A 57671-nucleotide genomic window follows, 5' to 3' on the forward strand; every position below is an offset into this window, starting at 1 on the left:
CAACAACTCGATCGAGAGCTACTCGAACATCGTCAATAACTACGAGATCAACGGCCGCTATGCGCTGACGCCGGCTCTCTCGCTGGGCGCTGCGTACACCTTCACGAACGCGAAGGTCAACTTCGGCGGCGACACGGGTCGTGCCCGTTTCCACCAGTTCGGCCTCCAGACGGACTACGCTCTGTCGAAGCGCACCGACATCTATGCTGAAGGCGTGGTGCAGATCGCTAGCAGCCAGGACAAGGAAGTCTATCCGTTCGCAGGCATCAACGGCGCGCCGGGCGGCGCATCGTCGAGCAGCCGTCAGGTTCTCGTGACGACGGGTATCCGTCACCGCTTCTAAGCAGTCTCGGCTGTATCGAGCTGTAGCTAGCTAGCAGAGAAGGGCGCCGCGAGGCGCCCTTTTCGCGTTTTTCCGTGGTCATCCGCCGCGCACTGCGTCCCGCATCCGAATGCACTACCATGAAGATGCGGCCGACGCGTCGCCATGAAAACGGAGAACCGGGAAATGATCTCGACACGCCAGCCGCACGCCTTCTACCGCGCTGCATTCGTCGCGGCGCTTCTCACATCGGCGATAGCGCACGCCGACACCGTCGCGCTGAAAGCGAACCTTCAGCCATCGAGCGAAGTGCCGCCGCGCGTGAGCAAAGGCCACGGCACGCTCGACGCCACGTTCGATACGGGCACCCAAGTCCTTAGCTGGACTGCGACCTACGCGGACTTGTCCGGCCCCGTCACGATGGCGCACTTCCACGGCCCCGCGCCGGTCGGGCAGAACGCGAAGGTGCAGGTCCCCGTCGACAAACGGGCGCTCGCTAGCCCGATGCAAGGCCACGCCACGCTCACCGAGCAGCAGGTCACCGATCTGATGGCCGGTCAGTGGTACTTCAACATTCACACGCAAGAGAACCCGACCGGCGAGATTCGCGGTCAGGTGATGCCGTCGAACTGACGCGGGCGACGTGATCGGCCGGCCGGAGCGCGCCCGATGAGCTGGCAGAGCGCATTCGCCTGCTGGGTCTTGCGGCGGCGCATGCGCCCAGAGACCGCGAAGCCCGTGCTCGACGTCGAGCGCGCCCGCAAATATACTGCTCGTCGCTTATGGTCGCCGCCTGTGCCCAAGGGCTGGCAACTGGAAGTCGGCGGCAACGGAGAGTGGCTGCGCTCGCCGACATCACGCAGAACGATTCTCTACCTGCACGGCGGCGGCTATTACTTCTGCTCGCCGCGCAGTCATCGCGCGATCAGTTTCGGGCTTGCCGTGCGCGCGCAGGCGAAGGTGTTTTCGCTCGATTACCGCCTCGCGCCCGAGCACCGCTTTCCCGCCGCAGTCGATGACGCCGTCGCGGCCTACCGGGCGTTGCTTGCCGATGCCGCCCCGGACTCGATCGTGATCGCCGGCGATTCGGCCGGCGGCGGTCTCGCGCTCGCGACGCTGCTCGCCCTGCGCGATGCCGGCGACGCGCTTCCCGCTGGCGCCGTGTTCTTCTCGCCGTGGACGGACCTGACATGCAGCGGCGCGTCGATGCGGACCAACGAAGGCCGCGATCCGATGTTCCACGCCGCCGTCTTTCCGAAGGTCGCCGCGCAATACCTGGGCGATGCCGACGCCGCGCACCTGTACGCATCGCCGCTCTTCGGCAGTTTCGAAGGCTTGCCGCCCTTGCTGATTCAGGCCGCCGATACGGAACTACTGCTCGACGATGCCACGCGCGTCGCCGATAAGGCCAGAGCGGCGGGCGTTCGCGTCGATCTGGAAATCTGGCGCAACGTGCCGCACATCTTCCCGATCTGGGCGCCGTTCATGCCCGAAGCGCGGCAGGCGCTGTCACACGCTGCCCATTTCATCGGCGACGTGACAGCCGCGCCCGCGCCGCTTCATCGGCCGCCCATGACTTCGATCGTCTGATACGCGCGTTCGACAGCCGCCGCGCCATAGTGCCGCTCCAGCCGCCGCACGGTGAAGTGGCCGTGGGCCATCTGCTGAAAATGATCGATGAACACGGTGTTGACCATCGCGCCGAGCACCGCGCCGATCGCCGGAATCGACTTGGCGGCGACTTGCTCGCTGACCTGCACGGAGAAACGCGAGGCGATGGTCTGAAGGAACTTGAGCAGCGCCGTCGATCCGTGCCCGCTGAGTCCTTTCGCGGTGATCTCGCTCGTCGCCCGCGATACCGACTGCGCCAGCGCCCCGCGCACGATGAAATAGCCGAGATCGGCGTTGTCGTCGTCCTTACGCGTGCCGCCCATGCCGAGCACCATCATGCATTGCAGCTGCGTCTCCACGCGATGCACGTCCTCGCCCTCGCTGCGCGCGATGTCGCAGATTGAGCGGAACATCAGCGTGGTCGTCACCGGCAGCTCGACCGGCAGCGCGAACAGGCCGAACGCGCCGCCCGCCGCGCCGGTCGTCGCCACCGCGAGCTTGTGCAGCAGGTTGTTCGGCTTGTCGGGCGGCGGCGCGAGGAGCGAACCGGCGGGCGCGCTCTTGCCGAGCGTGCGCAGCGCCAGTTGCAGGCACTTTTTGAGCGCCAGTTGCGTCGCTTCGTCGACTTTTTCCTGCGCGGCGGCAGGCAGGCGGCCCATCAATTTTTCGATGGGCGCGCCGATGACGCTCGCCAGCTTCATCGTCAGCGACGGGCTTTCGAGAGCTTCCTTGGCGCGGGAGAGGGCGGCGAAGTCCTCCGGCGTGAGCGGCGAGGTGATGATGGGCGTCGGTTCCATGCGTCGTTTCTTGATCCGAAATGAGTAGTTGACCACGCAGCTTAGAGCGCGGCGCCGTGCTATGATTCCATTTAAGTTGACTAGTCAATCATTGCTCTTACAAAAAATGGCCGTTCATACAGCCGCGCATCATTCGAGCGGGCAGGTTCTTCCGTTTCGCGAATCCCTCATGGCGATGCTGGGCATCTCCTTCGTGACGATGCTCGTCGCGCTCGACCAGACGGTCGTCGGCACGGCGTTGCCGACCATCGTCGCGGAGCTTAGGGGCTTCGAGCTCTACGCGTGGGTCGCGACTTCCTATCTTCTGACATCCGTCATTACCGTGCCGATTTTCGGGCGGCTCGGCGACTACTACGGCCGCAAGCCGTTCGTGATCGCGTCGATCGTCGTGTTCACGGTCGCGTCCGTGCTGTGCGGACTCGCCAACAGCATGATGTTCCTCGTGCTCGCCCGCGGCTTGCAGGGCATCGGCGGCGGCATGCTCGTCGGGACTGCGTTCGCGTGCATCGCGGATCTCTTTCCGGACAATGTCGTGCGCCTGCGCTGGCAAGTGTTGATGTCGTCGGCGTTCGGCATCGCGAACGCGGTCGGGCCGTCGCTCGGCGGCTTCCTCACGCAGTATTACGGCTGGCGCTCTGTGTTCTACGTGAATTTGCCGGTGGGCGTGCTGTCGCTGTTCTTCGTGTGGCGCTTCCTGCCGCATCTTCGGCATATCGCGCACGAAGGCAAGATGCGGCTCGACTGGCCCGGCGCGCTGCTCATTGCCGTGGCGCTCGGCGCGCTGCAATTGTTCGTCGAACTGTTGCCCAAGCATGGTGTGAGCCTGGAGACGATGACGCTGCTCGCGGCCGGCGCGGCGGCTGGCATCGCGCTGTGGAAGTGGGAAAAGCGCTGCGATTACGCGATTCTTCCGATCGACATGTTCCGCAACCAGAGCCTCGCGGCGCTCTTCACGCTGGCGATTCTCGGCGGCTTCTCGATGTTCTCGCTGCTCTTCTACGCGCCGCTCCTGTTTCAGGGCGGATTCGGCATGTCGCCGCAGGACGCGGGCATGATGATCACGCCGCTCGTCGTGTTCATCACCATCGGCAGCATCCTGAACGGGCGTATCGTCACGCGGCTATCGAACCCGAACCGCATGCTCTACATCGGCTTCGGATGTCTCGCGGTGGCGTGCTTGGGCGTGGTCGTCGCAACCCACACGATGCCTCGCGCGCTCTTGCTCGTGTTCATGCTGCTGGGCGGCCTGGGCCTCGGTTTCGTGATGCCGAATCTCACCGTGTTCGCGCAGCAGACGGCGGGCCGCCAGCATCTCGGCATCGCGACCGCGCTGCTGCAATCGCTGCGGATGATCGGCGGAATGGTCGGCACCGCCCTGACCGGCACGCTCGTGAGCCATCTGTACGCAAGCGGGGTAGGCCTCGCGCTCGAAAGAGATCACGCGCTGCGTTGGCTGAACGACATGTCCGACCCGCAAATCCTGATCAATCACGAAGGGCAGCAGACCTTGCTCGCGCAACTGTCGGCGGCGGGCCACAACGGCGCGATGCTGCTTGAAGCGGCGCGCGAGGCGCTCGTCGCGGCGATCCACATCGGTCTCGCGGTCGCGGCGGTGGTGGCGGTCGTATCGGTATGGCAATCGCGCCGCGTGCCGCTCGTGCGCTTGAAGCGGCAGCCTGAACCGGTCATTCTCGCCGAATGACGATTGGGGAAAGTACAAGCATGAACGAACAGGATCGGATCGCCGTGGTGCAACAGTTCGGGCGCACATATCGCGCGTTCATGTCGGCGTTCGAGCTGGCGGTGGGCCAGCCGATGCCGCGCTGGCGCATTCTGCTCGCGCTGCACGAGCATGCGGGCGTGCTGTCGCAGAAGGCGCTGGTGGAGCGGCTGCGGGTGGATCCGGGCGCGCTCACGCGGCAGTTGAAGACGCTCGAATCGCTCGGGTGGATCGTGCGCAGCGTCGATGCGCGCGACAATCGCGTATCGAATGTCGCGTTGACGGCAGAGGGCCGCGCGGCTACCGAAGACGGCCTGCCGCGCCGCAATGCGTTTCTGCACGACACGATGGCCTCGATGCCCGACGATGCAATAGAGGCACTGTCGGGCGCGCTCCAGATGCTCGAATCGCGCATTCAGGAAGTGGCCGCGGCGAGCGCGGCGGCCACCGCCGACGACAAGGCTTAGAAGAACGTCTCGATCACTTCGGTCACGCGATACTTCCGGTCGACCACCAGAATCTGCCGCCACTTGTCGAAAGTGAGGCACGGGTGCGAGATATCGAACGCGATCATGTCGCCGACCTTCACGTCGTCGCCCGGCTTGATGCGCAGATACGCATGCTGATCCATCAGGCCGAAGATTTCCCAGCCTTCCTCCGCTGACACGTCGCGCGGCGCATCCGCGCCCGGGCGATAGTGCTTCGCCGGCTCCGGCATGCCCGCATCGAAGGCGGAATCGCGCTTGCCGAGCCCGATGATCGCGCGGTCAGGCTCCGGAATCGACTGCACGTAGGCCCACAACTGGAGCGCGGGTTTCAGTCCCTGACCCATGCTCTTCGCGATGGGATTGCGCGCGAAAATCTCGTTCTGCGCTTTCTTGTAGATGCCTACGTCGTGCGTGAGATAGCAGCCGGGGCGCAGCACCACTTCGATGGCGTCGCTGTTCGCTTTCGCAAATTCGTCCGCGACGACGTCGTACCACGCCGACCCCGCGCCCGACAGAATGGCCGGCTTGCGCGCGATCTTCCCTTCGTCGATCAGCTTGCGCGTGACATCGACGGCGCTTGTCAGGAACTCGCGCACCTTCGACTCGTCCTGCAGCACGCCTTCGTACAACTCCACGCCCGCCAGTTCGATCACGCCCGGCCAGCGCGCGATAGCCGCGAGCACGGCTTCGCGCTGCGCGTCGTCGCGCACGCCGGTGCGCCCGCCCGTAACGCCCAGTTCGATCAACACATTTAGCTTCTTGCGCACGTCCGTGAAGAACGCGCCGAGCTGATCGACGCCATCGGCTGAATCCACCAGACAGAAGAACTCGAAGTTCGGATCGGTCAGCAACTCCGCGATCATGCCCATGTTGCGCTTGCCGACCAGCTGATTGGCCATCAACACGCGATGCACGCCGCCGCGATACGCCGCGCGCACCTGATGCGCGGTGGCGAGCGTGATGCCCCACGCGCCGGTGTCGAGCTGGCGGCGAAAGAGCTGCGGCGCCATCGTGGTCTTGCCGTGCGGCGCGAGCTTGACGCCGTATTGCTCGACGAAAGCCTGCATCCATTTCAGGTTGTGCTCGATGCGCTCCGCGTACAGCACGGCGGCGGGCAGGCTCACGTCTTCTTCGAGCAGGCTCCATTGCAGACGCCCGGCGTCGCCCAACTGGATGCTCGTGCCCGGCACCATGCCGAGACCCTTGCCGAAAGGGTCGATCGTCGCGCTCTGATAGTTTGTAACTTTCATGTGCTGCTGCTCCATCGTCCGATTAGATGCATTTCTGTACTCGCTGAAAAGCCGCCGCGGTTGACGGCAATATGGTACCCAAAGTAGGATCGGCGTTAAATTGTTATTTAGTAACACGCACCCCGAGTAAACCCGAAAACATGAACGGCCCCGCCGATCCGCAGAGCTTCGATATCGTCGCGCGCATCGCCGAACGCGCGCCCCTGCTCCGCAGCGCCGAGCGCAAGGTCGCCGCGTTGATCCTCGACGATCTCACGGGCGCGTCGCGGGCGAGCATCGGCGCGCTCGCGGAGCAGGCCGACGTGAGCATCGCCACCGTCACGCGCTTTGCGAAAGCGGTCGGCTGCGATGACGTGCGCGAACTGAAGCTGCGGCTCGCTCAGGCGGCGGCGGTCGGCCAGCGTTTTCTGAAACGCGAACCCGACGCGTTGCCGGATTCGCTCGCCGCGCGCATCTTCGAGGAAGTGCAGACGACGCTCGCGCAGAATCAGGGCGCGCTGCGCGCCGCGCCGGTGGCCGAAGCGGCCGATGCGCTCGCCGCCGCGTCGATGATCTACGTGTTCGGCATGGGCGGCGGATCGACCGCGCTCGCCGACGAAATGCGCTTTCGCCTCGTGCGGCTCGGGCGGCCCGTGGCGTCGTATCAGGACGGGCTGTTGCAGCGCATGGTGGCGTCCACGTTGTCGAAGGAACATGTCGTCGTCGCGCTCTCGGTGACGGGCCAGACGCCGGAGATGGTGGAAAGCTGCCGGCTCGCTCGCGAATACGGCGCGCGCGTCATCGCGCTGACGGCGCCCGCATCGCCGCTCGGCGCGCTCGCGGACTGGCTCATTCCGGTCATCGCGATCGAAACCGATTTCATCTACAAGCCGTCCTCGTCGCGCTACGCGATGATGATGGCACTCGACCTGCTCGTCACCGAACTGGCCGTGAAGCAGGCCGACCACAGCCGCGAACTGCTGCGCCGCATGAAACACGCGCTCGACGCGCATCGCGGCGGCGGCGAGCGCCAACCTTTGGGAGATTGATCATGGAAAAGTGCGACACGCTGATTGTCGGCGCGCGCGTGATCGACGGCACCGGCGCGCCCGCCGTCGAACGCGATGTCGCGGTGCGCGAGGGCCGCATCGTGGCGATGGAAGCGCCGGGCGGCTTGTCGCACTGGAGCGCCGCCGACGTGTTCGACGCGCACGGCAAAGTGCTCGCGCCGGGTTTCATCGACGTTCACACGCACGACGACACGCACGTCATCCGCTCGCCGCAGATGATGCCGAAGATCACGCAGGGCGTGACGACCGTGATCGTCGGCAATTGCGGGATCAGCGCGTCGCCGGTCACGTTGAGAGGCGAGCCGCCCGATCCGATGAACCTGCTCGGCGACGCGTCCGCGTTCCGCTATCCGACGTTCGCGGCTTACGTCGATGCCGTGAACGACGCGCGCCCAGCGGTGAACGTCGGCGCGCTGATCGGCCATACGGCGCTGCGCAACAACCACATGGACCGGCTCGACCGCGCCGCGACCGCCGACGAAATCGACGGCATGCGCGCGCAGCTCGAAGAGGCGCTCGACAACGGCGCGCTTGGTCTGTCGAGCGGGCTCGCGTATGGGTCGGCGTTCAACGCGCCGCCAGAGGAAGTGCAGGCGCTGGCCGAACCGCTTGCGAAAGCGGGCGCGCTCTACACGACGCACATGCGGACCGAATTCGACGCGATCCTCGACGCGATGGACGAGGCGTACCGCGTCGGCCGTCATGCGCGCGTGCCGGTGGTGATTTCTCATCTGAAGTGCGCGGGGCCGTCGAACTGGGGGCGCAGCGTGGAAGTGCTGAAATCCATCGACACCATGCGCGAAGGACAGCCGGTCGGCTGCGACTGCTATCCGTATAACCGCAGCTCGTCGACGCTGGATCTGAAGCAGGTGACGGGCGATATCGACATCACGATCACGTGGTCGACGCCGCATCCGGAGATGGCGGGCAAGCTGATCCGCGAAGTCGCAGCCGTTTGGAACGTGAGCCAGCAGGACGCCGCGAAGCGCCTGCAACCGGCGGGCGCGGTGTATCACAACATGTCGGAGGACGACGTGCGGCGCATTCTTTCGCATCCCGCGACGATGGTCGGCTCGGACGGCCTGCCGAACGATCCGCTGCCGCATCCGCGCTTGTGGGGCGCGTTTCCGCGCGTGCTCGGCCACTACGCGCGCGACACGGCGCTGATCGCGCTGGAAGAGGCGGTGCGCAAGATGACGAGTTTGTCCGCGCGGCGCTTCGGCCTGACGCAGCGCGGCGAGGTGAAAGTGGGCTATCACGCCGATCTTGTCGTGTTCGATCCCGAACGCGTGCGCGATGCCGCGACGTTCGCGAAGCCGGAGCAAGCGGCCGATGGTATCGACGCGGTGTGGGTGAATGGTGTTTTGACGTATCGCGAGGCCGCCCTCACGGGCGAGCGCGCGGGACGTTTCGTGGCGCGCGGCGCGGCATCGAAGCTGGATGCGGCGGGCGCGTTTTAGGACTTATTGCGTACGAAAAGGAGTGGGAAGATGAAGCGTTATGGCGTGGAAGGCGGCAAGGGACAAGGCGGCGCGCATATGCCGTTCGCACGCGCGGTCGAGGCCGATGGCTGGCTCTTCGTGTCGGGCCAGACGCCGATGCAGGACGGCGAGGTGATCAACGGCGGCATCGTCGAGCAATCGCACAAGGCGATTCAAAATGTGATCGCCATTCTGGAAGAAGCGGGCTACGGCACGGAGCATGTGGTGCGCTGCGGCGTGTGGCTGGACGATCCCCGCGACTTCGCTTCGTTTAACAAGGTGTTCAAGGAGTACTTCGGCGCGAACCCGCCGGCGCGGGCTTGCGTGGTGTCGTCGATGGTGATCGACTGCAAGGTCGAGGTGGATTGCGTGGCTTATAGGAAGCCGGGGGGGTAAATCTCTCAGCGCGCTTCTCCCGATCAGGATCTAGCGCGTCGATCACTGAGTTATTGAGAGATCCCGTGAGCCCTCTGCTTGCGGGATTCTTGTTTTCGACGCGACGTGCGGTTGTTTGCGATTGTGTACCGCATGTCGCCTCGCTTGCTTTTAAGACAAATCCCATGGTCACGGGATGTCGCGCACGGTCCAATTCTCGAGTCTATCCAATAATCAATAAGAGGACTTCGAAGAATGAAGGACACAACTGGCCGCGAAGTCGCTTGCCCGGACGACAAGACTGACCATGGTGGACAGGTGATCCAGGTAGCAAGTGACCCGAAACACATCGGTATCCAGACAGCGCTCGATTGTCATCTCACCGACTGCCCAAAACGCGGCAGGACCGATGCGATCATTGCAACCGGCTCCCGAAAGTACAAAGGTATCAGCGTTGCGCAGTCAAGCGACAAGACCGTGTGCGGTGCGATGGTCATTGGAGCGTGATGAGCCATGCCGTGGACGGTTCAATCACACACTGTTACGTTCAAAAGTTCGGCCCTACCTGAGATCGTGGACCAAAAGGCCGACGGAAAGGAGTTCCAGAGGCAAATGCTGACTGTGCGCAGCATTCGCGGGCGCGAGGCTGTAGGGGAATTGTACGAGTACGTCGTCGTCGCGGAAGTCGAGGATCCGGACTTGCTCCTTGACCCGCTTGACGCAGCACAGGTCGATTTGGAGAGAATCGTTGGAGCGATTGGGACAGTCGCCATCGAGTTGACCGGCATCGGAACCTTTCGTGCTGGCCAGCAAGGACATTCGGGGTACGCGAATATCGGGGCGGACACGCGCTACATCAGCGGTCAGATCACGTCCGCAAGAATTGTCTGTGCAGAGGATCGTTCTGCAGTCTATGAGTTCGTGCTTCGTCCCTCCGTGTGGCGCGCGACCCAGAACAAAAACTCGCGCATCTTTCGCGGTTCCGTGGACGATATCCTCGAAAAGATCCTGCGACGATACGGCACGACCGAGTGGAGGCTCGCCGGGCCGTGGGGAGGAAAGGGACATTATCCGCCACGTGATTTCGTTCGCCAGGCTTGGGAATCGGACTGGTCGATAGCCATGAGGCTCATGGAAGAATGGGGACTTTTCTTTTGGTTCGAGCACAACAAGGATGGCCACACACTCGTCATCTCCGACACGCTTGGCGGCTTTCATCGCCACGGTATGGCTTATGAAACGCTGCGCTATCACGCGGGCGGCCGCATCGATGAGGAACATATCAACGAATTGTCGGTGACATACTCACTCACGGCGGGCAAGGCAACCGTTAGTGATCACGACTATATGCAGCCTCGCTTGAGACGAGCCAATGCGGCATTGCGCGAGGCGTTCGAGGACGCCCATGGCACTGCAAGCGCGGGAATCGAAATCTACGCGCCAGCCGAGTTCGCGCAACCGGAAACGGATCCACCTGTAACTGGTCGAAACGATTCGCGACAGGAAGGTATGCATCTGGCGCGTGTCAAATTGCAAGCTGTGCGCTGCACGAGCCTGCGCGTGCATGGAAAGGGACATCTGCGCGGACTTCAGCCCGGCCGCACGTTCATGTTGGTGAACTACCCGCAGACGAGGGCGAACCGCGACTACATCGCGCTGTCATGCGAACTCGACCTAACAGAGGTGGGAACATCGTCCGCATCGTGGCGTCAGTATTCGGTCAACACTCAGTTCGAATTGCAGCCAAGCACTGAGCATTATCGGATGCCGCAATCGACACCAAGACCTCATGTCGATGATGAGTAGGCGGTGGTCGTCACGCCAGAGCACCACAAGAACGAGAATTACGAGATGTGGGTTGATGACAAGAACCGCGTGCTCATTCAATATGATTGGGATCGTGAGGCGCAGTTCGACGGTGCGACATCCGTGTGGCTTCGCCTCGCTACGCAGTGGCAAGGCAGCCAGATGGGCGTCGTGACGCCCGCCCGCGCCGGCCAGATGGTGATCGTCTCGCACGTTCACGGCGATCCAGATAGACCTTACGTCTCCGCGTTCGTAGTGGACCGCTGGAACATGCCGCCATGGGAAATGCCGCGCAACAGTGCGCTGAGTGGCTTGCGCAGTCAGAGCCTAGGCGGAAGTGTCGATTCGAACCACCTCGCACTCGACGACACGCAAGGGAGGTTGCAGGCGCAGCTTGCGAGCGACCATGCGAAATCAAGTCTGACGCTGGGCTTCAATACGCGCATCGATGGGCACAAGGGACGGCAGGAGGCGCGCGGCCAAGGCTTCGAACTTCGTACCGATGCACATGGCGTGGCGCGTGCAGCGAGAGGGTTACTACTGACCACCGAAGCCCGCAAGAATGCCGGTGGCCATGCGCTCGACATGGGCGAGACTATCGCCACGCTCACGCAAGCACGCGAAGTTCATGAGAGCCTGGCGGGGCTTGCGCAACAGCATTGCGCGCACGACGCGATTCACGATCAGCATGTCGTGGCCAAGGCGATCAGAGCGGCGAACGAGGGCATACGCGGCAGCAGTCCGGTGGATGCGGGTCGAGGCCAGTTTCCTGAGTTCGAAGCGCCCCACTTGACGCTTTCGAGTCCGGCTGGGATTCAGTCGACCACGGCCGGCAGCATGCACATAGCCAGCGGCGAAGACCTTGCCGTCACGACCGGACGCCACGTCAGCTTTGCGGTAGCCCGGTCGCTGTTCGCGAGCGTTGTGGATTCAGTCGCGGTCTTCGTGCAGAAGACGGGCATTGCGTTGACAGCGGCGGCCGGAAGGATTCGGCTGGAAGCGCAGCAAGACGGGATTCAGCTTATTGCACGAAAGGACGTTCAGATTGTCAGCACGGGCGACGGCATTGACATAACCGCCGCAAAGCGCATTCGTCTGAATGCTGGCGGGACGATGCTCGAGATTAGCTCGAGCGGCGTGCTTGGGTTCACGAATGGACAGTTTCTGGTTCATGCTGCAACTCATGCGACTGACGGACCCGTGGACACTCCGGTGAAATTGCCGCTGACGGATATCGAAGACGCGAAGGTAGCCGAGCCCTTCATATTGGTTGATCCAATTGCGGGCTTCGGAATTCCCGACCAGCCTTATCGCATCACCCTGAATGACGGAACGGTCATCGAAGGCAGGACCAACGACGCAGGTGAAACAGCGTTGGTCCTTTCAGATTCGGTCCAGCCTGCAACGATTGAAATCTTGCACAACGACGGCAAGAACAATCCGTCCTCGATTCTTTCGGCCATGCTCATTCAACCGGCACGAGCGCTTGTACCAGAAATCACCTCGCGGAAGAAACGCGAGACGACGAGAATCAATGACCGGGAGTTGCAGTCACAGGACGACACGACGTCGAGCTCTGGCAAATCACCGTACTTTGCACTGTGCCAGTCCTACAACTGGGGGATGCGTTATAGCGAGAGAGATAAAAAGGATCCGAGAAGGCTGGCCTATCCGGTGGCCGAGCGGTTTGCGAAGGAAATGAAGCAGATTCTTATTGAACAGGTGCAGTGGGGAAGCAATTACTTTGGGAACGGCAAACCGATTCTAGAGGCCAAGTTGGTAGATGGGTCGAAGTTCTTATCCGATCGAACTAATCAGCAACTCGCAAAATTGCTCTCGGCGTCAGTCAAAAGTGCGTTGACAGCAATGCAGTCGCCTGGCTTCGCACTGCCCGAACAAGCGCTTCCGACGGTCACCGTAACCAACGACACTCTGGTTGGAAATGCTAAAGGCACGTTCGATCCCGCACATTGGACCTTATCCATCAACACCGAACCATTTGGTCCGCTCTTTGTACCTTGCACGGTCACCGATCAAAGTCAGCGAGAGACACAAGCTCGGCTAGCGTTGAAAGATTTTGTCGATACGGTTTTCCACGAGACCCGTCATTGTCAGCAGGACTTCTGGGTTTATGCGATGGTCCAGCAGGGCGCTGCGAATTTTCCTGATATGCCGAACATCTCTAAATGGCCGGGCCAAGCTTCACAGTTCAGTGAGTTGGCGAACGCAGTTGTAAGAGCCTCGGCTAGCCAAGCGCTGCCTGACGACAATGCCAACCTGCTCGGCATTAAGCAGATGGCGGTGGCGAAATATGTGTGGAATCTCCACGCTTTCATGGTTGCGAAGTGGTATCCCACCTACGCAAGCGATGCCGTTTCACTACGAGAGGAATATGAACGTGCAAGGAAGCAAGCAGAAACATTGCTGCGCAGCGCTGGCGCCGACGGGTCGGCTATTGACGTTGAGGATATGGTTGTTGACAGCGGTTATCAGTCGCGCCCGTGGGAGGACGACGCGTTCGTATGCGGTGAAATCGAGAGTTCTTACTGGAGTTCCGATCGTGCGCCGACTGACATTGTTTTCAATCAGTGCAGCCGTAAGTATGCCCTCTCTTTCAACAGCCGCCGAGCCACAAGCGCCACTGCAAGCCCCGGCGTTTCAGTTAATGCCTCAAGAAACGGAGGTTGAACGAATGCCAACCGAACGACCGCAACGCTCTATGCAAACGCCGCTTACGAACGAGCAGATATCAACGGTCTTGCGTGTCTCCGAACTCGGCTTGCAGTGGGTGGCGGGGAAGATAAGTATCGAGCAAGTTGAATCGGCTCTAGGAAAACTCGAAGGTTCCAATATCAATGGCGAATCGAGCTATTACTACGACAAGGGCGATTTCGGAGCGAACTTCGACTTGCTCGATAATAACGAGAAGCGTCGGATCGGCGTAGGACGGTCATTCGGGCTGCGAAGCAGCGTTGTGAAGTCTGCCCATGTTCCTCGCGAAACGTTGGAACAACAGCTTGGCCTTCATCGGAACGTACCCGGCGAACTGATCGACGGAGTTCGTCGCGAACACTTGGCGTACTTGGCGAAGCCCATCCTGGAAACGCAAGCACCAGACGAAGTCGCGCTTAACTCGCGCTTGCCCATGCCGCCCGGTTCGCCATTTGACGTCCGCGTGCGCCTCGTGTACAGGACCATCTCCAACCGGGCAAGCGAGTCAGACTTTGGAACCGCCGCCAATTTGCGTTCCATAACCATTGAGCGCTGGTACCTCACGCCTGCTGAGCTGCAAGAACGCGAAGATGCGAAGCGCCAAAGATACGGGAGAATGGACTTGCGAACGGGCAAGCTGTGTCCCGAAACGGGGTGGTGGGAAGGGTGGACCAAGCACAACGTCGTCGACAAACAAGTGATACGAGGAGGCGAGAAGTTTCCGCAGGCTCGTCTACCGCCGCCTGGCGAGGCACTGAATGGCGCGTGGTTCGCAGACGCACAATGGATCTGGCATGGTCCCTTTAAAGAAGCAAGCTAACCGGCCAGCAGGCGTTCATCTCGTCATTAGCTCAGCGGACCGGCACCGACGTTAGCCGTCAGACGTCAGTCCGTCTAAATTGGCGGCGTGAGCGTTTTGCTTCGATGGCAGTTGGCATACGCGCGCACGCTCCTACCTCACTCATCGCACGACTCACTGCCGCGCTAACCGCGCATTATCCGGCATCGGCAAATTGAAGTTCGTGCGAAAGGGATTGATATCCAGCCCGCCGCGCCGTGTGTATCGCGCATACACCGCAAGCCGTTCCGGTTTGCATTCCCGCATGATGTCCATGAAGATGCGCTCGACGCATTGCTCGTGGAACCCGGTATGTTCGCGATACGACACGATGTACCGCAGCAATCCCGCGTGATCGATCTGTCCGCCGTAATAGCGGATCTGCACGCTGCCCCAGTCCGGCTGCCCCGTGACCGGGCAATTCGACTTCAGCAGGTTCGAAAACAGCGTCTCGTCGACAGGCGCTTCGTCATGCGACGCCGATAGCAGCGACGGGTCCGGCGCATAAACGTCGCATTCGAGGTCGAGCCGGTCCAGCGACAAGCCGTCGAATTCTTCCATCGTGAGCTTGCCGAAGTCGGCGGGCGCAACGAGCTGCACGGATACCGTCGCGCCGCAGGTTGCCGTGACGTCGCGCTTGATGGCCGCGCGCACGTCGTCGATGGAATCGAACTGCGTCTGCGCGAACGATCCGAGATACAGCTTGAACGACTTCGATTCCACGATGTTCGGCGACTCCGCCGGCACGAAGAACGTCGCGACCGCGATTTGCGGCTTGCCGCGCCTGTTCAGCCACGAAAGCTCGTACCCATTCCAGATGTCGGTGCCGAAGAACGGCAGGCGCGCAGGCACGCCGATTTCATCGCGGGCGCGCTTGCGGTCGATCGGAAAGAGCAGCGCGGGATCGTACTGTTCGGTGTAGTTGACGGCTTTGCCGAGCGGAGATTGGTCGGGTGTCATGAGGCGTTCGCTATGCCGCTGAGAACGTGCCCCGTCGCGGTCACGACGCGGGCCGATTCGCAATGGCGGATTTGGTCGTCGAAGAAAAAATCGGGTTCGAATTCGCGCAGGAATTCGCCCTTGTCGAGGCCGCCCAGGAACATCGCTTCGTCGATTTCGATGTTCCACGCCATCAGCGTCCGGACCGCGCGTTCGTGCGCGGGAGCGGAGCGCGCGGTGACGAGCGCGGTGCGAATGTGCATCGGCGACTGGCTCTCGTTGTCGTCGGCAATGCGCTGCAATTTGTTCAATGCCGCGAGCAGCGGCTTGAGCGGGCCGCCGGGAAGCGGCGAATCCTTCTTCTGCGTTTCGTGGCCGACGAACGCGCCCAAACCCTCGGTCTGAAACACGCGTTCGGCTTCGTCGGAGAACAGCACGGCGTCGCCGTCGAACGCGATGCGGATTTCGTCAGCATAACGGCTCGCGGCGCGCGGCGTCTCGGGCAGCACGCGGGCGGCGGGAAAGCCCGCGGCGAGCGCGGCGCGCACGTCGTCCGGATTCGCCGAGAGAAATAGCGACGCGCGCAGCGGTTTCAGGTACGCGAACGGCGAGCGGCCGCGCGTGAACACGCCGCGTTCGATCGCGAGTCCGTGCTCGCGGCACGAATGGAACGCGCGCAGGCCGCTGATCGGATCGCTGCGCGACAGTATCACCACTTCGACGCGCTGCTCCTGCGCGTTCAACGCCAGCAGCTTGCGAATCAGCCCGAACGCGACGCCCGGTTTCGCGGGCGTGTCGAGCCGCGAGCGTTGCAGCGCCTCGTAGCGCGCGAGGTCGCCCGTTTCGTAGACGCGGTTTTCCTCTTCGAAGTCGAAGAGCGCGCGTGACGAAATCGCGACGACGAGCTTGTCTTCGAGCGTGAAGGCCATCGGCTTCGCGCCCTTACGCGAGGAACAGCTTGTAGACCGGGTTCGCCTGCTCGTCCCACCACGGATAGCCGAGCGTCGCGAGAAACCGCTCGAACTCGGCGTTATCCGACTGCGGCACCTGAATGCCGACCAGAATCGAGCTGTAGTCCGCGCCCTGGTTGCGATAGTGGAAGAGGCTGATATTCCAGTTCGGCGCCATCGAGGACAAAAACTTCATCAGCGCGCCGGGCCGCTCCGGGAATTCGAAGCGCAAGAGGCGCTCGTCGTGCGCGAGCGGCGAATGGCCGCCCACCATGTAGCGGATATGCTGCTTAGACAGCTCGTCGTGCGACAGATCGACGGTGGCGAAGCCGTGCTCGATGAACGACGACATCATCTGCGCCGTTTCCTTGCGCGACTTGATCTGCACGCCGACGAAGATATGCGCGGCGCGCGCATCCGCGATGCGGTAGTTGAACTCCGTGACGCTGCGCGTACCGACGAGCTCGCAGAAACGCCGGAAGCTGCCGCGCTCCTCGGGAATCGTCACTGCGAACACCGCTTCTCGCGCCTCGCCCACTTCCGCGCGCTCGGCGACGAAGCGCATGCGGTCGAAATTCATGTTCGCGCCAGATGTGACCGCCACGAGCGTCTTGCCTTCGATGCCCTCGCGTTCCGCATACAGCTTCGCGCCCGCGACGGCGAGCGAGCCCGCCGGTTCGAGCACGCTGCGCGTGTCCTGGAAGACGTCCTTGATGGCGGCGCAGAGCGCGTCGGTATCGACGGTGAGCACTTCGTCGAGCAGTTCGCGGCACAGCCGGAACGTTTCCTCGCCGACGAGCTTCACCGCCGTGCCGTCCGAAAACAGGCCGACTTCGCCGAGCGTCACGCGCTCGCCCGCCGTGATCGAGCGCGCCATCGCGCACGAATCCTCTGTCTGCACGCCGATCACTTTGATCTCGGGCCGCACCGCCTTCACGTACGCCGCGACGCCCGCCGCGAGCCCGCCGCCGCCGATCGGCACGAAGATCGCGTGAATCGGGCCCTGATGCTGGCGCAGAATTTCCATCGCGACGGTGCCTTGCCCGGCGATAACGTCCGGGTCGTCGAACGGATGCACGAAGGTGAGGCCGCGCTCTTGCTGAAGCTCGACCGCGCGCGCGTAGGCATCGCTGTACGATTCGCCCGCCAGCACGATTTCCACGGTCGGCCCGCCGTGCGTGCGGATTGCGTCGATCTTCACTTGCGGCGTGGTGGTCGGCACCGCGATCACCGCGCGGCAGCCGAGCCGCGCCGCCGAGAGCGCCACGCCCTGCGCGTGGTTGCCCGCCGACGCCGTGATGACGCCGCGCGAAAGCACATCGGCCGGCAGGTTCGCCATCTTGTTGTACGCGCCGCGAATCTTGAACGAGAACACCGGCTGGTTGTCTTCGCGCTTCAGATACACGGCGTTGCGCAGGCGCGCGGACAGGTTGCGCGCGGGTTCCAGCTCGCTTTCGCGTGCGACGTCGTAGACGCGTGCCGTCAGCACTTTCTTCAGGTAGTCGGGATGGCTCATGCGGAGGGCTCGTCACGCAGACCGGCTGCGCTTTTTCAGGGCGAAAGCATCAATGATAGCCGCAATGGACGCGTTCTCCGGCTTCGCGCGGCTTTGACCGGCCGGCCGGACGTCTAAAGCGCGCAAAAACGCCGAATTGCGGCGAAAAGTGTCGCGCAAAAGCCCCTTCGTCGTGCTAGCCGCCGCCAACGGCGATTTTCGCGATGGGTTAGAATTTCCTTTTGCAAATCAGCAATCAGGACCGGCAGATGCACTGGCAGCTTCGGATCGATCTTCTGGCGCATGTCCCCCGCGCGCACCACGCTGCGGCCGAGCGGCATGCGCGCCATGCGCGATCGTGGCGTTGATCTCGGGCACATCGAAGGCGGCAGCGCCGTGAGTCTGGCGGTATCCGCGCAAGCCGGCGTTTTTGGGCGAATCGTCCGCCTTCGCAAAAAAAGTCTCATCCGAAAATCTGCGCCCCCACGCGCACCGTCGGCGTCTGCGCTTTCCGAGCCCACACGCCGAACCACCGAACCGTCGAACATGAACGCACCTCAAGCCTTCGATCCGAACGGCGCCCATGCCGCCTTGGCGCTCGATACCGAGCCCCGTCTGCGCGAAATTCCCTATAACTACACGTCGTTTTCCGATCGCGAAATCGTCATGCGGCTTCTGGGCGACGAAGCCTGGGCCGTGCTCGACGAACTGCGTGGCGAGCGCCGCACCGGCCGCTCCGCGCGGATGCTGTACGAAGTGCTGGGCGACATCTGGGCCGTGCGCCGCAATCCGTATCTGCAAGACGATCTGCTCGACAACCCGAAGCGTCGCGCGATGCTCGTCGAGGCGCTGAACCACCGCCTGACCGAAATCGAGAAGCGCCGCAGCGCGGACTTGTCGGAGCACATCGAAGAAGCGGGCAGCCGCGAGCGCGCCGAGCGCGTGCAACTGCTCGTCGCCGCCGCGCGCCGCGCCGTGGACGACTTCGCCTCCGAATTCAGCCGCATGGCGGATCTGCGCCGCCGCGCGTCGCGCGTGCTCGGCAAACAAACGCAGAAGGACAACATCCGCTTCGACGGCCTCGCGCGCGTTTCGCACGTGACGGACGCGACCGACTGGCGCGTCGAGTATCCGTTCGTCGTGCTGACGCCGGATACCGAAGCGGAAATCGCCGGTCTCATCAAGGCGTGTTTCGAACTGGGGCTGACCGTGATTCCGCGCGGCGGCGGCACCGGCTACACCGGCGGCGCGATTCCGCTTACGCCGTTTTCCGCCGTCATCAATACGGAAAAGCTGGAGCAGCTCGGGCCGGTCGAGATGACCGACCTGCCGGGCGTCGATCACAAGGTCGCGACGATTTTCTCGGGCGCGGGCGTCGTCACGCGCCGCGTCACGGAAGCGGCCGAGCAGGCGGGCTTCGTGTTCGCGGTCGATCCGACATCGCTCGATGCATCGTGCGTCGGCGGCAATGTCGCCATGAACGCGGGCGGCAAGAAAGCGGTGCTGTGGGGCACGGCGCTGGATAACCTCGCCTGGTGGCGCATGGTCGATCCCGAAGGCAACTGGCTCGAAGTCACGCGTCTGGAGCACAACTGCGGGAAGATTCACGACATCGAAGTGGCGCGCTTTCGTCTCGACTGGTTCGACGGCAATCGCCCGCCCGGCGAGAAACTGATTCGCAGCGAAAACCTCGACATCGCCGGCCGCACGTTCCGCAAGGAAGGGCTCGGCAAGGACGTGACCGACAAGTTCCTGTCCGGGCTGCCGGGCGTGCAGAAGGAAGGCTGCGACGGCCTCATCACGTCGGCGCGCTGGATCCTGCACAAGATGCCCGCGCATACGCGCACGGTCTGCCTCGAATTCTTCGGGCAGGCGCGCGACGCGATTCCGAGCATCGTCGAAATCAAGGATTACCTGTTCGAAACGTCGAAGCAGGGCGGCGCGATTCTCGCGGGCCTCGAACACCTCGACGAGCGTTATCTGCGCGCGGTCGGCTATGCGACCAAGAGCAAGCGCAACGCGTTTCCGAAGATGGTGCTGATCGGCGATATCGTCGGCAATGACGCCGATGCCGTCGCGCAGGCCACGTCCGAAGTCGTGCGGATGGCGAACGGCAAGAGCGGCGAAGGCTTCGTCGCGGTGAACGCGGAAGCGCGCAAGCGTTTCTGGCTCGACCGCTCGCGCACGGCCGCCATCGCCAAGCACACGAACGCATTCAAGATCAACGAAGACGTCGTGATTCCGCTCAACCGCATGGGCGAGTACACGGACGGCATCGAGCGCATCAACATCGAACTGTCGATCAAGAACAAGCTGCAATTGCTCGATGCGCTCGAAGCGTTCTTCCGCAACGGCAAGCTGCCGCTCGGCAAGAGCGACGACGCCAACGAAATCCCGAGCGCCGAACTGCTAGAAGACCGCGTGCAGCAGGCGCTGGATCTGCTCAAGCGCGTGCGCGAGCGGTGGACGTTCGTCGGCGAAAAGCTGGACCTGCCGTTGCGCGAGGCACAGCACTATCTGGTGACGCTTGGCTACGCGGCGCTCGCGGAGAAGTTCGCGGATCGCGTGGACGTGCAGCCGGACGCCACCGTGTTTCATCTCGCGCAGGACCGCACGGTGCGCATTTCGTGGAAGCAGGAAGTTCGCGCAGAGCTGCGCCAGATTTTCAACGGCGGCGAATTCAAGCCGATCCTCGACGAGGCGCAGGCCATTCACAAGCACGTGCTGCGTGGCCGCGTGTTCGTGGCGCTGCACATGCACGCGGGCGACGGCAACGTCCACACCAACCTTCCGGTCAACTCCGACAATTACGCGATGCTGCAAGACGCGCATCACGCGGTCGCGCGCATCATGAAGCTCGCGCGTTCGCTGGATGGCGTGATTTCCGGCGAGCATGGCATCGGCATCACAAAGCTCGAATTCCTGACGGACGAGGAAATCGGCGATTTCCGCGCCTACAAGAAGCGCGTGGACCCGCAAGGGCGCTTCAACGCGGGCAAGCTGCTGGAAGGCGCGGACCTGCGCAACGCGTACACGCCGTCGTTCGGGCTGATGGGCTACGAATCGCTCATCATGCAGCAGTCGGATATCGGCGCGATCTCCGATTCCATCAAGGACTGTCTGCGCTGCGGCAAGTGCAAGCCGGTCTGCGCCACGCACGTGCCGCGCGCGAACCTGCTCTACAGCCCGCGCAACAAGATTCTCGCGACGTCGCTTCTCGTCGAAGCGTTCCTGTACGAAGAGCAGACGCGGCGTGGCGTGTCGATCAAGCATTGGGACGAGTTCAACGACGTCGCGGATCACTGCACCGTCTGTCACAAGTGCGCGACGCCGTGCCCGGTTAAGATCGATTTCGGCGATGTGTCGATGAACATGCGCAACCTGCTGCGCAAGATGGGCAAGAAGAAGTTCAACGCGGGCAACGCGGCGGGCATGTTCTTCCTGAACGCGACGAATCCGCAGACCATCAACCTGGCGCGCACCGCGATGATGGGCGTCGGCTACAAGGCGCAGCGACTCGGCACCGAAGTGCTGAAGAAGATCGTCAAGAAGCAGACGGCGCATCCGCCGGCCACGACCGGCAAGCCGCCCGTCGTCCAGCAGGTGATCCACTTCGTCAACAAGAAGATGCCGGGCAATCTGCCGAAGAAGACGGCGCGCGCGCTGCTCGATATCGAAGACAACAAGATCGTTCCGATTATCCGCAATCCGAAGACGACGACCGTCGATTCGGAGGCCGTGTTCTATTTCCCCGGCTGCGGCTCGGAGCGCCTGTTCTCACAGGTCGGTCTCGCCACGCAGGCGATGCTCTGGGAAGCGGGCGTGCAGACGGTGCTGCCGCCGGGCTATCTGTGCTGCGGCTATCCGCAGCGCGGCGCGGGCCAGTTCGACAAGGCGGAGAAGATCGTCACGGACAACCGCGTGTTGTTTCATCGCGTGGCCAATACGCTGAACTATCTCGATATCAAGACCGTCGTGGTGTCGTGCGGCACGTGCTACGACCAGCTGGCGGGCTATGAATTCGAGAAGATCTTCCCCGGCTGCCGGATCATCGACATTCACGAATTCCTGCTGGAGAAAAACATCCGGCTCGAAGGCGTGAAGGGCACGCGCTACATGTATCACGATCCTTGCCACTCGCCGATCAAGACCATCGATCCGGTAAAGCTCGTCAATGATCTGATGGGTTCGGGGAACGACGGCTACAAGATCCAGAAGAACGATCGCTGCTGCGGCGAGTCGGGCACGTTCGCGGTCACGCGCCCGGACATCGCGACGCAGGTGCGCTTTCGCAAGGAAGAAGAAGTGCGCAAGGGCGCGGCCGCGCTGCGCGGCATTCCGCTCACGGCCGTTGCCGGTTCGAACGCGATCAATCCGATGAACGCATCGGCAGGCACGGCGGGCGCCGCGCCCGGCTCCGTGCTGTCGGCGGGCGACGGCGCGCAGACGAACGGCGCGGACGTGAAGATTTTGACGAGCTGCCCGTCGTGCCTGCAAGGACTCTCGCGTTACAACGAGGACGCCAACGTCGAGGCGGACTATATCGTCGTGGAAATGGCGCGCAAGGTGCTCGGCGAAAACTGGATGGAGCAGTACGTCGAACGCGCGAACAATGGCGGTATCGAGCGCGTGCTGGTGTAATAGCGAAATCGAGGTTTGATTCGCTAGAGGTTTGAGATGGACTGTGTGTTTTGCCGGGAAGACGGCGGCGAAGTGCTGTGGTCGGACGACGCGTTGCGCGTCGTCCTGGCTGACGAGCCGGACTGGCCCGGCTTTTGCCGCGTGATCTGGGGCGCGCATGTCGCCGAAATGTCCGACTTGCCGGACGCCGGCCGCTCGCGCGTGATGACCGCCGTCAACGGCGTCGAACGCGCGATGCGTCGCGTGCTCGTGCCCGAGAAAATCAATCTGGCGAGCCTAGGCAATCAGGTGCCGCATCTCCATTGGCACGTCATTCCACGTTTTTCCAACGATTCCCGGTTCCCGTTGCCCGTCTGGGCGCCGCGCCAGCGGACGGTGTCCGAGGCGCAGCTCGCCAAACGCCGCGCGCAGGCGACGCTGCTGCGCGAAGCGATCCGCAACGAGCTGAACCAGGCGTTCGGCCAACACTAACTTAAGACAAGGCTCACCATGAGCGGACTGACATCGACGACGCCGATTCCGACCGGCGTCGTTCTGCATTCGAAATCCCGCGTGCTGGAGTTGCAATACGGCGAGAAGGAGTCGTATCGCGTGCCGTTCGAACTGCTGCGCGTCTATTCGCCGTCCGCCGAAGTGCAGGGCCACGGGCCGGGGCAGGAAACGCTGCAGACGGGCAAGCGCGAGGTCGCCATTACCGGCATCGAGCCGGTGGGACATTACGCGCTCCAGTTGAATTTTTCGGACGGGCACAATACCGGCATCTATTCGTGGGACATCCTTTACGATCTCGCGACGCGTCAGGACGAACGCTGGCGCGACTATCTGACGAAGCTGCAAGCCGCCGGCGTCGACCGCGATGCGCCGATGGCCGCGAAGCCGGCGGGCGGGCACTGTCACTGAACGGACAACGCGCGGCATAAAGCCGCAGGCCGGCGCGGCGATTGCGCAGGCTGATAACGAACAACAGGCGAGGAACGAGCGCAATGAGCAAGACCCACTTCGGATACGAAACGGTCGACGAGCAGGAGAAGGCGAGCAAGGTGGCGGGCGTGTTCCACTCCGTCGCGAGCAATTACGACCTGATGAACGACCTGATGTCCGGCGGGCTGCATCGCATCTGGAAGCACTTCACGATCGGGCAGGCAAAGGTGCGCGCGGGTTACAAGGTGCTGGACATCGCGGGCGGCACCGGCGATCTCGCGATGGCGTTCGCCAAAGAGGCCGGCGCGACGGGCGAAGTCTGGCACACGGACATCAACGAATCGATGCTGCGCGTGGGCCGCGACCGTCTGGTGGACAAGGGCGTCATCACACCGACGCTTCTGTGCGACGCGGAGAAGATTCCGTTTCCCGACAATTACTTCGACGTGGTGACCGTGGCCTTCGGATTGCGCAACATGACGCACAAGGAGCGCGCGCTCGCCGAAATGTATCGCGTGCTGAAGCCGGGCGGCCGCTTGCTCGTGCTGGAATTCTCGAAAGTGTGGGAACCGCTCAAGAAGCCGTACGATATCTACAGCTTCAAGATTCTTCCCTGGCTCGGCGACAAGGTCGCAAAGGATGCGGACAGCTATCGCTATCTGGCCGAATCCATCCGCATGCATCCGGACCAAGAAACATTGAAGACGATGATGGAACAAGCAGGACTGGATCGAGTCGAATATTACAATTTGTCAGGTGGCGTGGTAGCGTTACACGTCGGGACCAAATTCTGATGTTCCACTCTTCAAAGGATTCGATATGTCCGATTCGCGCACACCCCATCCCCGGGGTTTTCTGACCTCGCTCGTCAGAAAGGCCGGAATTTTGGCGCTCGCTGGCGTTATCACGGCCGGCGCAATCTTCGCGGACGACGCCGAAGCGCGCCGCATGGGCGGTGGCCGCAGCATGGGCCGTCAGTCGGCCACGGCCACGCAGCAGCATCAGGCGACGCCACCGTCGCAGTCCATGCAGCCGAGCCAGTCCATGCAGCCGCAGCGCGCGCAGCCGGCGCCCGCCGCGCCGCCGGCCGCCGCGCAACCGGCGCGCAATCGCTGGCTCGGGCCGATTGCCGGCCTCGCCGCGGGGCTGGGCATCGCGGCGCTGCTGTCGCATTTCGGGCTCGGCGGCGCGTTCGCCGGCGCAATGGCCAACATGATCATGATCGCGCTGATCGTGCTCGCCGCCGTCATGCTGTTTCGCTTCTTCATGCGCAAGCGTCAGGGCGGTTCCACGCCCGCGTATGCGGGCGCGGGCGCGTCGCCTTACGGCGCATCGGCGCGCAGCGGGCTGAATCAAGAGCCGCCGCGCATGTCGCAGCCGGCGGGCTTCGGCGCGGACTATATCGATTCCCCTTCGACGCAAGCCGCGCCGGTGAACGTTCCGGCGGGATTCGACACCGAAGCGTTCATCCGTAACGCGAAGGTGTATTTCGTGCGCCTTCAGGACGCGTGGGACCGTGGCAACGTCAACGACATCCGCGAGTTCACCACGCCGGAAATGTTCGCCGAAGTGAAGCTCGACATCGATGCGCGCGGCGGCGCGCCGAACCGGACGGACGTAGTTCAGCTCAACGCCGACGTGCTTGGTGTGGAAGATCGCGGGTCCGAGTATCTGGCGAGCGTGCGCTTCCACGGCCTGATCCGCGAATCGGAAGGGGCGGCGGCGGAGCCGTTCGTCGAAATCTGGAATCTGTCGAAGCAGAAGTCGGGCAACGAAGGCTGGCTGCTGGCCGGCATCCAGCAGGTCAGTTGAGGAGCGCGTCCCGTCGCCCGCACGGCGGCATTGCGCCGCACGGCGGCGGCGGGCTGCGCGCCGAGAAGCGCGCGTCGAGAAGCGGCTCCGCGTTCGCGGAGTTGGCCTAGACCGTAGAATAGAACCCGCGCGAGCGACCGCTTGCGCGGGTTTTTTCATCTCAGAGCCGATGACGAACGCACACGAATCCACCCGCTCCGTTTTAAATCCTGCCGTCAAGACCGCGTCCGGGGCGTTCGCGGCTGCCGTGAATCATCTGCTCGTGCGCGAGCCGTGGGCGCGCGAACGTCTTCAGCCGTACGCGGGCAAGTGCGTGAGGCTCTCGTGTGCGCCGTTTGTGATCGCGCTCGTCGCGCAGTCGGACGGGCTTTTCGCCGCGACGAGCGAGGCGGGAGCCGGCCATTTCGATGTCAGCATCGCCGTGCCGTTCGATGCGCTCCCGGCGTTTGTCCAGGGCGGTCAGGCGGCGGTCATGAAGCACGTGCGTATCGAAGGCGATGCCGAGTTCGCGACGACGCTCGCCAAGCTCGCCGAGCATCTGCGCTGGGATCCGGAGGAGGACCTGTCGCGCGTGATCGGCGATGCGCCCGCGCATCGCATCGGCATCATGGCGCGCACGGTTCAGGCGCAGGCTCAGCGCACGGGCCGTAATCTGCTGGATTCCGTGGCCGAGTACTTGCTGGACGAGCGTCCGCAACTGGTGCGCAAGAGCGCGCTCGACGCGTTCAACGCCGAGTTGTCGCATGCGCGCGATGCGCTCGCGCGTGTCGAGAAGCGCATCGAACGGATCGAACGGATCGAACAACAAGAGTCGGCCCGCGGCGCCTCAGCGCGGACCGGCGGCGAGTCCGCGCACGACCCGCGCAAATAACAAGCTGAAGCGAACTTCGACCATGCGTTTTCTGCGTTTCCTCAAGATTTTCTTCACGATTGTCCGCTTCGGGCTGGACGAACTGGTCATGAGCGGCATCAACGATCGCCGCGTGCGCTACCTCATGCGCGTGACGACGTTCGGCCGCCGCTTCGATATCGAGCGCGGCATCCGGCTCCGTCTCGCGCTCGAAAGCCTCGGGCCAATCTTCGTGAAATTCGGTCAGGTGCTGTCGACGCGGCGCGATCTGTTGCCCGTGGATATCGCCAACGAACTCGCGAAGCTCCAGGATCGCGTGCCGCCGTTCGATTCGAATGTCGCCGTCGCGATCATCGAGAAGTCGCTCGGCGCACCGATCGACGAGCTGTTCGACGACTTCGAGCGCGTGCCGGTGGCGAGCGCGTCGATCGCGCAAGTGCATTTCGCGAAGATCAGGCACGGCGAGCACGCCGGCAAATCCGTCGCCGTCAAGGTGCTGCGGCCGGGCATGCTGCCCGTGATCGACTCGGACCTGGCGCTTCTGCGCGATATCGCATTCTGGGCCGAGCGTCTGTGGCCGGACGGCAGGCGGCTCAAGCCGCGCGAAGTGGTCGCCGAATTCGACAAGTATCTGCACGATGAACTCGACCTCATGCGCGAGGCCGCGAACGGCAGCCAGTTGCGCCGCAATTTCCAGGGCCTCGATCTGCTCCTCGTGCCCGAGATGTACTGGGACCTGTCCGCGCCCGCCGTGCTCGTGATGGAACGCATGGTCGGCGTGCCGATCAGCCAGGTCGAGACGCTGCGCGCGGCTGGCGTCGATATCCCGAAGCTCGCGCGGGAAGGCGTCGAGATTTTCTTCACGCAGGTGTTTCGCGATGGCTTCTTTCACGCGGACATGCACCCCGGCAACATTCAGGTAAGCCTCGATCCGGCGACGTTCGGGCGCTACATCGCGCTCGACTTCGGCATCGTCGGGGCGCTTTCGGACTTCGACAAGAACTATCTCGCGCAGAACTTTCTCGCGTTCTTCAAGCGCGACTATCACCGCGTCGCGACGCTGCATCTCGAATCTGGCTGGGTGCCGCCGAGCACGCGCGTCGAGGAACTGGAAAGCGCGATTCGCGCCGTGTGCGAGCCGTACTTCGATCGCGCGCTCAAGGATATTTCGCTCGGACAGGTGTTGATGCGGCTCTTTTCGACCTCGCGCCGCTTCAACGTCGAAATTCAGCCGCAACTCGTGCTGCTGCAGAAAACGATGCTGAACGTCGAAGGACTGGGCCGCTCGCTCGATCCGGAACTCGATCTGTGGAAGACCGCGAAGCCGTACCTCGAACGCTGGATGAACGAGCAGATCGGCTGGCGCGGCTGGTACGAGCGCCTGCAAATGGAAGCGCCGCAGTGGAGCAAGACCATTCCGCAGCTGCCGCGGCTGATTCATCATTTGCTCGCGGAGCGCCACGACGCGCCACGCGGCAGCCATGACGAGACAATGCGCCTCCTGCTCGCGGAGCAGAAGCGCACGAATCGGCTGCTGACGACGCTGCTGGTCGTCGGCGTCGCGGTGATCGCGGGGGCGGGCGTCGTCATCGCGCAATTCTGGATGGGCCACCTTTAAGCAAGCGAGCCGGCGTCTTTCCGTGCCGGCAGGAGGAGATCCGATGAGCAATTCCAGCAACGCCGATGTTCCGTCCTTCGATAACCGCGATCCGAACTCGCCCGGTTTCTGGGACGAACGTTTCGATCGACGCTTTACGCCGTGGGATCAGGCGGGCGTGCCGGATGCGTTTCGCTCATTTGTCGCCGCGCTGCCCGCGCCCGAGGCCACGCGCGTGCTGATTCCCGGCTGCGGCAACGCGTACGAGGCTGCGTATCTGGCCGGGCGCGGATTGACGGTGCGGGCCATCGACTTCTCGCCGAGCGCGGTGGCGGCGGCGCGCGCTCAGTTGGGCGCGTATGTGAACGTCGTCGAAGAGGCCGACTTCTTCGCGTATCAGCCGCCGTTCGCGCCCGACTGGATTTATGAGCGCGCTTTTCTTTGCGCGCTGCCGAGAGACCGCTGGGCGGACTACGCAAAGCGCATGGCGGCGCTCGCGCGGCCGGGCGCGCTGCTGGCGGGCTTCTTTTTCATCGGGGCGACGCCGAAAGGACCGCCGTTCGGCATCGAGCGCAATGAACTGGACGCGCTCCTCAACCCGCACTTCGAACTGATCGACGAGCACGAGGTCAGCGGCTCCATACCGGTTTTTGCAGGCCGTGAACGCTGGCTGACGTGGCGGCGCGCTTGAATTGCGCGGCTTCGCCCTCATCTCGCGAAGAAGCCGCACGGCGCGGTGCCCGGCTGAAAATGGCGGGCCGGAGCCGGTTTGCGGCTATAATTCAAGGCTTTGCAAGCGTCGACAGATCATTGTAGGAAGAGTGCCATGCCGATTTACGCATACCGCTGCGCATCCTGCGGCCACGAAAAAGACGTGCTTCAGAAGATGAGCGACGCACCGCTCACGCAATGTCCCGCCTGCGGAAAGGACGCGTTTTCCAAGCAAGTCACCGCGGCAGGGTTCCAGTTGAAGGGCTCCGGCTGGTATGTCACCGATTTCCGGGGCGGCAGCAACGGCTCGGCCGCGCCCAAGTCGGGCGACAACGCCCAGGCCGCGCCGGGCAATTCGAATTCCGGCGATAGCGCGAATGCGGGCAGTGCGTCATCGTCCGATGCTGCGCCTGCGAGCGCCGCGCCTGCCGCAGGAGCTTCGACGCCCTCGACGCCTTCCAGCGCCGCCTGAAGCGCGCACTCACGCACAGGCAACGCACGGCGCGGACTCGCGCCGGCCGCGCATCCGTCCCGTACCGCGTGTCAGCGCGCGCGCCGTGAGCGCGCGCGAACACGCGGCCAACCCGACGCCCGTCACCCTAGCGACAACAACGTGACCACGAAAAAGACTACGCTGAAAACCGTGTTCCTCACCGGACTGCTCGTGCTGGTGCCGCTCGCCATCACGCTGTGGGTGCTCGGCCTCGTGATCGGGACCATGGATCAGACGCTGCTGCTCTTGCCGTCCGCATGGCAGCCGGAGCGTGTGTTCGGATTCCATTTGCCGGGGCTGGGCGCGCTGCTCACGCTCGCATTCATCTTCGTCGTCGGCCTCTTTACGCAGAACTTCGTCGGGCAGAAACTCGTCGGCTGGTGGGATGCGATCCTTCGCCATATTCCGGTCGTCGGCCCGCTCTACACGAGCGTGAAACAGGTGTCCGACACGCTGCTCTCGTCGAGCGGAAATGCATTTCGCAAGGCGCTGCTGGTCGAATATCCGCGCAAGGGCTCGTACACCATCGGGTTCCTCACCGGCATTCCCGGCGGCGACGTGCTGAACCATCTGAAGGAAGACCACGTGAGCGTCTACGTGCCGACGACGCCGAACCCCACGTCCGGTTTCTTCCTGATGATGCCGAAAAGCGAGGTCGTCGAGCTGGATATGACCGTCGACGCCGCACTGAAGTACATCGTCTCGATGGGCGTGGTCGCCCCCGCTCCGAGCGCGCCGCTGTCGGTCGCGCCCGCCCGCCGCCCCACCGAGCCGCCGATGTAATGCCGGTGCGCGTGCCGCGAATCGAGCCGACGAAGAGCGCGATCCGCACGCGAGCCGTTCATCAACGAACAACGAAAGACACAACATCATGTCGATGCGATCTGAATACTGCGGTCTGGTGACCGAAGCCCTGCTGGGGCAAACCGTCTCGCTGTGCGGCTGGGTGCATCGCCGCCGCGACCACGGGGGCGTTATCTTCATCGACTTGCGCGATCGCGAAGGGCTCGTCCAGGTCGTCTGCGATCCGGATCGCGCCGAGATGTTCAAGGTGGCCGAGGGCGTGCGCAACGAATTCTGCGTGCAGGTCAAGGGCGTCGTGCGCAACCGTCCGGAAGGCACGGTCAACGCGAACCTCACGAGCGGCAAGATCGAAGTCCTGTGCCACGAACTCAACGTGCTGAACGCGTCGGTCACGCCGCCGTTCCAGCTCGACGACGACAACCTCTCCGAGACCACGCGCCTCACGCATCGGGTGCTGGACCTGCGCCGTCCGCAGATGCAGAAGAATCTGCGCCTGCGTTATCGCGTGGCGATCGAAGTGCGCAAGTATCTCGACGCGCAAGGCTTCATCGACATCGAAACGCCGATGCTGACCAAGAGCACGCCGGAAGGCGCGCGCGATTATCTGGTGCCGTCGCGCGTGAACGCGGGACAGTTTTTCGCGCTGCCGCAATCGCCGCAATTGTTCAAGCAATTGCTGATGGTCGCGAACTTCGACCGTTACTACCAGATCACCAAGTGCTTCCGCGACGAAGACCTGCGCGCGGACCGTCAGCCGGAATTCACGCAGATCGACTGCGAAACCTCGTTCCTGAACGAGCAGGAAATCCGCGATCTGTTCGAAAACATGATCCGCCACGTCTTCAAGGAGACGATGGACGTCGCGCTGCCGGAAAAATTTCCGGTCATGCTGTATTCCGAAGCCATGCGCCGCTTTGGTTCGGATAAGCCCGACCTGCGCGTGAAACTCGAATTCGCCGACCTGACCGACGCGGTCAGGGACGTCGATTTCAAGGTGTTCAGCATGCCGGCCAATTCGAAGGACGGCCGTGTGGCCGCGCTGCGCGTGCCGAAGGGCGGCGAGCTGTCGCGTGGCGATATCGACGGTTACACGGAGTTCGTACGTATTTACGGCGCGAAGGGCCTCGCCTGGATCAAGGTCAACGACAAGACCAAGGGTCGCGACGGTCTGCAAAGCCCGATCGTGAAGAATCTGCATGACGCGGCGCTCGCCGCCATCATGGAGCGCACGGGCGCGGAAGACGGCGACATCATCTTCTTCGCGGCGGATCGCACGAAGGTGGTGAACGACAGTCTCGGCGCGCTGCGCCTGAAGATCGGCCATTCGGAATTCGGCAAGTCGAACGGCCTGCTCGAAACCGGCTGGAAGCCGCTGTGGGTGATCGACTTCCCGATGTTCGAGTTCGACGAGGAAGAGAATCGCTACGTGGCCGCGCACCATCCGTTCACGAGCCCGAAGGACGAGCACCTCGAATATCTCGAGACCGATCCGGGGCGCTGTCTCGCTAAGGCGTACGACATGGTGCTGAACGGCTGGGAAATCGGCGGCGGTTCGGTGCGTATTTTCCAGGAAGACGTGCAGAGCAAGGTGTTCCGCGCGCTGAAGATCGGCGCGGAAGAAGCGCGCCTGAAGTTCGGCTTCCTGCTCGACGCGCTGCAATACGGCGCGCCGCCGCACGGCGGCATCGCGTTCGGTCTGGACCGCATCGTGACGCTGATGTCGGGCGCCGATTCGATCCGCGACGTCATCGCGTTCCCGAAGACGCAGCGCGCGCAGGACCTGCTCACGCAAGCGCCGAGCGAAGTGGACGAGCGCCAGTTGCGCGAGCTGCACATCCGTCTGCGGCAGCCCGAACAAAAGGCGCAATAAGCGTCGTTAATGTTGTGACGAAAGAGGCGCCGAGTGCGCCTTTTTCGTTTTTTGCGCTACAGTCGTTGCCGGATACGAGACAACGCGCAAGTTCAACATAGTCATGCAGAAGCCACCGAAAATCCCCGAATCCGTGCTGGTCGTGATTCATACGCCCAACCTCGACGTGCTGATTATCGAGCGGGCGGATCACCCGGGCTTCTGGCAATCGGTGACGGGATCGAAAGACCGCATCGACGAGCCGCTCGACGAAACCGCTGCGCGTGAAGTGCAGGAGGAGACGGGCATTATCGTCGGCAGTCCGCTGGTGCCGCAAAACGCGCTGCTGGACTGGCATCACAGTATTCAGTACGAAATTTATCCGCAGTGGCGGCACCGTTACGCCGAAGGCATCACGCACAACACCGAACACCAGTTCAGTCTCTGTGTGCCGCACTGTCTGGAAGTGACACTCGCGCCGCGCGAACACACGTCGCATCTGTGGCTGCCGTTGCGCGTAGCCGCCGACCGATGCTTTTCGTGGTCCAACCGCGAAGCAATCCTCCAATTGCCCGAGCGCCTCGCGGCGCATAGCCGATGATCGGTGTGCGGCCCCGGCGCAGCTTCAAGCGACTGCGCCAGGCGCTGTTTTCCGGGCGGCGTCCACCGCGTTTTTGCTTCACTGCGGGCAACCAGGTCCGCATTCTCAAGAGCGGCGTGCAGTTCTTTCCCGCGCTGATCGAGCGGATCGACGGCGCGCAGAAGACCATTTCGCTCGAAACCTACATCTTCGCGAACGACGACAGCGGCCGCGCCGTCTCCGATGCACTGCTGCGCGCCGCCGCGCGCGGCGTCACGGTGCGGGTGATCACCGACGGCATCGGCACCGACGGCAACCTGCCGATGTTCGAGCAGTGGAAGGCGGGCGGCGTCGAGCATCGAATCTACAATCCGCATCTGCTTTTCGGGCCGCTCGGCTTTTCGCGCACGCACCGCAAGCTCGCGCTCATCGACAACACGTACGCGTTCTGCGGCGGCATCAATATCGTCGATGACTACGACCAGAACGGCACGCGCCTGCCGGAGCCGCGCTGGGACTTTGCGATGGAGGCGCAAGGCCCCGTGGTGACCGACGTGCGCGATGCCTTCGATCTCCAGTGGGAGCGCATCCGGCTCGGCGTCAAGCCGCGCGAGCCGCGTTCGCCGGCGTGCGAACCGCAGCCGGAGCATAACCGCCGGAATTCGCGGCGCGCGATGCGCGCACGGCGCCGCGCGCAACTCGGCGAGATCCATGCGGTGGACCAGCCGTGCGTCGCGTTCGTGGCGCGCGACAATCTGCTCAATCGCCGGGCCATCGAAAAGGCTTACTTGCGCGCGATCGCCCACGCGGAGCGCGAAGTGCTGCTCGCGAATCCGTACTTCATGCCGGGGCGCAAGCTGCGGCGCGCGCTCGTTCTCGCGGCGCGGCGCGGGGTGCGCGTGTCGCTCGTGATCGGGCGCAAGGAGTTCGTCGCGCTCGACTACGCGACGCCGTTCCTTTACGGCAATCTGCTGAAGAATGGCGTGCGCATCGCCGAATACGAGAAGACCATGCTGCATGGCAAGGTCGCGGTCGTGGACGCCGACTGGGCGACCGTCGGCTCGTCCAATCTCGACGCGCTCTCGCTCGTGCTCAACAACGAAGCCAACATGGTGCTCGTGAACCACGCGGAGATCGCCGGACTGCACGACGCCATTCTCCGGGCCTTCGACGAAGGCAGTCCCATCGACGAAAAACACTACGCGTCGCGTCCCGTGACCGAGCGGATTCTCAGTTGGCTCGCTTACAACACCTACCGAATGATGATGAAAGTCATCACCATCGGGCAGTACGATTGACGGTCCAAATACTGCTAAATCGACAAGGTAGCTGCCAAACGTCAACAAGCTCCCATCAAATGGGAAGTCGGGCAGTCACTTAGAGGCAGGCCGCGCTTAAAAAAGGACAATAGGGCGGGCAAAAATAGGACTTATCCTATTGATTGCTGTGAAAGTTAGAAACCGCTTTCTAAAAAATTGCTTGTTTCCAGCAGCGACCGGCCACAATAATAGAACGGCCGTTCGTTTTCAATGGGGTCACGAGAGGACGGTGGGATCATGCGAAAAGGCGAACAGACGCGGGCCGCGATTCTCGACGCAGCGTTGGACCTGGCGAGCAGGGACGGTCTGGAAGGACTGACGATCGGCCTTCTGGCCGAACGGATGCAGATGAGCAAGAGCGGAGTGTTCGCGCACTTCGGATCGCGCGAGGATCTGCAGGTGGAAGTGGTGCGCGAGTACCACCGCCGGTTCGAGGACGAAGTGTTTTTCCCGAGCTTGCGTGAACCGCGCGGCCTGCCGCGACTGCGCGCGATGATGAGCCGCTGGATGGAAAAGCGCATCGAGGAAGTGACGACCGGCTGCATCTACATTAGCGGCGCGGTGGAATACGACGATCGCGCGGCGAGCGCGGTGCGCGAGCAGCTCGTTCACAGCGTGACAACTTGGCGCGAGGCGCTTTTGCGGGCCATTCGCCAGTCGAAGGAGGAAGGGCATCTGAAGCCGGAGACGGACCCGAAGCTGATGCTCTTCGAGTTGTACAGCTTCACGCTCGGCCTGCATCACGACGCACGCTTCCTGCATCTGCCGGAAGCGGTGCAACTGACGCGGGACGCGCTGGAAAAGACGATCGTTTCATATCAGACGTCGCATTCACCTGCCGATGGCGGCGGCCGCGAAGCCAGCGAGCCGAGCGCCCACACAGCCGCGAGTGCGACGACGAATCTAACTTCGCATCAAACGGGCAGCCGTTAGCGGCGCCGATCGAATCGTCCCAAGGGTTCGGCGGCGCGCGACGCAAGCTTCTAGAAACTGGAGAGACTCATGGGACAGTACGCCGCCCCCCTGCGCGACATGCAGTTCGTGCTGCACGAACTGCTGAACGTCGGAGCCGAACTGAAGCGCATGCCGAAGCATGCCGAGCTGGACGCGGACACCATCAATCAGGTGCTCGAAGAAGCCGGCAAGTTCTGCTCCGAAGTCGTGTTTCCGCTGAATCAGAGCGGCGACCGGGAAGGTTGCACCTACGAAGGCGACGGCGTCGTCAAGACGCCATCGGGCTTCAGGGAGGCGTATCGCCAGTACGTCGAGGCGGGCTGGCCCGCGCTCGGCTGCGATCCCGAATACAGCGGCCAGGGCCTGCCCGCGTTCGTCAATAACGCGCTCTACGAGATGCTCAATTCGGCGAACCAGGCGTGGACCATGTATCCGGGTCTGTCGCACGGCGCGTACGAATGCCTGCACGCGCACGGCACGCCGGAGCAGAAATCGACGTATCTCGCGAAGCTCGTCTCGGGCGAGTGGACCGGCACGATGTGCCTCACCGAACCGCATTGCGGAACCGACCTCGGCATTCTGCGCACGAAAGCCGAGCCGAATGGCGACGGTTCGTACGCGCTGACCGGCACCAAGATCTTCATCTCGAGCGGCGAACACGACATGGCCGAGAACATCGTCCATCTGGTGCTCGCACGCCTGCCCGGCGCGCCTGCGGGCACGAAGGGCATTTCGCTTTTCATTGTGCCGAAGTTCATTCCGGACGCGAGCGGCGCGCCCGGCGAACGCAACGGCATCAAGTGCGGCTCGATCGAGCACAAGATGGGCATTCACGGCAACGCCACCTGCGTGATGAACCTCGACGGCGCGAAGGGCTGGCTCGTCGGCGAAGCGAACAAGGGCTTGAACGCCATGTTCGTGATGATGAACGCAGCGCGTCTGGGCGTCGGCATGCAGGGGCTGGGGCTCACGGAAGTGGCGTACCAGAACTCGCTCGTCTATGCGAAAGAGCGTCTGCAGATGCGCTCGCTCACCGGCCCGAAGGCGCCGGAGAAGCCCGCTGATCCGATCATCGTGCATCCGGATGTGCGCCGCATGCTGCTCACGCAGAAGGCGTATGCCGAAGCCGGCCGCGCGTTCGCGTACTGGGCCGCGCTCAACATCGACAAGGAACTGTCGCACGAAGACGAAGCGGCGCGCCGCGAAGCCGCCGATTTCGTCGCGCTGCTCACGCCGGTCATCAAGGCGTTCCTGACCGACAACGCGTTCGAAGGCACGAACCTCGCCATGCAGATCTACGGCGGCCACGGTTTCATTTCCGAGTGGGGCATGGAGCAGTATGTGCGCGACGCGCGCATCAACATGATCTACGAGGGCACCAATTCCATTCAGGCGCTCGACCTGCTCGGCCGCAAGATTCTCGGCGACATGGGCGCGAAGCTGAAGCGTTTCGGCAAGCTCGTGACCGATTTCGTCGAAGAAGAAGGCGTGAAGCCGGAGATGCAGGAGTTCATCAACCCGCTCGCGGATATCGGCGAGAAGGTGCAGAAGCTGACCATGGAAATCGGCATGAAGGCGATGCAGAATCCGGACGAAGTGGGCGCGGCGGCCGTGCCGTATCTGCGCACGGTGGGCCATCTGGTGTTCTCGTACTTCTGGGCGCGCATGGCACGCGTGGCGCTCGACAACGCCGCATCCGGCGATGCCTTCTACAAGGCGAAGCTCGCCACCGCGCGCTTCTATTTCGCGAAGCTCCTTCCCGAAACCGCATCGACGATCCGCGCCGCGCGCGCGGGCGCAAAGCCGATGATGGACTACGACGAAGCCTTGTTCTGAACACGAGCGCAACGCGACGGTTCGACTCTCCGAACCACGACAACCCCGATCAAACGCCTCGCGGCGCAATCGACTCGACTGCGCCGCCGGCAGAAGAGCCAAACTATACGGAGGCTTTCCCGTGAGCACCCTGAACATCCGCAAAGTCGCCGTGCTCGGCGCCGGCGTGATGGGCGCGCAGATCGCCGCGCATCTCATCAACGCCCGCGTGCCCGTGCTGCTGTTCGACCTTCCCGCGAAGGAAGGCGCGAAGAACGGCATCGCGCTCAAGGCCATCGAGAATCTGAAGAAGCTCTCGCCCGCGCCGTTCGGCGTGAAGGACGACGCGCAGCACATCGAGCCTGCGAACTACGAAGACGACATCGCGCGTCTCGCCGAATGCGATCTCGTGATCGAAGCGATCGCCGAGCGCATGGACTGGAAGCACGACCTGTACAAGAAAGTCTCGCCGCACATCGCGCCGCACGCCATCTTCGCGAGTAATACGTCGGGCTTGTCGATCACCGAGCTGTCGCACGGTTTCTCCGATGAACTCAAGGCGCGTTTCTGCGGCGTGCACTTCTTCAATCCGCCGCGCTACATGCATCTCGTCGAGCTGATTCCGACGGAATCCACCCGGCCCGAGATTCTCGATCAGCTCGAAACCTTCCTGACCAGCGCCATCGGCAAGGGCGTCGTGCGCGCGAAGGACACGCCGAACTTCATCGCGAATCGCGTGGGCGTGTTTTCGATTCTCGCGGTCATCGCGGAGAGCCAGAAGTTCGGGCTGCGTTTCGACGAAGTGGACGACCTGACCGGCGCGCGCCTCGGCCGCGCCAAGTCCGCGACGTTCCGCACGGCGGATGTCGTCGGCCTCGACACGATGGCGCACGTCATCAAGACGATGCAGGACAATCTGCCGGACGACCCGTTCTTCTCCGTCTACGCGACGCCGCCCGTGCTCGCCGAACTGGTGAAGAACGGCGCGCTCGGGCAGAAGACGGGCGCGGGTTTCTATCGCAAGGAAGGCAAAGCGATCAAGGTGCTCGACCCGCAGACGGCGAAATACGTCGATGGCGGCGCGAAGGCGGACGAGATCGTCGGCCGCATTCTGAAGCGCCCGCCCGCCGAGCGCCTGAAGCTCCTGCGCGAAACCGACAACAAGCAGGCGCAGTTCCTCTGGGCCATTTTCCGCGATGTGTTCCACTACATCGCGGTGCATCTGGAATCGATCGCGGACAACGCACGCGATGTCGATCTTGCGATCCGCTGGGGCTTCGGCTGGAACCAGGGTCCGTTCGAAAGCTGGCAGGCGGCGGGCTGGCAGCAAGTCGCGCAATGGGTGCAGGAAGACATCGACGCAGGCAAGGCGCTTTCGAATGCGCCGCTGCCCGCCTGGGTGCGGAACGGCCCTGTCGCCGAGAAAGGCGGCGTGCACACGAATGAAGGCTCGTGGTCGCCGCAGGCTCGCCGTTTCGTCGCGCGTTCGACGCTGCCGGTCTACGAAAAGCAAGTGTTTCGCGCGCCGCTCGTCGGTGAAAGCGGCGCGGATCCGAAGACCTACGGCAAGACGCTCCTCGAAACCGACAGCGTGCGCGCCTGGCTCGACCGCGACGACGGCGACGTGGTGATCGTCTCGTTCAAGACGAAGATGAACACGATCGGTCCCGGCGTGCTCGACGGTCTCACGCAAGCCATCGAACTCGCGGAGAAGGCATACCGCGGCGTGGTGATCTGGCAGCCGACTTCGCTCGCGCTCGGCGCGCCGGGCGGTCCGTTCTCGGCGGGCGCGAATCTCGAAGAGGCGATGCCCGCGTTCATGATGGGCGGCGCGAAAGGCATCGAGCCGTTCGTCAAGAAGTTTCAGGACAGCATGATGCGCGTGAAGTACGCGAACGTGCCGGTGGTCTGCGCGGTGTCGGGCATCGCGCTCGGTGGCGGCTGCGAACTGCTGCTGCATGCGGCGAAGCGCGTCGCGCATGTCGAAAGCTATATCGGGCTCGTGGAAGTGGGCGTGGGTCTCGTGCCGGCGGGCGGCGGCCTGAAGGAAGCCGCATTGCGCGCAGCCGAAGCCGCGAGCGCCGTTAACGCGACGAGCGATCTGCTCAAGTTCCTGCAAAAGCCGTTCGAGAACGCGGCGATGGCGAAAGTCTCCGGCTCCGCGCTCGAAGCGCGCGCCATGGGCTATCTGAAGCCGTCGGACACCATCGTATTCAACGTGCACGAGTTGCTCGACATCGCGAAGAAGGAAGCGCGCGCGCTCGCCGACTCCGGCTACCGTGCGCCGCTGCGCGCGAAGCAGATTCCGGTGGCGGGCCGCTCGGCGCTGTCGACCATCAAGGCGTCGCTCGTCAATATGCGCGATGGCCGCTTCATCAGCGAGCACGATTTCCTGATCGCGAGCCGTATCGCGGAAGCGGTGTGCGGCGGCGACGTGGAAGGCGGCAGTCTCGTCGACGAGGAATGGCTGCTTGGGCTGGAACGCCGCGCGTTCATCGAACTGCTCGGCACGCAAAAGACGCAGGAACGGATCATGGGCATGTTGCAGACCGGCAAGCCGGTTCGCAACTGAGCGCGGACTAATGGAGCTGGTTATGAGCAAACAATTGCAGGAAGCCTATATTGTCGCCGCGAGCCGCACGCCCATCGGCAAGGCGCCGCGCGGCGTGTTCAGGAACACGCGCCCGGATGAACTGCTCGTCCACGCCATTCGATCGGCCGTGGCGCAGGTGCCGGGACTGGATACGAGCGTGATCGAAGACGCCATCGTCGGCTGCGCGATTCCCGAAGCGGAGCAGGGCCTGAACGTCGCGCGCATGGGCGCGCTGCTCGCCGGGCTGCCGCAGACGGTCGGCGGCGTCACGGTGAACCGCTTCTGCGCGTCGGGCCTGACCGCGCTCGCGATGGCGGCGGACCGCATTCGCGTCGGCGAGGCGGATGCGATTCTCGCGGGCGGCTGCGAGTCGATGAGGATGGTGCCGATGATGGGCAACAAGCCGTCGCTGTCGCCGCATATCTTCGATCGCAGTGAGGACGTCGGCATTGCATACGGCATGGGCCTGACCGCCGAGCGCGTCGCGGAACGCTGGAAGGTGAGCCGCGAGGCGCAGGACGCGTTCGCGGCGGAGTCGCATCGCAAGGCGCTGGCCGCGCAGCAATCGGGCGAATTCGCCGATGAAATCGCGGCGTACACGCTCAACGAACGCTTCCCGGATCTCGCGTCGGGCGAAGTCCGCGTGAATGCGCGCGAAATTGCGTTCGACGAAGGCCCGCGTGCGGATACGTCGCTCGAAACGTTGGCCAAGCTGCGGCCGGTGTTCGCCAACAAGGGTTCGGTGACGGCGGGCAACAGTTCGCAGACATCCGACGGCGCGGGCGCGCTGATCGTCGTGTCGGAGAAGATTCTCAAGCAGTTCAATCTGACGCCGCTCGCGCGCTTCGTGAGTTTCGCGGTGCGCGGCGTGCCGCCGGAAATCATGGGCATCGGGCCGAAGGAAGCGATTCCGGCTGCGCTGAAGAACGCCGGTCTGACGCAGGACGACCTCGACTGGATCGAACTGAACGAAGCGTTCGCGGCGCAATCGCTCGCGGTGATCAACGACCTGGGCCTCGATACGTCGAAGCTCAATCCGCTCGGCGGCGCGATTGCGCTTGGGCATCCGCTCGGAGCGACGGGCGCGATCCGCTCGGCGACGGTCGTGCATGGCCTGCGCCGCCGCAACCTGAAGTACGGCATGGTGACGATGTGCGTCGGCACCGGCATGGGCGCGGCGGGGATCATCGAGCGGGTTTAACTGCGCGGCCCGCAGGCGGGTCCGCTCGCGGGCTAACAAAGAAAAAGGAAGACGCCGCATGGATATCGTCATCGAACGGGCGCAGGGCGTGTTGAGCATCGTGCTGAATCGCGCCGAGAAGAAGAACGCCATCACGGCGGCCATGTATCAGGAAATGGCCGACGGGCTGTACGAAGCGGAAAACGACGCAACGGTGCGCGCGGTTCTGCTGCGCGGCAACGGCGGCGCGTTTAGCGCGGGCAACGATCTGGAGGACTTTCTCAACGATCCGCCGAAAAACCTGGATGCGCCCGTGTTCCAGTTCCTGCGACGCTTGAGCGGCATGCCGAAGCCGGTGGTCGCGGCGGTGGCGGGCGTCGCGGTGGGCATCGGCACGACGATGCTTTTGCATTGCGATATCGTCTATGCCGCGAAGAACGCGAAGTTCTCGCTACCCTTCGTGCAGCTCGGGCTGTGCCCGGAGGCGGCGTCGAGCCTGCTGCTGCCGCGCATCGCTGGCTATCAGCGGGCGGCGGAGAAACTGCTGCTGGGCGAAGCGTTCGATGTCGGCGAAGCGATCAGTATGGGCTTCGTCAACGGCGCGATCGATGCGGCCGAACTCGACGCCTATGCCTTCGAGCGAGCGAGACGGCTGGCGGCGCTGCCGGCTTCATCGCTGAAAACGACGAAGGCGCTGATGAAAAACGAGCAACGCAACGAAGTGGCCGCGCGCATGGAAGAAGAGGCTGCGCATTTTTCGGGCATGCTCGGTGCGCCGGAAGCGCGCGAGGCGTTCCAGGCGTTTTTCGAGAAGCGTAGGGCGGATTTTAGTCGGTTTGAGTGATGCGCCGCCGCTAATACGGCGGCCCGCATCAGCCGATGCTTTCTCACGCGGAGACACGTTCCATGCGACTCAAGCTCCTTCTTTGCGCAACGCTGCTGCTCTCGACCGTGACCGCGTGGGCGGACTCGTCCGCGTGCATGAACAAGGCAACCACGCAAATGGCGATGGACGAGTGCGTGGGCCGCGAGTTGAAAGCCGCCGACCAGAAGCTGAACGACACGTACCGGACGCTGCTCGGCAAAGTGAGCAAGGACGGCGCGGAACAGTTGCGCAAGGCGCAGCGCGCATGGGTTGCGTGGCGCGACGCGCAATGCGCGTTCGACACCATGGGGACGCGCGGCGGCAGCATCAATTCGATGGAAACCGCGATGTGCGTCGAAAACTTGACGCAGGCGCAGACGGCGCATCTCGCCGCGCAGTTGCATTGCAAGGAAGGCGACGTGTCGTGCGGCGGCCAGTAAGCGCACTCACTCCACCTCATACTCCACAAACCCCCCCTCCCGCGCGAAGCTCACGAGCCGCAACTCCGCCTGCTTCGCGATGGCGATAGCAAGCGACGTTGGCGCGGAAATGGTCGCGACCATCGGCACGCCGACGCGCGCCGACTTGCGCACGAGTTCATAGCTCGCGCGGCTCGACAGAAACACGAAGCCCTGCGTCGTGTCTTCGCGTCGCAGCACGAGTTGCCCGATGAGCTTATCGAGCGCGTTGTGACGGCCGACGTCTTCGAACGCATACCGCACGGCGCCGCTTTCATCGCACCACGCGGCGGCATGCAGCCCGCCGGTGAGCTTCGTCAACCGTTGATGCGCCGGCAACTCGCGGGCCGCGCGCTCGATCGCGTCCGGCGCGAGGCGCGCAAGAAAGCCGGTATCGGGCACGCGCTCCGGCTGAAGGTCCAGCAAGTCGATGCTCTCGATCCCGCACACGCCGCATCCCGTGCGCCCCGCGAGCGCGCGACGTTTGTCCTTCAGCGACGCGAACGCCTGCTGCACCACTTGCAGATGCACCTCGGCATGCGGCAGCGCGTGGCCGTCGTCGCGGTAATACACTTCGATATCCTGGATATCGCTGCCGCGCTCGACAATGCCTTCCGTCAACGAGAAGCCCACGGCGAACGCTTCGAGATCGCGCGGCGTGCACATCATCACCGCGTGCGAAATGCCGTTGTAGACGAGCGCGATGGGCCATTCCTGTCCGACGTGATCGTTTGCGACGGCGCTTTCGCCCCGGCGATGTCTTCGCACGTCCCGTTCGACATAGCCGGGCTGCTCTTCGGTTTCGAGTGGGTTCACCTTCATCTCCATGTACTACACGATCACGGGCATGGGCATTGCTGCCTGAATCTGCTGCTTGCACGGTTCCAGCCCAGTACCAAGCCCTACAATAACTTAAGCGGGCGATGCGCGCCGGCGCGCGCCGCTCACTCTAATGAGGCTATCGCCATGGGACTTTACGATACCGCTCGTCTTTTCGCGTTCGAGGTCGAATCCTCGGACAATCTGCGCTTCATTCCGCTCTCCGTGCGCTTCAATCTCGACCGCTTCGGCATGCGGATCACGCTCGATCAATGGCAGATGCTTCCGTATGACGATCGCGTGCTGCTCGCGCGCTTTCCGGTCGAAGACGATGCCGAGCTGGAAAAGAACTTCGATCTCGCGCTCGAAGAAATGATGAAGACGCACGCGAACGCCGCGCCCGAAAAGATCGAGCGTGACGCCGATCCCGTCTGGGCTCACGCCGACGCCGTGCCCGAAGCCGTCATCCGGCAAAGCAGTCTCGCGGGCGTGAGCGCGCCGAGTCTTTCGCGCTGGGCCGCGCTCGACCGGTTTCAGCGTTACGCGATCGCCAAGCTCTCGCGCAACACAGACAAACTCAATCACGACTTTCTGCCCGCCATGCGCGAGTTTGGGCTGGCCGAATGAGCGCGCGCTGAATAACCGGCTAAACGAGCGGCTGATTTTCGCAAGCCGCCCTCAAGCTCGCGCGAAAGCTGCCGTTATCCGCGTTATCCATCAATCGCGGTGTGAGCCTGACGGTTCGCACCGCGCTTTTGCGTGGGCGCGCGCTTGAGCATCACTGGCGCCGCGACCGCGCAGCAAAGGAACCGCTTGCCGCTCATGACTCGTTTCCTCTCTGGGCGATTCCTCGTGAATGTCGCCGTCGTGCTGGCCGCGCTGGGCGCGAACGCATTCGTCGCCTGCGAGCGGATCGTCGATCTGCGCGCGACCAATGCGAGCACGCTTCGCTCGATGAGTCTCCTGCGCGATCTCGCCGCGTATCGCGGATCGCTCGGCGAGGCGCTCACGCAACTGAGCCGCTTCGAGGCGACGGGCATCGCGGAACCCGCCGCGCAGCACGCGGCGCGCGAACAGCATCTGGACGCGCTCGAAAGCGGCCTGCGTGCGCAGTTCGCGATGGAACCCGGCGTCGCGGGCGCCTTCGACGCGCTCGCCGCGCGCACGGCCGCCATGCGCTCCGACGCGAATCTGGCCGACGAACGCGCGCGCCGCGCAAGCGTCGATGAGTCGCGTGCGTGGGCCGACACCGCGTTCGTGCTGCTTTCCGAAGACCAGCAGGCAGTCGACGAGGAACTGGCGGCGCTGCGCAACCGCATCGACACCGAAACGACGGCGGCGCTCGACCGCTCGGCGCAGGCATCGGGCGGCGCGATGCTGCTGCTCGCGTTCACGATGCTGCTCGGCAGCGGCGCGCTCATCACGCTCTTCGCGGCCCACGAGCGTTCGGCGCGCGAAAAGATTGGCGTCGCGCGGGCGAAGCATCGCAGCAACGAGCGTTTTCGCAGCATGTTCGAGGCGCATCCGGTGCCGATGTGGATCGTCGACCGCGAAACGATGCGCTTCGTCGCGGTGAACCCGGCGGCGAGCGAGCATTACGGCTATACCGAAGCCGAGTTCATGGAGATGACGCTGCGCGATCTGCACGCCGCCGACGACTTCGACCGCTTCGCCGCGCGGCTCGCCCGCAGCGAAGGCGAAGCGCGCGAACCGGGCGAGCGCGCGACGCGCGGCCAGCGTTCGGGCGGCGTGTGGCGGTATCGTCATCGCGATGGCGCGGCGATCAGCGCGGACGTCTCGCATCACGCGCTCACGTATTCCAATCGGCCCGGCCTCTTCATGCTCGCGAACGACGTGACGGACCGCATCAACGCGGAAGCCGAGGCGCGCCGGTCGAACGAGATGCTGGAGGCCATCATCGACAACATTCCACAGCGCGTGTTCTGGAAGGACCGCGATTTGCGCTATCTCGGCTGCAACAACGCGTTCGCCCGCGACGCGGGGCTCGCGTATAACGAGCAGATCGTCGGCAAGACGGACTACGAGCTGCCGTGGAGCACCGCGGCCGACATGATTCGCGCCGACGATCACGAAGTGTTTCTGACCACCGTGCCGAAGATGCACCATGAGCGCGACGTGATCGTCGGCGGTACGCTGCATACGGTCGTCATCAGCAAGCTGCCGCTGATGGACGGCGAAGGCGCCACCATCGGCGTGCTCGGCTCGTATCACGACGTGACCGACAGCAAACGCGCCGAACTCGCGCTGCGTCTGCAAAGCCGCGCGCTGGACGCGAGCGTGAACGCCATTCTCATTACCGGCGCGGTGAACGGCGCGAACGTGATCGAGTACGCGAACCCCGCGTTCAAGCGCATCACGGGCTATGACCCGAGCGAAGTGATCGGTCGCGATTGCCGCTTTCTGCACGGCCCGGACGGCGAGCAGGAAGGGCTCACGTCGATCCGCCGCGCGCTCGCCGTCAACGGGGAAGCGAGCGTTGTGCTGCGCAACTATCGCAAGGACGGCGCGCTGTTCTGGAATCAGCTCTTCGTCGCGCCCGTGCCGAACGCGCAAGGGCATACGACGCATCACATCGGCATCATCAACGACGTGACCGATCTGATGAACTATCAGGAGCAGCTCGAATATCAGGCGAACTACGACACGCTCACGCGCCTGCCGAACCGCAACCTGCTGCGCGACCGCCTGCAACATGCGATCGAGCAGGCGCGGCGGCGCAACTCGCAAATCGCGGTCGTGTTCATGGACCTCGACGGCTTCAAGAACGTGAACGACAGCCTGGGCCATAGCGTCGGCGACAGGCTGCTCGCGGTCATCGGCGAGCGGCTCGCGCGCTCCGCCCGATCGGGCGACACGGTCGCGCGTCACGGCGGCGACGAGTTCGTGATCGTGCTGCCGGACCTGACGGACGAAGCCGCTCTCATCGCGTGGATGGAGCGCACGCGGGCGACGATTTCCGAACCAATATGGCTCGACGAAACGGAGCTTTACGTCGGTTGCAGCATGGGCGCGAGCCTCTTTCCGCAAGACGGCGACGACGCCGAAACCGTGCTGAAGAAAGCCGATCTCGCGATGTACCGCGCGAAGGATCTGGGCCGCAACACGTATCAGTTCTATCAGCCGGAGATGAACGCGAGCGTCGGGGCGCGGCTGGATCTCGAGCGGCGTCTGCGGCGCGGGCTGCGCGAGGGCGAATTCCTGCTGCACTATCAGCCGCAAATCGATATGGCGACGGGCGCGATCGTCGGCATCGAGGCGCTCGTGCGCTGGCGCGATCCCGAGCAGGGGCTCGTGTCGCCGGCCGCGTTCATTCCGGTGGCGGAGGAGTGCGGACTCATCGGGCCGCTGTCGGAGTGGGTGTTGCGCGAAGCGTGCCGCCAGAACAAGGCGTGGCAGGATGCGGGGCTGCCGCCGGCGCGCGTGTCGGTGAATCTGTCCGCGCGGCATTTCCAGCAACGCGATATCGCGACGCTCGTCACGTCCGTGCTCGCGGAAACCGGGCTTGCGCCGCGTTATCTGGAACTTGAGCTGACCGAAAGCGCGATCATGCGCAACGCCGAGGACGCCGTGATGATGCTGTCCGAGCTATCGGCGCTCGGCATCGGCATTGCCATCGACGACTTCGGGACCGGGTATTCCAGCCTGTCGTATCTCAAGCGGTTCCCGGTGCATCGGCTGAAGATCGACCGGTCTTTCGTCGCGGATATCGGCTCGCCGGGCGACGATGAAACGATCACGTCCGCGATCATCGCGCTTGCGCATTCGCTGGAATTGCAGGTGATCGCGGAAGGCGTCGAGACCCTGGCGCAGCACGAGTTTCTGCGCGAACGCGATTGCGACGAGATGCAGGGCTTTCTGTTCTCGCGCCCGATGCCGCAGGAAGCCATTCCCGGTCTGCTGAGGCAGGGGGTGCTGGCGGACTGAGCGCGTTCAGTCGAGCGAAGGCAGGGCGCGCGGCCGGCGGTCGTGGTCGGTCGCGACGTAGGTGAGCGTCGCTTCCGTCACCTTGACGACTTCCTCGGCAAGACTCATTCGCTGCGCGAAGACTTCGACATAGACGGTGATCGACGTGTTGCCCGTCTTCACGATGTCCGTGTAGAAGCTCAGCAGGTCGCCGACGAACACCGGATGCTTGAAGAGGAACGAATTGACCGCGACGGTCGCGACGCGCCCGTTCGCGCGCCGGCTTGCCGGAATGGAGCCGGCAATGTCCACTTGCGCCATGATCCAGCCGCCGAAGACGTCGCCGTGCATGTTCGCGTCGGCGGGCTGCGGCACCACGCGCAGCGCGACGGGTTTTTGGGGAAGCTTGGATTCTTGCGGCATGAGAAGGTCCCGGTTGACGTCGCCGTTTCGCGCAGAAGGCGGCCGCGAGCGTGGCCTGGGTCCTTCTGCGACAATGCGTGTTTATAAGGAAGCGTCCGCGCCTCACGCTGCGGGCTTCTGCAAATTGTACGGGAACCACGCGCCGGCGTGCGCCCGCTCCGAACAGACACAAGGCGTCCCCGCGCCGCGCCTTATCACTCGAAACCATGCGCCGCTACTCTAATTCCGAGCCCGGTCCGGCCGCACAAGGTCCGCGCAACGACTGGCAGACGATCCGCTCGCTGCTGCCTTACCTCACCACCTACAAGTGGCGCGTCGCATTCGCGCTGACGTGTCTGATCGGCGCGAAGGTCGCGAACCTTGGCGTGCCGATCGTGATGAAGCGCATCGTCGACGGTCTCGCCTCGGTGCAGCATCTCACCGCGCTTGGCCGCGCGCACGATGCGCCGGGCATCGTGCTGATCGGCGGGATCGGGCTGCTCGTGATCGCGTATGCGGGCGTGCGGCTTTCGACATCGCTCTTCACCGAACTGCGCGAACTGCTCTTCGCCAAAGTGACCGAAAGCGCCGTGCGGCAACTCGCGCTGAAGGTATTTCGCCATTTGCATTCGCTGTCGCTGCGGTTTCATCTAGAGCGGCAGACGGGCGGCATGTCGCGCGACATCGAGCGCGGCACGCGCGGCATTCAGCAACTCGTGTCCTATTCGCTCTACAGCATCTTGCCGACGCTCGTCGAGGTCGGGCTCGTGCTCACGTTCTTCGTGACGAAATACGAGGCGTATTACGCGATCGTCACGTTCATCGCGCTCTGCACGTATATCGCGTTCACGGTGAAAGTGACGGAGTGGCGCACGCATTATCGCCGCACCATGAATGAGCTGGATTCGAAGGCGAATTCGCGCGCCATCGATTCGCTCCTCAACTACGAGACGGTGAAATACTTCGGCAACGAAGAATGGGAAACGCGCCGCTACGACGAGAATCTGCAGCGGTATCGCGCGGCTGCGATCAAATCGCAGCGGTCGCTCTCGATGCTCAACTTCGGGCAGCAGACGATCATCGGCACGGGGCTCGTATTCATTCTCTGGCGCGCGACGCAAGGCGTGATGGCGGGACGGCTCACGCTCGGCGATCTCGTGCTCATCAACACGTTCATGCTGCAACTCTATATTCCGCTGAACTTTCTCGGCGTGGTGTACCGCGAGTTGAAGCAGGCGCTCACCGACATGGACCGCATGTTCACGCTGCTCGGCGCAGGGCGCGAAGTGCCGGACGCGCCGAATGCGCAGCCGCTTCTCGTCAAAGGCGGCGAAGTGCGCTTCGAGAACGTGAGCTTCTCCTATGAAGCGGCGCGGCAGATTCTGCATGGCGTCGATTTCACCATCGCGGCGGGCACGACGACCGCCGTTGTCGGGCACAGCGGCTCGGGAAAATCCACGCTCGGACGGCTGCTGTTTCGCTTCTATGATCTCGACCGCGCGATGGGCGGGCGTATCGTCATCGACGGGCAGGATATTCGCGACGTGACGCAGGATTCGCTGCGCGCGTCGATCGGCATCGTGCCGCAGGACACCGTGCTCTTCAACGATTCGATCTACTACAACATTGCATATGGACGGCCTTCCGCGAGCCGCGAGGAAGTCATGGCGGCGGCGCGCGCCGCGCATATCCACGACTTCATCGAATCGTTGCCGGCGGGTTACGACACGACCGTCGGCGAGCGCGGACTGAAGCTGTCGGGCGGCGAGAAGCAGCGCGTGGCGATCGCGCGCACGCTTTTGAAAAATCCGCCGATCCTCATTTTCGACGAAGCCACGTCCGCGCTGGATTCGAAGTCCGAGCGCGCCATTCAGCGCGAACTGGATTCCATCGCGCGCGAACGCACGACGCTCATCATCGCGCATAGGCTATCGACGGTCGTGCATGCGCAGCAGATCATCGTGATGGATCACGGACGCGTGGTCGAGCGCGGCACGCACGCCGAGCTGCTGCGAGCGGGCGGCCTCTTTGCGCAGATGTGGGCGTTGCAGCAGCAGCGGACGGTCGAGCCTGTCGTCGAACAGGACGATGCGGCGAAGGTTTGAACGAAAATTCTGAAAGTCGCGGTCGGAGGGGCCGCGGCTGCACGAAGCTGATATATTCTCGCTGACTTACTTAGTATTGCAGATCAATGCGGCGCATCTCGCGCCGTTGCGCCTACAAGAAAACTGCGAGGAAAGCATGGAAAGTTTGAGCATCTGGCACTGGCTGATCGTCATCGGCTTTTGCGTTCTGACGATTTACCCGTACGTGCGGATCATCAAGCGCACAGGGCACTCCGGCTGGTGGGTGCTCACCGGACTGTGCCCATCGTGAACTTCGCGATGCTCTGGGTCTTCGCCTTTGCCCGCTGGCCGGCAATCGCGAACGATCGCCGGCCTTGAGTTACGGCTGCGGCGTCACTCCATCGCGTGCGCGCCGTTGATTGCGACGGCGTCGTGTCCTTGCGCTGACGTGACCGACCACCGCAGCCATTGCCTGCGCAGCACGAAGAGCGCGCCGAATGCGTAGGTTGCGAGCCCGCCGAACGTCGCGAAGCCCATCTGATAGCTGCCGGTGCTTTCCTTCGCGATGCCCATGATGACCGGCAGATAGAAGCCGCCGATTCCGCCCGCCGCGCCGACGATGCCCGACAGCAGCCCCGTCTTGCCCTTCCAGCGATGCGGCACGAGCTGAAACGTGGAGCCGTTGCCGAGCCCGAACGCGAGATAAAGGCAAACGAGCAGGCCGAGCCCGCCCGCGACCGGCGGCATCCAGATGGCGAACGCGAAATCGGCGGCGGCGATCACCGCGAGCAGCACGAGCAGCGCGCGCACGCCGGTCACGCGATCCGCGACATAGCCGCCGAACGGCCGCACGATCGCGCCGAGAAACGCGAGCAGCGACATGAAAAGCCCGGCATCGAGCTTCGGCATCTGATAGAGGGAAGTCAGCAGCACGGTCACATACGACGACATGCCGACGAAGCCGCCGAACGTGATGCTGTAGATCAGCATGATGACCCACGTATCGCGTTCGCCGAGCACTGAACGATAGCGGCGCGGCAGCACGGCAATCGCAATCAGCGCGCCGATCACCGGCAGCAGCAAGACGCCCGTGCGTCCTGCGCCGAACGCGCCGCCATGCACCGCCAGCACCAGCACGACGAGGCTTGCGAGCGTCACCGCGAAGCTGGCGAGCGCGCGCATCGTGCTGCCCGTTTTTTCGCCCGCGTCCGACGCCCACGCGAACAGCGCGGCTGCCGTGATGGCGAGCAGCGGCAGCGCGGCGGCGGTCGATACCTTCCAGCCGAACGCATCCGCCAGATGCGGGAACAGGAAGCCGTCGAGGACCGCGCCGATATTGCCCGCTGCGGCGAGGCCCAGCACGAGCCCCTGCACCTTCGGCGGATAGTTGCTGCCGGCCATCGGCAACGCGACGGCGAAGCTCGCGCCGCCCATGCCGAGGAAGACGCCGAGCACGAGCAGCAGCGCATACGACGGCACGCCGGGCACGAGCGGCAGCACGATGGACGGAATCGACGAAAGCAGCACGCCCATCAGCGCGACGCGGCGGCCATCGGTCGATTGATAGAGATTGCCGAGCGTCACGCGCAGAATCGCGGCGGCCAGCACCGGCACCGCGACGAAAAAGCCCTGCTGCGCGGCCGACATCGTCACATCGCGCCCGATGAACGGCGCAAGCGGCCCGTACAGCACCCAGACGGTGAAGCCCGTATCGAAATAGAGGAAGCAGGCGAGAAGCGAGCGCCAGTTGCCGCTCTTGAGCGATGCAATAAGATTGGACATGAGTGTTCCGGGTGAGGGCGATGGTCGCGCTTTGGCGTCGTGTTCACGGCGGCCCGGAAATTTGCAAGCATCATGCCAATCTGCGTCGATGCGGCGCGCTCCAATGCAGGCGCGGCTCGGCATGGGCGAGACAAGCGAGCGGGCTACAACGCATGCCGCACCGCGCGCGTGCGGCATGCGTGCGGGTGGTGCGGCACGCCTTCGCTTGAATCATCGGACGCGGCCGCGCCCGCTAAAATGCCTGCTTCCCGCATCCGGCGCGGCACGGCGCGTATCCAGCATGGAACTCAAATGGCTCGAGGACTTCGTTTCGCTCGCGGAGACACGCAGCTTCAGCCGCTCGGCGGAGCTTCGGCATATCACGCAGCCCGCTTTCTCGCGGCGCATCCAGGCGCTCGAAGCGTGGCTCGGCACCGAACTGATCGACCGTTCCGTCTATCCGACGCGGCTCACGCAAGCGGGACAGGTCTTCTACGAGCAGGCGCTCGCGATGCTCTCGCAGTTCCACGAAGCGCGCACGCTCTTGCGCGGGCAGGGCGGCGCGCCGGCGGCGACGATCGAATTCGCGGTGCCGCATACGCTTTCGCTGACCTACTTTCCGCGCTGGCTTCAGCATATCGAGGCGCGGCTCGGACGCATCCGCACGCGGCTGCGCGCGCTGAACGTGCATGACGCAGTGCTCTCGCTGGTGGAAGGCGGCTGCGATCTCGTGATGGGCTATCACCATCCAAGTCATCCGGTCGCGCTCGATCCCGCCCGCTACGACATGCTGACGCTCGGCATGGAACCGATCAGCCCGTTCTCCGCGCCGAACAAGGCGGGACGTGCGCGCTACACGCTGCCCGCCAGCGCCGATGCCCCCGTGCCGTATCTCTCGTATACGCCCAACGCTTACCTTGGCCGCATGACCGAAGTCATCATCGCGACCGCGCCAGCGCGCCTGCATCTCGACAAAGTGTATGAAACGGATATGGCGGAAGGGCTCAAGGCGATGGCGCTCGCGGGGCACGGCGTCGCGTTCCTGCCGCATAGCGCGGTCGAGGATGCCGTCGAGGAAGGGCGGCTCATCCGGCTCGACCGGGGAACGCGCGGCACGCCCGCCGGACAGTTCACGTTGACGATGGAGATACGCCTTTATCGCGACAAGCTCGCATCGCAAGGCGGCGATCCGCGTCAGGCGCTCGTCCGTGCGCTATGGGACGCAGTGGGTGAAGAACTGCTGAAGGCATCGGCGCAAACGCCCGCGGTGTAAGGCCCAGCGGCGTTATGCAAGAAAAGCATGATCGGATAAGGAAACGGCATTGGATTTGGAAACGCCGTTTTTCGACAATTGATGTATTCCACAAACCGCTGGAGCATCAATGTCCTCTCCGAAGCTTGACCATGCCATTCCCTCGTATCTGCATGCCGACGATCTCGGTCCGTGGGGGAACTATCTGCGGCAGGTCGATCGCGTGGCGCCGTACCTCGGCTCACTTTCGCGCTGGGTCGAAACCCTCAAGCGCCCGAAGCGCATTCTGATCGTCGATTGTCCGATCGAGCTGGACAACGGCACGGTCGCGCACTTCGAAGGCTATCGCGTGCAGCACAATACGTCGCGCGGTCCGGGCAAGGGCGGCGTGCGTTATCACCAGGACGTGACGCTCTCCGAAGTCATGGCGCTGTCCGCGTGGATGTCGGTGAAGAACGCGGCGGTCAACGTGCCGTACGGCGGCGCGAAGGGCGGCATCCGCGTCGATCCGCGCACGCTGTCGCGCGGTGAGCTGGAGCGCGTGACGCGCCGTTATACGAGCGAAATCGGCATCATCATCGGGCCGAACACGGACATTCCCGCGCCGGACGTGAACACGAACGAGCAGATCATGGCGTGGATGATGGACACGTACTCCATGAACCAGGGCCAGACGGCGACCGGCGTCGTGACCGGCAAGCCGATCTCGCTCGGCGGCTCGCTCGGCCGCAAGGAAGCGACGGGGCGCGGCGTGTTCGTCGTCGGCACGGAAGCGGCGCGGCGCGTCGGCCTCGAAATCGAAGGCGCGCGCATCGCGGTGCAGGGCTTCGGCAACGTCGGCGGCATCGCGGCGCGTCTGTTCCAGGAAGCGGGTGCGCGCGTGATCGCGGTGCAGGATCACACGGGCACGCTGTTCAACTCGAAGGGCATCGATACCGTGGCGCTCGCCGATCACGTGGCGAAGAACGGCGGCGTCGGCGGTTTCGCAGGCGCGGACCCGGTCTCGAAAGACGAGTTCTGGACGATCGAGACTGACATCCTGATTCCGGCCGCGCTCGAAGGGCAGATCACGGAGCACAACGCGCCGAAGATCAAGACGAAGATCGTCGTCGAAGGCGCGAACGGTCCGACCACGACCGCCGCCGACGACATCCTTCACGACAAGGGCGTGCTCGTGATCCCGGACGTGGTCGCGAACGCGGGCGGCGTGACCGTCTCGTACTTCGAGTGGGTGCAGGACTTCTCCAGCTTCTTCTGGACCGAAGACGAGATCAATCAGCGTCTCGAGCGCGTGATGCGCGAAGCGTTCGCGGCGGTGTGGCAGGTGGCGAGCGAGCAAAAGGTGTCGGTGCGGACGGCGGCGTTCATCGTCGCGTGTACGCGCATCTTGATGGCGCGCGAGATGCGCGGCCTGTATCCCTGATCGCGTGCGGCGGCGTATTCGCTGCAATCGCGGTGAGGCGCGGCGGTTGAGCCGCGCTCGCAGTGCAACCGCACGATGAAAGTGGCGGCGTTTCCCCCGAAACGCCGCCACATTTTTTATCGATTCGAGTAATATGCGCGCCTACGCGGAGTTGCACTGGGTTGCGCCGAACCGTCTCTAAAATAAGACGAACTGCGGTTAACAATCATTCTTTCAGATTGATTACCCTGCTAAACTTGGCCCGGTTTTACGCCACAGGAGATCGAATACATGAAGCTTAAAAAGGCTGCGCTGCTCGTCGCCGCGCTGGGAATTTTCGCCACGGGCGCCTACGCCCAGGACGCGGGCACGCTCAAGAAGATCAAGGACACGGGTGTCATCTCGCTGGGGCATCGCGAATCGTCCATTCCGTTCTCGTACTACGACGACAAGCAGAACGTGGTCGGTTACTCGCACGAGTTCGCGCTGAAGGTGGTCGAAGCGGTCAAGCAGAAGCTCAACATGCCGAATCTGAAGGTGAAGCTGACGCCCGTGACGTCGCAGAACCGGATTCCGCTCGTGCAGAACGGCACCGTCGACATCGAATGCGGTTCGACCACGAACAACGCCGAGCGCCAGCAGCAAGCGGCCTTCTCGGACACGATCTTCGTGATCGGCACGCGTCTCATGACCAAGAAGGATTCCGGCGTGAAGGACTGGGCCGACCTCAAGGGCAAGACCGTCGTGACGACCGCCGGCACCACGTCCGAGCGCCTGCTTCGCAAGATGAATCAGGAAAAGAACATGGGCATGAACATCATCAGCGCGAAGGACCACGGCGAGTCGTTCCTCACGCTGTCGACCGGCCGCGCCGTCGCGTTCATGATGGACGACGCATTGCTCGCCGGCGAGCGCGCGAAGTCGAACAATCCCGGCGACTTCGTGATCGTCGGCACGCCGCAATCGCATGAAGCGTACGGCTGCATGATGCGCAAGAACGACCCCGAGTTCAAGAAGGTGGTCGACGACGCGATCGCGAAGGTCGAAACGTCGGGCGAAGCCGACAAGATCTACAAGAAGTGGTTCGAAAGCCCGATTCCTCCGAAGGGGCTCAACCTGAACTTCCCGGAAAGCGACGACATGAAGGCTCTGTTCAAGAGCCCGAATGACAAGGCAATCGACTAACCGGTTCGGGTAACGAACGAACGAGACGGAAGGAGCCTTGCTTCTTCCGTTTCTTTTTGGAGTGAGTCCATGTCTTATCACTGGAACTGGGGCGTTTTGCTGAGTCCGGTTTCCACCGGCGAGCCCACCACTTACCTCGGATGGCTGATCTCCGGTTTCTGGGTGACCATTACCGTGTCGCTCGCGGCCTGGGTGATCGCGCTTGTGGTCGGCTCGTTGTTCGGCGTCTTGCGCACGGTCCCGAATCGCACGCTGGCGGGCATCGGCACCGTCTACGTCGCGATCTTCCGCAATATTCCGCTGATCGTGCAGTTTTTCGTCTGGTATCTCGTGATACCGGAACTGCTGCCGCCTTCCATCGGCAACTGGTTCAAGCAACTGCCGCCTTCCGCGCAGTTCTTTTCGTCCTCGATCATCTGTCTCGGGCTCTTCACCGGCGCGCGCGTGTGCGAACAGGTGCGCTCGGGCATCAACGCGTTGCCGCGCGGACAGCGCAATGCGGGCCTCGCGATGGGCTTCACGCAATGGCAGACGTATCGCTATGTGCTGATGCCCGTGGCGTATCGCATCATCGTGCCGCCGCTCACGTCGGAATTTCTGAACGTGTTCAAGAATTCGGCGGTGGCGTCGACCATCGGTCTGCTCGATCTGTCGGCGCAGGCGCGTCAGCTCGTGGACTACACCGCGCAGACCTATGAGTCGTTCATCGCGGTGACGCTCGCGTACATGCTCATCAACCTCGTCGTGATGCTGCTGATGCGCTGGATCGAAGCGAAAACGCGGCTGCCTGGCTACATCGGAGGCAAGTAATGCATCAGTTCAACTGGAGTGGCGTCATCGGTTCACTGCCCACGCTGTGGACCGGCGCCATCATCACGCTGCAGATCACGTTGCTCGCCATCGTGGTCGGCATCATCTGGGGCACGGTGCTCGCGCTTTTCCGGCTCTCGGGCATCAAGCCGCTGCAATGGTTCGCGGGCGCGTACGTCACGCTGTTTCGCTCCATTCCGCTCGTGATGGTGCTGCTGTGGTTCTTCCTGATCGTGCCGCAGGTGCTGCAAAACGTGCTCGGGCTGTCGGCGGACATCGACATTCGCCTGGCATCGGCGATGGTCGCGTTCTCGCTCTTTGAAGCCGCGTACTATTCGGAAATCATCCGCGCCGGCATTCAGGCGGTGCCGCGCGGGCAGGTCAACGCAGCGTTCGCGCTCGGCATGACCTACGCCCAGGCGATGCGGCTCGTCGTGCTGCCGCAGGCGTTCCGCGCGATGGTGCCGCTTCTGCTCACGCAGGCAATCGTGCTCTTCCAGGACACATCGCTCGTCTACGTGATCAGCCTCGCGGACTTCTTCCGCACGGCAACGAACATCGGCGACCGCGACGGCACGACCGTCGAAATGGTGCTGTTCGCCGGAGCGTGTTATTTCGTGGTGTGCGTGGTGGCGTCGGCGCTCGTCAAAAGTCTTCAGAAAAAGGTCGCAAGATGATCTCTATCAAGAATGTTTCCAAGTGGTACGGGCAGTTTCAGGTGCTCACCGACTGCACGACCGAAGTGAAGAAGGGCGAAGTCGTCGTCGTGTGCGGCCCGTCGGGGTCGGGCAAGTCGACGCTCATCAAGACCGTCAACGGCCTCGAGCCGTTTCAGAAGGGCGAGATCACCATCAACGGCCAGTCGCTGACCGACAAGAAGACGAATCTGTCGAAGCTGCGCTCGAAGGTCGGCATGGTGTTCCAGCACTTCGAGCTGTTTCCGCATCTGTCGATCGTGCAGAACCTGACGCTCGCGCAGACCAAGGTGCTCGGCCGCTCGAACGACGAAGCGACGCAGAAGGGGCTGAAGCTGCTCGATCGCGTCGGCCTGCGCGCGCACGCCGACAAATATCCCGGCCAGTTGTCGGGCGGTCAGCAGCAGCGCGTGGCGATTGCGCGCGCGCTGTCGATGGACCCGATCGCGATGCTGTTCGACGAGCCGACTTCCGCGCTCGATCCGGAGATGATCAACGAAGTGCTCGACGTGATGGTGGAACTCGCGCAGGAAGGCATGACCATGATGTGCGTGACGCACGAAATGGGCTTCGCGAAGAAGGTCGCGCATCGCGTGATTTTCATGGACAAGGGATTGATCGTGGAGGACGACCAGAAGGACGCGTTTTTCGCCAATCCGAAATCGGACCGCGCGAAGGACTTCCTCGCGAAGATTCTGCACTGAGCTTTTGCAACGCTCGAAAGGAACGCGGCGCTTCCGAAAAGAAGCGCCGCGTTTTTTATTCGATGCCCAGTTCCGACTCGACCGCCGCCGTCGTGCGAATCTCGTCGATCTTCAGCGCCGATCCGACGCACGCCTTCGCGAGCGGTTCGGCCGCCTTCTTCGCCACTTCCTCGGGCACCGGAATGTTGAGCGTCCGCGCGAGCGCGCCTTGCTGGAACATCGCGAGATCGCCGGGGGCGAAGCGCGTCCAGACTTCGTTGTCGGTGAGCGGAGAGGTCGCGATCACGGCGACGCGGTCTTCCGGCGTCGTGTATTTCGCGAAGTCGATGGACATGTCCGCGTCGATCAGATGCGCCGTCGAAAACGGCCAGCTTCGCACGAGATAGTAGAGATGCGTCGAGCAGTGCGAGAACAGCGCCTGCCCGTTCGACATCAGGAAATTGAACACGCCGTATTGCGTGATCTCGCGCGTGAGCGTGGCGAGCGCCTCGAAGAGTTCGTCGAGCGGCGGCTGCGAGCACGGAAACGCGCTGCGCAAGCCTTGCAGCAGCGCGCAAAACGCGAGTTCGCTGTCCGTGGTGCCGACCGGCTGATAGACGCCCGTGAGTTGCGGCGCGTGGCCTTTCAAATCGCCGTTATGCGCGAAGATCCAGTGACGGCCCCACAACTCGCGCATGAACGGGTGGCAGTTCTCCAGCAGGATGTGCCCTTGCGTCGCCTTGCGGATATGCGCGATGGTGTTCTTCGACTTGATCGGATACCGCTTGACCATCTCGGCGAGCGGCGAACTCGCCGACGACTGATGATCGATGAACAGCCTGCACGCCTTGTCCTCGAAGAACGCGATGCCCCAGCCGTCGGCATGGTGATCCGTCATTCCGCCGCGCGCCGCGAAACCGGTGAACGAGAAGGTCACGTCGGTCGGTTCGGCGCAGTTCATTCCGAGAAGTTGGCACATGTTGCTCGATGCGGCGGGCCAAAGCCCTGAAGTCGGGTTGTTACAATACGTCCGACAAGCATATCACCGGGGCACTTCCGAAAAAATCGAACGCCGCGGCCGCCCGGCCGCCGTTGTGGAATTTCCACGGCGTTTTTTTCCGGTCGTATGCCGCTCGGCTGTGCAGTTCTTTGCTTGCGGTTCGCTTTCTCTAACGTCCTCGCCGTCATCACGCCATGTCCGCTACTTCCGCATCGCCTGCTTCGCCTTCGACTCTCACCCTGGCGCGCCCCGACGACTGGCATTTGCACGTGCGCGATGGCGCGACGCTCGCCGCCGTGCTCCCGCATACCGCGCGCCAGTTCGGCCGCGCGATCATCATGCCGAATCTGAAGCCGCCGGTCACAACGACCGGGATGGCCGCGGCGTACCGCGAGCG

At 63.4% G+C, this 57671-nt stretch carries 51 protein-coding genes and 1 pseudogene (2 of these 52 running past the window's edge); 42 read left to right on the top strand and 10 right to left on the bottom strand.

Going from position 1 to position 57671, the window contains the following annotated elements; translation table 11 throughout:
- The 3 genes from GV035_RS11185 to GV035_RS11195 all read left to right on the top strand — a co-directional run.
- Positions 1-343, top strand: partial view of a porin gene (locus GV035_RS11185; protein ID WP_159837822.1) — the 3' portion only. 803 nt of this gene lie to the left of the window's left edge; 343 of the gene's 1146 nt are visible here — the last part of the coding sequence; its start codon lies off the left edge, out of view; its stop codon occupies positions 341-343.
- A gap of 165 nt (positions 344-508) precedes the next feature.
- The gene (locus GV035_RS11190; RefSeq protein ID WP_159835177.1) at positions 509-955 is read left to right on the top strand and encodes a CHRD domain-containing protein; all 447 of its coding nucleotides are present in this window, start codon (positions 509-511) and stop codon (positions 953-955) included.
- 36 nt (positions 956-991) lie between these two features.
- Complete coding sequence (locus tag GV035_RS11195) at positions 992-1912, top strand: alpha/beta hydrolase (protein WP_159835178.1); 921 nt, start codon at positions 992-994, stop codon at positions 1910-1912.
- Here GV035_RS11195 and GV035_RS11200 read toward each other — a convergent pair.
- Positions 1882-2730 (bottom strand): EcsC family protein, encoded by an 849-nt coding sequence (locus GV035_RS11200; protein ID WP_159835179.1) that lies wholly within the window; start codon positions 2728-2730, stop codon positions 1882-1884. The genes GV035_RS11195 and GV035_RS11200 overlap by 31 nt on opposite strands.
- Before the next feature lie 106 nt (positions 2731-2836).
- On the opposite strand from GV035_RS11200, the gene GV035_RS11205 reads away from it, so the two are divergent.
- Both GV035_RS11205 and GV035_RS11210 read left to right on the top strand, forming a co-directional pair.
- Positions 2837-4432, top strand: coding sequence for an MFS transporter (locus tag GV035_RS11205; protein ID WP_159835180.1), 1596 nt, complete (start codon positions 2837-2839; stop codon positions 4430-4432).
- 20 nt (positions 4433-4452) lie between these two features.
- Positions 4453-4917, top strand: a complete 465-nt coding sequence (locus tag GV035_RS11210) for a MarR family winged helix-turn-helix transcriptional regulator (protein ID WP_159835181.1) — start codon at positions 4453-4455, stop codon at positions 4915-4917.
- On the opposite strand, the gene GV035_RS11215 is transcribed toward GV035_RS11210, so the two are convergent.
- On the bottom strand, positions 4914-6188 hold the full coding sequence (locus GV035_RS11215; protein WP_159835182.1) for an amino acid deaminase: 1275 nt from the start codon (positions 6186-6188) through the stop codon (positions 4914-4916). The two genes, GV035_RS11210 and GV035_RS11215, sit on opposite strands and share 4 nt — an antisense overlap.
- A gap of 140 nt (positions 6189-6328) precedes the next feature.
- On the opposite strand from GV035_RS11215, the gene GV035_RS11220 reads away from it, so the two are divergent.
- The 7 genes from GV035_RS11220 (at position 6329) to GV035_RS11250 (ending at position 14431) form a co-directional block, all read left to right on the top strand.
- Complete coding sequence (locus tag GV035_RS11220; RefSeq protein ID WP_159835183.1) at positions 6329-7216, top strand: MurR/RpiR family transcriptional regulator; 888 nt, start codon at positions 6329-6331, stop codon at positions 7214-7216.
- A gap of 2 nt (positions 7217-7218) precedes the next feature.
- Positions 7219-8697 (top strand): N-acyl-D-amino-acid deacylase family protein, encoded by a 1479-nt coding sequence (locus GV035_RS11225; RefSeq protein ID WP_159835184.1) that lies wholly within the window; start codon positions 7219-7221, stop codon positions 8695-8697.
- A 30-nt stretch (positions 8698-8727) separates the two neighbouring features.
- Entirely contained in the window at positions 8728-9114 is a 387-nt protein-coding gene (locus GV035_RS11230) for a RidA family protein (protein WP_159835185.1), read from the top strand.
- Positions 9115-9348: 234 nt separating this feature from the next.
- Positions 9349-9600: a PAAR domain-containing protein gene (locus tag GV035_RS11235; protein ID WP_159835186.1), complete on the top strand. Its 252-nt coding sequence runs from the start codon at positions 9349-9351 to the stop codon at positions 9598-9600.
- 6 nt (positions 9601-9606) lie between these two features.
- Complete coding sequence (locus GV035_RS11240) at positions 9607-10899, top strand: type VI secretion system Vgr family protein (RefSeq protein WP_159835187.1); 1293 nt, start codon at positions 9607-9609, stop codon at positions 10897-10899.
- 3 nt (positions 10900-10902) lie between these two features.
- Positions 10903-13587 (top strand): DUF2345 domain-containing protein, encoded by a 2685-nt coding sequence (locus GV035_RS11245; RefSeq protein WP_159835188.1) that lies wholly within the window; start codon positions 10903-10905, stop codon positions 13585-13587.
- 4 nt (positions 13588-13591) lie between these two features.
- Positions 13592-14431, top strand: coding sequence for a hypothetical protein (locus GV035_RS11250; protein ID WP_159835189.1), 840 nt, complete (start codon positions 13592-13594; stop codon positions 14429-14431).
- A 153-nt stretch (positions 14432-14584) separates the two neighbouring features.
- Here GV035_RS11250 and queF read toward each other — a convergent pair whose 3' ends face one another.
- The 4 genes from queF to GV035_RS11270 form a co-directional block, all read right to left on the bottom strand.
- Positions 14585-15409 (bottom strand): NADPH-dependent 7-cyano-7-deazaguanine reductase QueF, encoded by an 825-nt coding sequence (queF, locus tag GV035_RS11255; protein WP_159835190.1) that lies wholly within the window; start codon positions 15407-15409, stop codon positions 14585-14587.
- Positions 15406-16317 (bottom strand): 5'-nucleotidase, encoded by a 912-nt coding sequence (locus GV035_RS11260; protein ID WP_159835191.1) that lies wholly within the window; start codon positions 16315-16317, stop codon positions 15406-15408. Before GV035_RS11260 ends, queF begins: the two co-directional genes overlap by 4 nt.
- 13 nt (positions 16318-16330) lie before the next feature.
- Entirely contained in the window at positions 16331-17854 is a 1524-nt protein-coding gene (gene ilvA, locus GV035_RS11265; RefSeq protein ID WP_159835192.1) for a threonine ammonia-lyase, biosynthetic, read from the bottom strand.
- Positions 17855-17967: 113 nt separating this feature from the next.
- Entirely contained in the window at positions 17968-18183 is a 216-nt protein-coding gene (locus tag GV035_RS11270) for a hypothetical protein (RefSeq protein ID WP_159835193.1), read from the bottom strand.
- A gap of 196 nt (positions 18184-18379) precedes the next feature.
- On the opposite strand from GV035_RS11270, the gene GV035_RS11275 reads away from it, so the two are divergent.
- From GV035_RS11275 to GV035_RS11365, 19 genes are all read left to right on the top strand, one after another.
- The gene (locus tag GV035_RS11275) at positions 18380-22474 is read left to right on the top strand and encodes a DUF3683 domain-containing protein (RefSeq protein WP_159835194.1); all 4095 of its coding nucleotides are present in this window, start codon (positions 18380-18382) and stop codon (positions 22472-22474) included.
- A 36-nt stretch (positions 22475-22510) separates the two neighbouring features.
- Positions 22511-22945: an HIT family protein gene (locus GV035_RS11280; RefSeq protein WP_159835195.1), complete on the top strand. Its 435-nt coding sequence runs from the start codon at positions 22511-22513 to the stop codon at positions 22943-22945.
- 18 nt (positions 22946-22963) lie between these two features.
- The gene (locus GV035_RS11285; protein WP_159835196.1) at positions 22964-23374 is read left to right on the top strand and encodes a gamma-butyrobetaine hydroxylase-like domain-containing protein; all 411 of its coding nucleotides are present in this window, start codon (positions 22964-22966) and stop codon (positions 23372-23374) included.
- Between the two features lie 83 nt (positions 23375-23457).
- Positions 23458-24189, top strand: a complete 732-nt coding sequence (gene ubiE / locus GV035_RS11290) for a bifunctional demethylmenaquinone methyltransferase/2-methoxy-6-polyprenyl-1,4-benzoquinol methylase UbiE (RefSeq protein ID WP_159835197.1) — start codon at positions 23458-23460, stop codon at positions 24187-24189.
- Between the two features lie 25 nt (positions 24190-24214).
- On the top strand, positions 24215-25207 hold the full coding sequence (locus tag GV035_RS11295; RefSeq protein WP_159835198.1) for a Tim44 domain-containing protein: 993 nt from the start codon (positions 24215-24217) through the stop codon (positions 25205-25207).
- A gap of 169 nt (positions 25208-25376) precedes the next feature.
- Entirely contained in the window at positions 25377-26078 is a 702-nt protein-coding gene (locus tag GV035_RS11300; protein WP_159835199.1) for a ubiquinone biosynthesis accessory factor UbiJ, read from the top strand.
- Positions 26079-26100: 22 nt separating this feature from the next.
- Positions 26101-27675 carry a ubiquinone biosynthesis regulatory protein kinase UbiB gene (gene ubiB / locus GV035_RS11305; RefSeq protein WP_159835200.1) on the top strand — a complete coding sequence of 525 codons (1575 nt, stop codon included), beginning with the start codon at positions 26101-26103 and terminating at the stop codon, positions 27673-27675.
- A gap of 43 nt (positions 27676-27718) precedes the next feature.
- Positions 27719-28345 (top strand): methyltransferase, encoded by a 627-nt coding sequence (locus GV035_RS11310; RefSeq protein ID WP_159835201.1) that lies wholly within the window; start codon positions 27719-27721, stop codon positions 28343-28345.
- A gap of 135 nt (positions 28346-28480) precedes the next feature.
- Positions 28481-28837, top strand: a complete 357-nt coding sequence (locus tag GV035_RS11315) for an FmdB family zinc ribbon protein (RefSeq protein WP_159835202.1) — start codon at positions 28481-28483, stop codon at positions 28835-28837.
- A 141-nt stretch (positions 28838-28978) separates the two neighbouring features.
- Positions 28979-29641 (top strand): DUF502 domain-containing protein, encoded by a 663-nt coding sequence (locus GV035_RS11320; protein ID WP_159835203.1) that lies wholly within the window; start codon positions 28979-28981, stop codon positions 29639-29641.
- Positions 29642-29729: 88 nt separating this feature from the next.
- Positions 29730-31532 (top strand): aspartate--tRNA ligase, encoded by a 1803-nt coding sequence (gene aspS / locus GV035_RS11325; protein ID WP_159835204.1) that lies wholly within the window; start codon positions 29730-29732, stop codon positions 31530-31532.
- A 103-nt stretch (positions 31533-31635) separates the two neighbouring features.
- Positions 31636-32112, top strand: coding sequence for a dihydroneopterin triphosphate diphosphatase (nudB, locus tag GV035_RS11330; RefSeq protein ID WP_159835205.1), 477 nt, complete (start codon positions 31636-31638; stop codon positions 32110-32112).
- Positions 32112-33389 carry a phospholipase D-like domain-containing protein gene (locus tag GV035_RS11335; RefSeq protein WP_442859590.1) on the top strand — a complete coding sequence of 426 codons (1278 nt, stop codon included), beginning with the start codon at positions 32112-32114 and terminating at the stop codon, positions 33387-33389. Before nudB ends, GV035_RS11335 begins: the two co-directional genes overlap by 1 nt.
- A gap of 258 nt (positions 33390-33647) precedes the next feature.
- Positions 33648-34343: a TetR/AcrR family transcriptional regulator gene (locus GV035_RS11340; protein ID WP_159835207.1), complete on the top strand. Its 696-nt coding sequence runs from the start codon at positions 33648-33650 to the stop codon at positions 34341-34343.
- 69 nt (positions 34344-34412) lie between these two features.
- Positions 34413-36200: an acyl-CoA dehydrogenase C-terminal domain-containing protein gene (locus tag GV035_RS11345; protein ID WP_159835208.1), complete on the top strand. Its 1788-nt coding sequence runs from the start codon at positions 34413-34415 to the stop codon at positions 36198-36200.
- Positions 36201-36321: 121 nt separating this feature from the next.
- Positions 36322-38751, top strand: a complete 2430-nt coding sequence (locus GV035_RS11350; protein WP_159835209.1) for a 3-hydroxyacyl-CoA dehydrogenase/enoyl-CoA hydratase family protein — start codon at positions 36322-36324, stop codon at positions 38749-38751.
- A 22-nt stretch (positions 38752-38773) separates the two neighbouring features.
- A complete protein-coding gene (locus GV035_RS11355) occupies positions 38774-39973 on the top strand; it encodes an acetyl-CoA C-acyltransferase (RefSeq protein ID WP_159835210.1) in 1200 nt (399 codons plus the stop codon).
- A gap of 58 nt (positions 39974-40031) precedes the next feature.
- Positions 40032-40796, top strand: a complete 765-nt coding sequence (locus GV035_RS11360; RefSeq protein ID WP_159835211.1) for an enoyl-CoA hydratase — start codon at positions 40032-40034, stop codon at positions 40794-40796.
- A 62-nt stretch (positions 40797-40858) separates the two neighbouring features.
- Positions 40859-41257 carry a lysozyme inhibitor LprI family protein gene (locus tag GV035_RS11365; protein WP_159835212.1) on the top strand — a complete coding sequence of 133 codons (399 nt, stop codon included), beginning with the start codon at positions 40859-40861 and terminating at the stop codon, positions 41255-41257.
- 6 nt (positions 41258-41263) lie between these two features.
- Here the strand turns inward: GV035_RS11365 and fdhD are convergent, their stop codons facing one another.
- Positions 41264-42091, bottom strand: a complete 828-nt coding sequence (fdhD, locus tag GV035_RS11370) for a formate dehydrogenase accessory sulfurtransferase FdhD (RefSeq protein ID WP_159835213.1) — start codon at positions 42089-42091, stop codon at positions 41264-41266.
- Positions 42092-42241: 150 nt separating this feature from the next.
- On the opposite strand from fdhD, the gene GV035_RS11375 reads away from it, so the two are divergent.
- Together GV035_RS11375 and GV035_RS11380 are read left to right on the top strand one after the other, a co-directional pair.
- Positions 42242-42721, top strand: a complete 480-nt coding sequence (locus GV035_RS11375) for a nitrate reductase associated protein (protein WP_159835214.1) — start codon at positions 42242-42244, stop codon at positions 42719-42721.
- A gap of 195 nt (positions 42722-42916) precedes the next feature.
- The gene (locus tag GV035_RS11380; protein WP_159835215.1) at positions 42917-46039 is read left to right on the top strand and encodes a sensor domain-containing protein; all 3123 of its coding nucleotides are present in this window, start codon (positions 42917-42919) and stop codon (positions 46037-46039) included.
- A gap of 6 nt (positions 46040-46045) precedes the next feature.
- Here GV035_RS11380 and GV035_RS11385 read toward each other — a convergent pair whose 3' ends face one another.
- Positions 46046-46441, bottom strand: coding sequence for an acyl-CoA thioesterase (locus tag GV035_RS11385; RefSeq protein ID WP_159835216.1), 396 nt, complete (start codon positions 46439-46441; stop codon positions 46046-46048).
- Positions 46442-46647: 206 nt separating this feature from the next.
- On the opposite strand from GV035_RS11385, the gene GV035_RS11390 reads away from it, so the two are divergent.
- Positions 46648-48525, top strand: a complete 1878-nt coding sequence (locus GV035_RS11390; RefSeq protein WP_159835217.1) for an ABCB family ABC transporter ATP-binding protein/permease — start codon at positions 46648-46650, stop codon at positions 48523-48525.
- A gap of 136 nt (positions 48526-48661) precedes the next feature.
- A pseudogene (locus GV035_RS11395) lies at positions 48662-48864 on the top strand (hypothetical protein).
- A 15-nt stretch (positions 48865-48879) separates the two neighbouring features.
- Here GV035_RS11395 and GV035_RS11400 read toward each other — a convergent pair.
- Positions 48880-50268 carry an MFS transporter gene (locus tag GV035_RS11400; RefSeq protein WP_159835218.1) on the bottom strand — a complete coding sequence of 463 codons (1389 nt, stop codon included), beginning with the start codon at positions 50266-50268 and terminating at the stop codon, positions 48880-48882.
- A 280-nt stretch (positions 50269-50548) separates the two neighbouring features.
- Here GV035_RS11400 and GV035_RS11405 point away from each other — a divergent pair, with 280 nt between their 5' ends.
- The 6 genes from GV035_RS11405 (at position 50549) to GV035_RS11430 (ending at position 56295) form a co-directional block, all read left to right on the top strand.
- Positions 50549-51520: a LysR substrate-binding domain-containing protein gene (locus GV035_RS11405; RefSeq protein ID WP_159835219.1), complete on the top strand. Its 972-nt coding sequence runs from the start codon at positions 50549-50551 to the stop codon at positions 51518-51520.
- 109 nt (positions 51521-51629) lie between these two features.
- Positions 51630-52922: a Glu/Leu/Phe/Val family dehydrogenase gene (locus tag GV035_RS11410; RefSeq protein ID WP_159835220.1), complete on the top strand. Its 1293-nt coding sequence runs from the start codon at positions 51630-51632 to the stop codon at positions 52920-52922.
- A 270-nt stretch (positions 52923-53192) separates the two neighbouring features.
- A complete protein-coding gene (locus GV035_RS11415; protein WP_159835221.1) occupies positions 53193-54086 on the top strand; it encodes a glutamate/aspartate ABC transporter substrate-binding protein in 894 nt (297 codons plus the stop codon).
- A 69-nt stretch (positions 54087-54155) separates the two neighbouring features.
- Positions 54156-54896: an amino acid ABC transporter permease gene (locus tag GV035_RS11420; protein WP_159835222.1), complete on the top strand. Its 741-nt coding sequence runs from the start codon at positions 54156-54158 to the stop codon at positions 54894-54896.
- A complete protein-coding gene (gene gltK / locus GV035_RS11425; protein ID WP_159835223.1) occupies positions 54896-55573 on the top strand; it encodes a glutamate/aspartate ABC transporter permease GltK in 678 nt (225 codons plus the stop codon). Before GV035_RS11420 ends, gltK begins: the two co-directional genes overlap by 1 nt.
- Positions 55570-56295, top strand: a complete 726-nt coding sequence (locus GV035_RS11430; protein ID WP_159835224.1) for an amino acid ABC transporter ATP-binding protein — start codon at positions 55570-55572, stop codon at positions 56293-56295. The genes gltK and GV035_RS11430 overlap by 4 nt, the downstream gene beginning before the upstream one ends.
- Positions 56296-56350: 55 nt before the next feature.
- On the opposite strand, the gene GV035_RS11435 is transcribed toward GV035_RS11430, so the two are convergent.
- Entirely contained in the window at positions 56351-57253 is a 903-nt protein-coding gene (locus tag GV035_RS11435; RefSeq protein ID WP_159835225.1) for a class II glutamine amidotransferase, read from the bottom strand.
- 215 nt (positions 57254-57468) lie between these two features.
- Here GV035_RS11435 and pyrC point away from each other — a divergent pair, with 215 nt between their 5' ends.
- Positions 57469-57671: the 5' end (the start) of a dihydroorotase gene (gene pyrC / locus GV035_RS11440; protein ID WP_159835226.1), read on the top strand. The gene runs 880 nt beyond the window's last position; only the first 203 of its 1083 coding nucleotides appear in the window; it begins with the start codon at positions 57469-57471; its stop codon lies beyond the right edge, outside the window.

Source organism: Burkholderia sp. 8Y (assembly GCF_902506145.1).
Taxonomy (GTDB): Bacteria; Pseudomonadota; Gammaproteobacteria; order Burkholderiales; family Burkholderiaceae; genus Caballeronia.

Excerpts from the sequence above, each read along its gene's own strand:
- GV035_RS11380 (WP_159835215.1), top strand. The coding sequence starts at position 42,917 with ATGACTCGTTTCCTCTCTGGGCGATTCCTCGTGAATGTCGCCGTCGTG.
- GV035_RS11270 (WP_159835193.1), bottom strand. The coding sequence starts at position 18,183 with ATGGCGCGCATGCCGCTCGGCCGCAGCGTGGTGCGCGCGGGGGACATG.
- GV035_RS11240 (WP_159835187.1), top strand. The coding sequence starts at position 9,607 with ATGCCGTGGACGGTTCAATCACACACTGTTACGTTCAAAAGTTCGGCC.
- GV035_RS11230 (WP_159835185.1), top strand. The coding sequence starts at position 8,728 with ATGAAGCGTTATGGCGTGGAAGGCGGCAAGGGACAAGGCGGCGCGCAT.
- GV035_RS11250 (WP_159835189.1), top strand. The coding sequence starts at position 13,592 with ATGCCAACCGAACGACCGCAACGCTCTATGCAAACGCCGCTTACGAAC.
- GV035_RS11300 (WP_159835199.1), top strand. The coding sequence starts at position 25,377 with ATGACGAACGCACACGAATCCACCCGCTCCGTTTTAAATCCTGCCGTC.
- GV035_RS11280 (WP_159835195.1), top strand. The coding sequence starts at position 22,511 with ATGGACTGTGTGTTTTGCCGGGAAGACGGCGGCGAAGTGCTGTGGTCG.
- GV035_RS11410 (WP_159835220.1), top strand. The coding sequence starts at position 51,630 with ATGTCCTCTCCGAAGCTTGACCATGCCATTCCCTCGTATCTGCATGCC.
- ubiB (WP_159835200.1), top strand. The coding sequence starts at position 26,101 with ATGCGTTTTCTGCGTTTCCTCAAGATTTTCTTCACGATTGTCCGCTTC.
- GV035_RS11405 (WP_159835219.1), top strand. The coding sequence starts at position 50,549 with ATGGAACTCAAATGGCTCGAGGACTTCGTTTCGCTCGCGGAGACACGC.
- GV035_RS11310 (WP_159835201.1), top strand. The coding sequence starts at position 27,719 with ATGAGCAATTCCAGCAACGCCGATGTTCCGTCCTTCGATAACCGCGAT.
- GV035_RS11285 (WP_159835196.1), top strand. The coding sequence starts at position 22,964 with ATGAGCGGACTGACATCGACGACGCCGATTCCGACCGGCGTCGTTCTG.
- gltK (WP_159835223.1), top strand. The coding sequence starts at position 54,896 with ATGCATCAGTTCAACTGGAGTGGCGTCATCGGTTCACTGCCCACGCTG.
- GV035_RS11210 (WP_159835181.1), top strand. The coding sequence starts at position 4,453 with ATGAACGAACAGGATCGGATCGCCGTGGTGCAACAGTTCGGGCGCACA.
- ubiE (WP_159835197.1), top strand. The coding sequence starts at position 23,458 with ATGAGCAAGACCCACTTCGGATACGAAACGGTCGACGAGCAGGAGAAG.
- GV035_RS11420 (WP_159835222.1), top strand. The coding sequence starts at position 54,156 with ATGTCTTATCACTGGAACTGGGGCGTTTTGCTGAGTCCGGTTTCCACC.
- GV035_RS11340 (WP_159835207.1), top strand. The coding sequence starts at position 33,648 with ATGCGAAAAGGCGAACAGACGCGGGCCGCGATTCTCGACGCAGCGTTG.
- GV035_RS11195 (WP_159835178.1), top strand. The coding sequence starts at position 992 with ATGAGCTGGCAGAGCGCATTCGCCTGCTGGGTCTTGCGGCGGCGCATG.
- GV035_RS11365 (WP_159835212.1), top strand. The coding sequence starts at position 40,859 with ATGCGACTCAAGCTCCTTCTTTGCGCAACGCTGCTGCTCTCGACCGTG.
- GV035_RS11345 (WP_159835208.1), top strand. The coding sequence starts at position 34,413 with ATGGGACAGTACGCCGCCCCCCTGCGCGACATGCAGTTCGTGCTGCAC.
- GV035_RS11400 (WP_159835218.1), bottom strand. The coding sequence starts at position 50,268 with ATGTCCAATCTTATTGCATCGCTCAAGAGCGGCAACTGGCGCTCGCTT.
- GV035_RS11435 (WP_159835225.1), bottom strand. The coding sequence starts at position 57,253 with ATGTGCCAACTTCTCGGAATGAACTGCGCCGAACCGACCGACGTGACC.
- GV035_RS11360 (WP_159835211.1), top strand. The coding sequence starts at position 40,032 with ATGGATATCGTCATCGAACGGGCGCAGGGCGTGTTGAGCATCGTGCTG.
- GV035_RS11430 (WP_159835224.1), top strand. The coding sequence starts at position 55,570 with ATGATCTCTATCAAGAATGTTTCCAAGTGGTACGGGCAGTTTCAGGTG.
- GV035_RS11415 (WP_159835221.1), top strand. The coding sequence starts at position 53,193 with ATGAAGCTTAAAAAGGCTGCGCTGCTCGTCGCCGCGCTGGGAATTTTC.
- GV035_RS11375 (WP_159835214.1), top strand. The coding sequence starts at position 42,242 with ATGGGACTTTACGATACCGCTCGTCTTTTCGCGTTCGAGGTCGAATCC.
- GV035_RS11260 (WP_159835191.1), bottom strand. The coding sequence starts at position 16,317 with ATGGCCTTCACGCTCGAAGACAAGCTCGTCGTCGCGATTTCGTCACGC.
- GV035_RS11355 (WP_159835210.1), top strand. The coding sequence starts at position 38,774 with ATGAGCAAACAATTGCAGGAAGCCTATATTGTCGCCGCGAGCCGCACG.
- GV035_RS11385 (WP_159835216.1), bottom strand. The coding sequence starts at position 46,441 with ATGCCGCAAGAATCCAAGCTTCCCCAAAAACCCGTCGCGCTGCGCGTG.
- aspS (WP_159835204.1), top strand. The coding sequence starts at position 29,730 with ATGTCGATGCGATCTGAATACTGCGGTCTGGTGACCGAAGCCCTGCTG.
- GV035_RS11215 (WP_159835182.1), bottom strand. The coding sequence starts at position 6,188 with ATGAAAGTTACAAACTATCAGAGCGCGACGATCGACCCTTTCGGCAAG.
- GV035_RS11205 (WP_159835180.1), top strand. The coding sequence starts at position 2,837 with ATGGCCGTTCATACAGCCGCGCATCATTCGAGCGGGCAGGTTCTTCCG.
- GV035_RS11295 (WP_159835198.1), top strand. The coding sequence starts at position 24,215 with ATGTCCGATTCGCGCACACCCCATCCCCGGGGTTTTCTGACCTCGCTC.
- GV035_RS11275 (WP_159835194.1), top strand. The coding sequence starts at position 18,380 with ATGAACGCACCTCAAGCCTTCGATCCGAACGGCGCCCATGCCGCCTTG.
- GV035_RS11220 (WP_159835183.1), top strand. The coding sequence starts at position 6,329 with ATGAACGGCCCCGCCGATCCGCAGAGCTTCGATATCGTCGCGCGCATC.
- GV035_RS11235 (WP_159835186.1), top strand. The coding sequence starts at position 9,349 with ATGAAGGACACAACTGGCCGCGAAGTCGCTTGCCCGGACGACAAGACT.
- GV035_RS11225 (WP_159835184.1), top strand. The coding sequence starts at position 7,219 with ATGGAAAAGTGCGACACGCTGATTGTCGGCGCGCGCGTGATCGACGGC.
- GV035_RS11190 (WP_159835177.1), top strand. The coding sequence starts at position 509 with ATGATCTCGACACGCCAGCCGCACGCCTTCTACCGCGCTGCATTCGTC.
- queF (WP_159835190.1), bottom strand. The coding sequence starts at position 15,409 with ATGACACCCGACCAATCTCCGCTCGGCAAAGCCGTCAACTACACCGAA.
- GV035_RS11315 (WP_159835202.1), top strand. The coding sequence starts at position 28,481 with ATGCCGATTTACGCATACCGCTGCGCATCCTGCGGCCACGAAAAAGAC.
- ilvA (WP_159835192.1), bottom strand. The coding sequence starts at position 17,854 with ATGAGCCATCCCGACTACCTGAAGAAAGTGCTGACGGCACGCGTCTAC.
- nudB (WP_159835205.1), top strand. The coding sequence starts at position 31,636 with ATGCAGAAGCCACCGAAAATCCCCGAATCCGTGCTGGTCGTGATTCAT.
- GV035_RS11200 (WP_159835179.1), bottom strand. The coding sequence starts at position 2,730 with ATGGAACCGACGCCCATCATCACCTCGCCGCTCACGCCGGAGGACTTC.
- GV035_RS11390 (WP_159835217.1), top strand. The coding sequence starts at position 46,648 with ATGCGCCGCTACTCTAATTCCGAGCCCGGTCCGGCCGCACAAGGTCCG.